The organism is Pseudomonas sp. AC172 (genome assembly GCF_979258595.1).
The window spans coordinates 1,878,632-1,936,302 of sequence record NZ_OZ409868.1; the positions used below are offsets into that span (position 1 = coordinate 1,878,632).

Here is a 57,671-nt window from a genome sequence, read left to right on the forward strand (position 1 = left end):
CCGGCAAGTCGACGCTGGCCCGGGTGCTGGTCGGTGTCTGGCCGACCCTCGGCGGCACTGTGCGCCTCGATGGCGCCGATATTCATCGCTGGAACCGCGACCAGCTCGGTCCCTACATCGGTTATTTGCCGCAAGACATCGAACTGTTCAGCGGCAGCATCGCCGAAAACATCGCCCGTTTCAGCGAGGCCGATCCGCAGAAGGTCGTCGCCGCCGCGCAACAAGCCGGCGTACACGAAATGATCCTGCGTCTGCCGCAAGGTTACGACACGCAACTGGGCGAGGACGGCAGTGGTTTGTCCGGCGGCCAGAAACAGCGCGTGGCATTGGCGCGTTCCATGTATGGCACACCAAGTCTGGTGGTGCTGGATGAGCCCAATTCCAACCTCGACACCGTCGGTGAAGCGGCATTGGCCAGCGCCATCGCTGCGCTTAAAGCTCAAGGCACCACGGTGGTTCTGGTGACGCACCGCTCTTCGGTACTGGCCCAGGCTGACAAGTTGCTGGTGCTCAATGATGGCCGCTTGCAGGCGTTCGGCCCAAGTCAGGACGTGCTCAAGGCACTCTCCGGCCAGCAAGAACAGCAACGGGAAAAAGCTGCACAGGCACCGGGCGGGCTCAGCATGAGCCGTCAGTATCAGCCCTCGACAAGGAATTCGGGTGTATGAGCAGCGCAAGCATGAACACTGAAAACGAAGCGAGCATGGAACACGCCTACATCACCGAACGCCCGGAGCGCGATGCGAAATTCTTTGCGCGCATGGGCTGGATTCTGGCGATCGTCGGCGCTGGCAGCTTCTTCACCTGGGCGGCGCTGGCGCCGCTGGATCAAGGCATTCCGGTGCAGGGCACGGTCGTGGTCTCGGGCAAGCGCAAAGCGGTGCAGTCGATGAGCAGCGGCGTGGTCAGCCGGATTCTGGTGCGCGAAGGCGAAATCGTGAAGCAGGGCCAGCCGCTGTTCCGCCTTGATCAGACGCAAGTCGCCGCCGATGTGCAGTCGCTGCAAGCGCAATACCGCATGGCTTGGGCCAGCCTCGCGCGCTGGCAGGCCGAACGCGACAACCTCAAGCAAGTGACTTTTCCGGCCGAGTTGAGCAATGATCCGGACCCGCGTCTGGCATTGGTACTGGAAGGTCAGCGCCAACTGTTCAGCAGCCGTCGTGAGGCGTACTACCGCGAGCAGGCCGGATTGCGTGCAAGCATCGAAGGCGCCACCGCGCAACTGGCCGGCATGCGCCGCGCGCGTACTGATCTCAATGCCCAGGCCGACTCGCTGCAACAACAGTTGAGCAACCTGCAACCGCTGGCCGACAACGGCTACATCCCGCGCAACCGCTTGATGGAATACCAGCGTCAACTGTCGCAAGTGCAGCAGCAACTGGCGGAAAACACCGGTGAAAGCGGCCGGGTGGAGCAGGGCATCCTTGAGTCGCGGCTGAAGCTGCAACAGCACGCCGAGGAGTACCAGAAGGAAGTCCGCACGCAACTGGCCGACGCGCAGCTGAAAAGCGTGACCCTGTCGGAGCAACTGACTTCGGCCGGTTTCGACCTGCAACACAGCGAAATCATCGCCACCGCCGACGGCGTCGCGGTCAACCTCGGCGTGCACACCGAGGGCGCCGTGGTGCGCCAAGGCGAAACGTTGCTGGAGATCGTTCCGCAAGGCACCACGCTGGAAGTGGAAGGGCACTTGCCGATCAACCTGATCGACAAGGTTGGCGCGCATTTGCCGGTGGACATTCTGTTTACCGCCTTCAACCAGAGCAAAACCCCGCGTGTACCGGGTGAAGTCAGCCTGATTTCCGCCGACCAGATGGTCGACGAGAAAACCGGCGTGCCGTACTACGTCCTGCGCAGCAGCGTCAGCGATCAGGCCATGGAAAAACTCAACGGTCTGGTGATCAAGCCCGGCATGCCGGCAGAAATGTTCGTGCGCACCGGCGAACGTTCACTCCTCAACTATCTGTTCAAACCGCTGCTCGACCGGGCCGGCTCCGCGTTGACCGAGGAATAAGGATGTTCGGCTGTATGAATAAGCTTTCCATGCTCGGGGCGGCAATGATGCTGCTCGCGAGTCACTCAGCAGTGGCGGCCATGGGGCCGTTCGAGATCTACGAACAGGCGTTGCGCAATGACCCGGTGTTCCTCGGGGCGATCAAGGAACGTGATGCGGGTCTGGAGAACCGTGCGATTGGCCGCGCCGGCCTGCTGCCGCGTATCGGTTACACCTACAACAAGGGCCGCAACTCGTCGAAAGCCACCTCTCTGGATGAGCGCGCACGTAACCGGACCGATGATCGCAACTACAACAGTTACGGCTCGGCCCTGACCCTGCAACAACCGCTGCTCGACTACGAGGCGTATGCCGCGTATCGCAAGGGTGTCGCGCAGTCGTTGTTTGCCGATGAAAATTTTCGCGGCAAGAGTCAGGAATTGCTGGTTCGTGTGCTGGACAACTACACCAAGGCACTGTTCGCGCAGGATCAGATTGACATCGCTCAAGCGAAGAAGAAGGCTTACGAGCAGCAGTTCCAGCAGAACGAGCACATGTTCAAGCAGGGCGAGGGCACACGCACCGATATTCTTGAGGCCGAGTCGCGCTATGAACTGGCGACCGCCGAGGAGATCGAGGCGCGCAACGAACAGGATGCCGCGCTGCGTGAACTGGGTGCACTGGTGGGCACGCCAGCGGTGGATATTGGCGATCTGGCGCCGCTTGATCAGAATTTTCAGACTTTCGCGCTGATGCCTGCCAATTACGATACCTGGCACGAAATGGCGGTGAGCAATAACCCGAATCTGGCCTCGCAGCGTCAGGCCGTGGAAGTTGCGCGTTATGAAGTAGAGCGCAATCGCGCCGGGCATCTGCCGAAAGTCAGTGCTTACGCGTCGATGCGCCAGAACGAATCGGAAAGCGGCAACACCTACAACCAGCGCTACGAAACCAACACCATCGGTTTTGAAGTCAGCGTGCCGTTGTATGCCGGTGGCGGTGTCTCAGCGTCCACGCGTCAGGCCAGCCGCACCATGGAACAGGCGGAGTATGAACTCGATGGCAAGACGCGCGAGACGTTGATCGAACTGCGTCGGCAGTTCAGTGCTTGTTTGTCCGGCGTGAGCAAACTGCGCGCTTATCAGAAGGCGCTGAGCTCGGCTGAAGCGTTGGTGGTGTCGACCAAGCAGAGCATTCTCGGTGGTGAGCGGACCAACCTCGATGCGTTGAACGCCGAGCAGCAACTGTTCACTACGCGCCGCGATCTGGCGCAGGCGCGGTACGACTATCTGATGGCCTGGACCAAGTTGCATTACTACGCCGGGACATTGAACGAGCAGGACCTGGCGCGGGTGGATGAGGCTTTTGTGGTCGCTCAACAGCCCTCACCCTAACCCTCTCCCAGAGGGAGAGGGGACTGACCGGGGATATTGCAGAAGTACACCGACTTGAACGAGCGTCACCGAATCCAACACCGACCCGGTTTTTCAGGTCGATGAATGACGCAAGACACCTCGGTAGGCTCCCTCTCCTCGGGGAGAGGGCTGGGGTGAGGGGAACAGGCAACACCGCAAAAGAACCTGCATAAAACAATAAAAGTGAGTGGTGAACATGGACGTACGCATCAAGCCGATTTCGGTCGGCACCCTGCTGCTTGTGATTTCTGCAACCCAGGCTCAGGCCCAGTACCTCGAAGCCGGCCAACCCGGCGATCCCGCCAGTTGGCGCAGCGCTGAATTCCTCCGCGACTGGGGGCTGAGCCGCATGCAGGCCGAGCAAGCCTACGCCGCCGGCATCACCGGCAAAGGCGTGAAAATCGGCGCGCTCGATTCCGGTTTCGATGCCGCCCACCCGGAATTCGCCAGCGACCGTTATCACCCGGTCACGGCCAGCGGCAGTTACATCGACGGTTCACTGTTCAACGTCGACGGCACCCTCAATCCCAACAACGACTCTCACGGCACCCACGTGGTCGGCACCATGGGCGCCTCACGCGATGGCAGCGGCATGCACGGCGTGGCGTACAACGCGCAGATCTACGTCGGCAACACCAACAAGAACGACAGCTTCCTCTTCGGCCCCAACCCCGATCCGCGCTATTTCAAAGCGGTGTACGACGCCCTCGCCGATGCTGGCGTACGCGCAATCAACAACAGCTGGGGCAGCCAGCCGCCGGATGTCAGCTACCGCACCCTCGCTGATCTGCACGTCGCTTACGCCCAGCACTGGAACAAGGGCACCTGGCTCGATGCCGCCGCCGATGTTTCCCGGCGCGGCGTGATCAACGTGTTCAGCGCCGGCAACAGCGGCTACCCGAATGCCAGCGTGCGTTCGGCGTTGCCGTATTTCCAGCCGGATCTGGAAGGTCACTGGCTGGCCGTGTCGGGCCTCGATCAGAGCAATCAGCAGAAGTACAACCAGTGCGGCCTCGCCAAATACTGGTGCATCACCACGCCGGGAGCGAAGATCGACAGCACCATTCCCGGCGGTGATTACGCGATCAAGTCGGGCACCTCGATGTCGGCGCCGCATGCGACCGGCGCGCTGGCGCTGGTGATGGAACGCTACCCGTACATGAACAATCAGCAGGCGCTCGAAGTGTTGCTGACCACCGCCACGCAACTGGATGGCTCGGTCACCGATGCGCCGACCGAGCGCGTCGGTTGGGGCGTGGCCAATCTGAACCGGGCGATGCGCGGGCCGGGGCAATTGCTTGGTGCGTTTGATGCCAGCCTGGGGGCAGGGCAGCGCGATGTCTGGAGCAATGACATCTCCGACAAGGCGCTGATCCAGCGGCAGGCCGAAGACCTCGCCGAGCACAGTGCCTGGCAGCAAACCCTGCAAGACAAGGGCTGGCAGAACGGCGTTGCTGCAGGTGCCAGTCAGCAGGATCAGACCGACTACGCCATTGGCACCGCTCGCGAGGCAGCAGCGGCGAATCGGGTGTACCAGGGCAGCCTGATCAAATCCGGCGGCGGTCAGTTGATTCTCACCGGCGACAACACCTATCGCGGTGCGACCACGGTCAATGGCGGCTTGCTCACGGTCAACGGCTCGCTGACGTCTGCGGTGACGGTGAATGACAGCGGCACCCTCGGCGGTTCCGGGCGAATCGCCGCGCTGCTCGCCAACAGCGGCGGACGCGTGGCGCCGGGCAACTCCATCGGCACCCTGAACGTTGCCGGTGACGTGACCTTCGCGCCCGGTTCGACTTACGCCGTTGAACTGTCGCCGACCAGCAGCGACCGCATCGTTGCCGGCGGCACCGCCAACATCAGCGGCGCCACCGTCAGCCTATCGCTGGAAAACAGCCCGACGTTGCTCAGCACCACCGAAGCGCAGAGCCTGCTCGGTCGCCAGTACGACATCCTGCAAGCGGCCGGTGGCATTCAGGGCCAGTTCGGTGCGGTGCTGCCGAATTATGTGTTTATCGGTGGCAGCCTGGATTACGCCGCCAACGGCATTCAGCTCGATATCGAACGTAACTCGACAACCTTCGCCAGCGTCGGACAAACGCCGAATCAGCGCTCGGTCGCCGTCGCCGTTGAAGGCCTGGGCGCGGGTAACTCGGTGTACGAAAGCCTGTTGCGTTCACCCGATGCGAGTTCCGCGCGACAAGCGTTCCAGCAGTTGAGCGGCGAGATCTACCCGGCATTGAGTTCGATGCTGATCAATGACAGCCGCCAGTTGCGCGACGCGGTGGGCGAGCGCTTGCACGATACCAACGCGGCACAAAGCAACGGCTGGATCAAAGCCCTCGGGGCATGGGGCACGACCGATTCGAGCCACGACACGGCAGGCTACAGCACCTCGATTGGCGGGTTGCTGGCGGGTGTCGATGGCGCGCTGGATGAGCAGACGCGCATCGGTCTGGTCACCGGTTACAGCGACAGTTCGCTGAGCATGGGTTCGGGTACGCACTCATCGGCCAAGGTCGACAGCTATCACTTGGGTGCATACGCCGGTCGTGAAATTGGCGCGTGGCGTTTGAGCAGCGGCGCGGCTTACAGCTGGCATCGCGCTGATGTGAAGCGCGACCTGCAATACGGCGACGTCAGCGGAAAACAGAAAGCCAAGGTCGATGCAGCGACCACGCAAGTGTTCAGCGAGGCGGCTTACCGCTTGCACCTTCAACCGCTGGCGCTGGAACCGTTCGCCAATCTGGCCTATGTGCACCTGGACACGGAAGGCTTGACCGAGAAGGGCGATGCTGCCGCGCTGAAAAGCTCGGGCGATCAACGTGACGCCGTGCTGAGCACCCTCGGCGTGCGGGCGATCAAAACCTTCAATCTTTCGCCCCGGCAATCACTCGACGTGAGTGGCCACCTCGGCTGGCAGCACAGCCTCAGCGACATCGACTCCGAACAGCATCTGCGCTTTGCCAGCGGCGGCACGCCGTACGCAGTGGAGAGTTCCGCGTTGGTACGCGATGCGGCGCTGGTTGGCGTGCAGGCCAGCCTGGCCTTGAACAAAGACGTACGGGTGAACCTTGATTACAACGGACAACTGGCCAATCGCGAGAAGCTTCATGGCGTTGGCTTGAGCCTGAACTGGCAGTTCTAAGCAAGATAAACCGGTCCCTGCGTGCAGTGTGTTTACAGCTGAAGAGACGGATTTTTTCGCAACATCACTAAGGAAGGTCGCTGGATGAATAACAACAATACCCCCGCGCAAACGGGAGGCCGCTTTGCCCTGAAAACCCTCACGCTCGCCGTGCTCTGTGCGATCGGCACAGCTCATGCGGCGCCCTATGTGGAGAGCGGTCGCACGGGCGATCCGTCGAGTTGGCGCAGTAGCGAGTTTCAGGCCGATTGGGGCCTGGGTGCGATCGGTGCCGATCACGCTTACGCCGCCGGTTACACCGGCAAAGGCGTGAAACTGGGGATCTTTGATCAGCCGGTGTATGCCGCGCACCCGGAGTTTTCCGGTAGCAATAAAGTCGTCACCCTGGTCACCAGCGGGATTCGCGAATACACCGACCCGTACATCCCGGTCAAAGCCGGCGATGCGTTCCGCTATGACGGTTCGCCCTCGGTCGGCTCCGACGGCAAACTTGGCGCCCACGGCACCCACGTCGGCGGTATCGCCGCCGGCAGTCGCGACGGCGGGCCGATGCACGGCGTGGCGTTCGGTGCACAGATCATCAGCGCCGACAACGGCGACCCGGGCCCGGAGGACGGCATCGTTCGCGGCAACGACGGCGCGGTGTACAAGGCCGGTTGGGATGCCCTGATCGCCAGCGGCGCGCGGATCATCAACAACAGCTGGGGCATCGGCATCACCGACCGTTTCGACCTCGGTGGCCGCGATCCGGCGTACCCGCATTTCACCGTCAATGACGCGCAGTTGCAGTTCAACGAGATCCGCACGCTGCTCGGCACCAAGCCCGGCGGCGCCTATGACGGCGCGATTGCCGCCGCGCGCAGCGGCATCGTGACGATCTTCGCCGCCGGCAACGACTACAACCTCAACAACCCGGACGCCATTGCCGGCCTCGGCTATTTCGTTCCCGACATCGCGCCGAACTGGATCACCGTCGCTGCGTTGCAACAGAACCCGGACCTGGCCAGCGCCAACCCGTACATCATGAGTACGTTCTCTTCGCGCTGCGGCTACACCGCGAGTTTCTGCGTCTCGGCGCCGGGCACGAAAATCTTCAGTTCGATCATTGAAGGCACCAACGCCGACAACCTGACCACCAGCTACAAGAATTACAACGGCACCTCGATGGCCGCGCCGCACGTGGCCGGTTCCATGGCCGTGTTGATGGAGCGCTTCCCGTACATGACTGGCGATCAAGTCGCCACGGTACTGCGCACCACGGCTACCGACCTCGGCGCACCGGGCATCGACGCCTTGTACGGCTGGGGCATGATCAACCTGCGCAAAGGCATCGACGGCCCGTCGATGTTCGTCACCGAGCAGGACATTCCGGCGCAATTCCGTATCGATGGCGCGTACGGCTCCGGCCAGTTTGTCGCGGACCTGCCGGGCATCGGCGCGATCATCGATCAGGGCAAACCGACCGAACGCGTGTGCACTGACATCACCTGCGGCCTCGATACCTGGCGCAACGACATTTCCGGCCACGGCGGTTTGACCAAGCAAGGTATCGGCACGCTGGTACTGACCGGCAACAACAGTTACAGCGGTCCGACGCTGGTCAATCAGGGGCGTCTGGCCATCAACGGTTCGCTGCAATCAGCGGTGACGGTGAATGACGGCGGTATTCTCGGCGGCAACGGCCATATCGGCGCGTTGTCGGTGAACAGCGGCGGTACGGTGGCGCCGGGTAACTCCATCGGCACCCTGAACGTGGCCGGTGACGTGACGTTTGCACCGGGTTCGACCTACGCGGTAGAGCTGTCGCCGACCAGCAGCGATCAGATCATCGCCACCGGCAAAGCGGTCATTGAAGGCGCCACGGTGAGCATGTCGCTGGAAAACAGCCCGACGCTACTGACCACCAACGAAGTGCAAAGCCTGCTCGGCACTCAGTACAACATCCTGCAAGCGGCCGGCGGCATTGAAGGACGCTTCGGTCAGGTGTTGCCGGATTACGCCTTTGTCGGCGGCACGCTGGCGTACTCGGCCGATGGCATCCAGTTGGCGGTCGGCCGTAACGACGCCTCGTTCGCCAGTGTCGGTCTGACGCCAAACCAGCGTGCGGTCGGTGCGGCGGCGGAGCGTCTGGGCGCCGGCAATGCGCTGTTCGAAACCCTGTTGCTGTCGCCGAATGCGGCGTCGGCGCAGCAAGCCTTCCAGCAGTTGTCTGGTGAGATTCATCCGGCTATTGGCACGATGCTGATCAACGACAGCCGTTACCTGCGTGAAGCGGTGGGCGAGCGTCTGCGTGAGCGTGATCTGTTCAACGCTGGCGCACCGACCGACGACCGCAGCAACGCCTGGGTCAAGGTGCTGGGTTCGTGGGGCAAGAGCGATGGAGGGCATGACAATGCCGACTCCAACAGCTCTATCGGTGGCTTGCTGGCCGGTGTCGACGGCTTGATCGCTGAAGATACCCGTCTGGGTTTCGTTACCGGTTATAGCGACAGCTCGTTGAGCATGGGCAGCGGCACGCATTCGTCGGCGTCGGTCGACAGCTACCACTTGGGTGCGTACCTGGGGCATCAGATCGATGCGCTGCGACTGACCGTCGGCGGCGCCTACAGCTGGCACCGTGTCGACGTCAAACGTGACCTGCAGTTCGGGGACGTGAGCGGTAAACAAAAGACCAAGCACGATGCCGCAACCACTCAAGTGTTCACCGAGGCCGCTTATGATCTGGGGCTGCAACCGATGAACCTGGAGCCGTTCGCCAACCTGGCTTACGTGCACCTCAATACCGAAAGCTTCACCGAGAAGGGTGATGCTGCAGCGTTGAAGGGCGGTGAGGACAATCGCGATGTGGTGCTGTCGACCCTCGGTGTGCGCGCCAAGCGTTCGTTCGCCTTGTCGGATCAGCAGCAACTGGAACTGGGTGCGAGCCTCGGCTGGCAGCACAACCTGAACAACGTCGATGCCGACAGCCATCTGGCGTTCGCCAATGGCAACAGCGCGTTCACCGTGCAGGGCGTGTCGATGGATCGCGATGCGGCGGTGGTCGGCGTGCGGGCAGGTCTGGCGCTCAATCGCGATGTGCGGGTGAACCTGGATTACAACGGACTGATCGGTAGCAACGAGAAGGATCACGGTGTGGGTCTGACCCTCGACTGGCAGTTCTAAAGCGTACCGGCAGTTCTGCAAGGAACTGCCGGTTTTTGAAGGAAGAGAGAGCACAACATGGGATTGTTCGATTACAAGAATGCCGATGGCAAAGCGTTGTACAGCGACGCCATCGCACTGACGCTGTATGCCTACACGCCGACTGGCAAACCGTTGCCGGCCACCGCTTGGGCGCCGGTCACAGCGACGGCGCTGGGCTATCAGGGCAAGGTCGGGCCGCAGGGCACGTTCTTCGGCGAGAAGGACGGCTTCACCAGCGCCGAAGCCGAAGTGCTCGGAAAATACGACGCTGCAGGCAAGTTGATCGGCATCGGCGTGGCCTTTCGTGGCACCGGCGGGCTGGGTTACAGCGACACCTTCGGCGACCTGAAAAACAACCTGCTGGCGGCTATCGGGCCGTCGGATTACGCGAGCAACTACGCGAAAAACGCCTTCGATAATCTGCTCAAGGCTGTCGCGGCGTTCGCCATTGCCAACGGCATCGCCGCCAAGGACGTGCTCCTCAGCGGTCACAGCCTCGGCGGACTCGGCGTCAACAGCGTCGCCGAATTGAGCGCGAGCAACTGGGGCGGCTTCTTCAAAGATGCCAACTACATCACCTTCGCCTCGCCAACCCAAAGCAGCACCGGCAATAACGTGCTGAACATCGGTTTCGAGAACGACCCGGTGTTCCGCGTGCTCGACGGCACCACGTTCAGCAGCGCCTCGATGGGCAAGCACGACAAGCCGCACGATTCGACCACCGACAACATCATCAACTTCAACGACAACTACGCGTCCACCGCGCAGAACCTGGTGCCGTTCAGCATCATCAATCCGCTGAACTGGTCGGCCCACAGCTCGCTGGGCTATGCCGATGGCTTGAATCGGGTGATCGACTCAAAGTTCTACAACCTGACGCATAAAGACTCGACGATCATCGTCTCCAACCTGGAAGAGGCTTCTCGCGGCAAGACCTGGGTTGAAGATCTCGGCCGCAGCGGCGAGCCGCACACCGGCAGCACTTTCATCATCGGCACGCAGAGCAACGACTGGCTCAAGGGCGGCGCGGGCAATGACTTCCTCGAAGGTCTGGGCGGCGATGACCGTTTCCGTGATGACGGCGGCTATAACATCCTGCTCGGTGGCCAGGGCCACAACACCTTCGAACTGCAAAAACCGTTGCAGAACTTCAGCTTCGCCAACGACGGTGACGGCACGCTTTACGTGCGCGATGCCTACGGCGGCATCAGCATGACCCGCGACATCGGCGCTCTGGTGAGCAAGGAGTCGGGTTCGTGGTGGGGCAGCAAGGAAATCACCTGGGGCGTCACCGCCAAGGGTTTGACCAACGGCAGCGAGCTGACCCAGTACAACCACTCGCTCAGCGGCGATGGCTACGGCAATGCGCTGCACGCCACGGCCGACGGCGACTGGCTGTTCGGCCTCGGCGGCGATGACAAGCTGATCAGCGACAAGGGCCATGTGACCTTCGTCGGCGGCGCCGGGAATGACGTGATGACTGCCGTGGGGGGTAACAACACGTTCCTGTTCAGCGGCGCGTTCGGTTTCGATGCCATCAACGGTTATCAGGGCAGCGACAAACTGGTGTTCATGGGTGTCGAAGGCGCGGGGCAGGGCTACGACTACAAGCAAAACGCGTCACAGAACGGCAGCGATACCGTGCTGAAGATTGGCGACTTTGCCGTGACCCTGATCGGGGTGGGAGTGGCTAACCTGTCGGACTCCAGTTTCATGTTCGCGTAGATCCAATGTGGGAGCGAGCTTGCTCGCGAAGAGGGTGTATCAGTCAGCATTTTTGTAGCTGACACACCGCTTTCGCGAGCAAGCTCGCTCCCACAATGAAAGGCAATAAGTAGTACTGAAATGCTCCGGGGCGTCCCCGTGGGGCGCCCTGGCTGTGAGCTATCTCTAACAATTCCAACAAAGAGAGAGGCAATAGCAATGGGTGTGTATGACTACAAGAACTTCGGCACAGCCGATTCCAAGGCGTTGTTCAGCGATGCCATGGCGATCACGCTGTATTCCTACCACAACCTCGATAACGGCTTTGCCGCCGGTTATCAGCACAACGGTTTCGGCCTCGGCCTGCCCGCCACGCTGGTCACGGCGCTGCTCGGCGGCACCGACTCGCAAGGGGTGATTCCCGGCATTCCGTGGAACCCCGACTCGGAAAAACTCGCCCTCGACGCCGTGAAAAAGGCTGGCTGGACGCCTATCACCGCCTCGCAATTGGGCTACGACGGCAAGACCGACGCCCGGGGCACCTTCTTCGGCGAGAAGGCCGGTTACACCACCGCGCAAGTGGAAATTCTCGGCAAGTACGACGCTCAGGGCCATCTCACGGAACTTGGCATTGCCTTTCGCGGCACCAGCGGTCCGCGGGAAAACCTGATCCTCGACTCGATTGGCGACGTGATCAACGACCTGCTCGCCGCCTTCGGCCCCAAGGATTACGCTAAGAACTACGTCGGCGAAGCCTTCGGCAATCTGCTCAATGATGTGGTGGCGTTTGCCAAGGCCAACGGCCTCAGCGGCAAGGATGTGCTGGTCAGCGGCCACAGCCTCGGTGGCTTGGCGGTCAACAGCATGGCGGATCTGAGTGGCGGCAAGTGGGGCGGTTTCTTTGCCGATTCCAACTACATCGCCTACGCCTCGCCAACCCAGAGCAGCACAGACAAAGTGCTCAACGTCGGCTACGAAAACGACCCGGTGTTCCGTGCCCTCGACGGCTCGACTTTTACCGGTGCCTCCGTCGGCGTGCACGATGCGCCCAAGGACTCGGCCACGGACAACATCGTCAGCTTCAATGATCATTACGCCTCAACCGCGTGGAATCTGCTGCCGTTCTCGATCGTCAACATCCCCACGTGGATTTCCCATTTGCCGACCGCATATGGAGACGGCATGAACCGGGTGATCGAATCAAAATTCTACGACCTGACCAGCCGCGACTCGACGATCATCGTCGCCAACCTGTCCGACCCGGCGCGGGCCAACACCTGGGTGCAGGACCTCAACCGCAACGCCGAAACCCACAAGGGCAGCACATTCATCATCGGCAGTGACGCCAATGACCTGATCCAGGGCGGCAGCGGCAACGATTATCTGGAAGGTCGCGCCGGCAACGATACGTTCCGCGACAGCGGCGGCTACAACGTCATCCTTGGCGGGCAGGGCAGCAATACCCTCGATCTGCAAAGCGCGGTGAAGAACTTCGACTTCGCCAACGACGGCGCCGGCAACGTGTACGTGCGCGATGCCAACGGCGGGATCAGCATCACCCGCGACATCGGCAGCATCGTCACCAAAGAACCGGGGTTTCTCTGGGGATTGTTCAAGGACGACGTGACCCACAGCGTCACGGCCAGCGGTTTGAAGGTCGGCAACAACGTCACTGCTTACGAGTCCAGCGTCAAAGGCACCGCTGGCGCCGACACGCTGAAGGCGCATGCCGGTGGCGATTGGTTGTTCGGCCTCGATGGCAATGATCACCTGATTGGCGGTGCGGGCAACGACGTGTTTGTTGGTGGTGCCGGCAACGACCTGATGGAATCGGGAGGCGGGGCGGATACTTTCCTGTTCAACGGTGCGTTCGGGCAGGATCGGGTAGTGGGTTTTACGTCGAATGACAAACTGGTGTTTCTCGGTGTGCAGGGTGTTTTGCCGGCGGAGGATTTCCGTGCCCATGCCGCGACCGTTGGGCAGGATACGGTGCTGACGTTTGGCAACGATTCGGTGACGCTGGTCGGGGTGTCGCTCAATAGCTTGAGTGCTGACGGTGTTGTGATCGCCTGATGTTGATGGGGTGCCGGTAAGGGCCCTTTCGCGAACAAGCTCGCTCCCACAGGGGATTTGTAAACGACACAGATCCATTGTGGGGGCGAGCCTGCTCGCGAAGAACGATAACGCGGTTTAAAAGTGACTCGACAGCCACGACCTGACTCAAACCCCTGCAAAACAGGAAATGCGGCCTAAAGCCAGCACGTGCGCACACGTTCTATAGCTAGCCGCCATTGAGTACAGGAGATTCAAACGTGAAAGGTTTCAAGGGGTATATCGGCTTCGTTGCACTGGCGCTGTGTTCGGCCAATGTCTGCGCCGATCTGCCTCAAAGTTCGATTCTGAGCCGTTATGGCATCACCACCGACCAACTGCCGAGCCCACCGAAAAGCGAAGTGGTCGAACCGGTCGAAGAGAAGAGCCGCTTTCAGATTCAGCCCGAACAACCGTTCGTGACCTTGCGCCTGGGTGACGGTAAACAGCCGCAAACCACCGGCAATCTGAGCATCGATCGCATGGCGCAGCAGGATCTGGAACGCTGCCGGCGTTTGCAGGGCGAAGTGGTCAAGCGGGGCGGCACGTACATGCCATGCGATGGCAGCCTCCCGGGCATGCCGACCTTCGAATAAAAAAGCTGCTTTGCTGATCGCTCCCACACTCCGCGTGGGAGCGATCACCGTGGGTCAGTCTTCTTCGCGAACGGTCGCCACTTCATCGGCGCGGACCTTCACCTTGGCCCCGGAAATATCTTCGAACTCATAGAAGCCGTCCTTGGTTTTGGTTTTCGGCATGTCCTTGGTCAGATACTGGGTGCCGTTCTGCAGAGTGACTACCGTCGGGGTCGAGCAACCGGCCAGTGCCAGCGCGGCAACGACGGCGAAAGGGATGCCCAGTGACTTGATTTTCATACCCACCTCTAAATCCTCATTCGATGTGATGCCGAGCATTGTCGGCCCTCTAACGCGGTTGGTGCCATCCCCGGAGGAAAAGTTCGATAGCCCGACGAAAAAATGCCATTGATCATTTTCCGTTTGCACCGGGCAGGGCACAGCTGGTATCTGTACGCATAACCAGTATTCGCTCGCCATGGCCCCAGAATTCCCGTGACTGCCAATCCCCTCGACGACCCGTTCTATTACCTTAACAACTTTCGGCAAGTGCTTGATTGGCTTGAACTTCGCTATGCCGATGTGATGAGCGAAACGGAACACGCGTTTATCCGCGACTTCACGGCCTTGCCCCGTGCGAGTCAGGGTCTGCTGGTGCGGATGGTGATGCGCAAGGGCGTGCACTTTCGCGTCGGCAAACTCAATTATGTTGAAGTCGGTGACATCGCCAGGGCCGCGCAACCTTTGCTGGAGCGTGGCTGGATCGCCGAACATGCGCCGTTGGCGCTCGCCGAGTTGTTCGACGTGTTGCTCAAGGCCGAGCTTGTGCAAGCCTTCGGCGCCGCCATCGAACAGCCCAAGGGGCGCAAGGATGAGTGGCTGCCGCTGTTGGCCGAGCACTTCAGCGAGTTGCGCAGCCTGCGCGACTGGGCGCCGCTGCTCGATGACCGGCTGTTCAGCCTGACCATCATGGACCTGTGCGACCGCTTGCGTCTGATGTTCTTCGGCAACCTGTATCAGGACTGGTCAGAATTCGTCCTCGCCGACCTGGGCATCTTCACCTATGAAAAAGTCGAATTCTGCGCGGATTCGCGAGGCCTGCGTCGCCGCGAGGACGTCGACGCTTGTCTGTTCCTGCACAACTGCCAATTGCGTTTCGAGGCCGGCGAGCCGCTGGAAACCATCGTCGAGCAAGTCAGTGCGTTGGACTTCGACAACCCTTGGCTGCATCGCCGGCGTGGCAAGGTGTTGTTCCAGATCGGCCAGTATTGCGAGCGCATCACCGAGTTTGCCCTGGCCCTGAGCATCTACCGCGACTGCGCCTATCCCGGCGCCCGGTTGCGCATGATTCGCGTACTGGAACGCAGCGGCGAATACTCGCTGGCGCTGGAACTTGGAACATTGGCAGAGCAGGCGCCGGAAAGCGCCGCCGAGCAGCAAGGCCTGCAACGGATTCTGCCAAGGCTGCGGCGTAAGCTCGGCGGCCCGCCGCTCAAGCGCACAACCGTGAAGCCCGTCGAGCGTCTGGACCTGCATTTGCCGCGCAGCGATCCCGCGTTGTCTGTGGAGTATTACGTGCAGGCGCATCTGCACGATGATGACGGCCCGGTGCATTACGTGGAAAACAGCCTGATCAACTCACTGTTTGGCTTGTTGTGCTGGCCCGCGATCTTCGCGCCGTTACCCGGGGCGTTCTTTCACCCGTTCCAGCGCGGCCCGGTGGACCTGCTCAACGAAGACTTCCAGCAACGCCGCGCCGAGCTGTTTCAGGCCTGCCTGAGCGAACTCGACGACGGCCGCTATGCCGCGACCATTCGCCAGCGCTTTGTCGACAAATGGGGCATCCAGTCGCCGTTCGTGTTCTGGGGAGCAATGAATGAGCCACTGCTGGAGCAGGCGTTGGTCTGTCTGCCGGCCCAGCACCTCAAGCACTGGTTCAAACGCTTGCTGCTCGACATCAAGGCCAACCGCGCCGGCATGCCCGACCTTATCCAGTTCTGGCCGCAGCACAAAACCTACCGAATGATCGAGGTCAAAGGTCCCGGCGATCGCCTGCAGGACAACCAATTGCGCTGGCTGGAGTTCTGCCATCAACACCAGATGCCAGTGGCGGTGTGTTACGTGCAATGGGCGGAGCAGAGCGCTTGAGCTACAGCATCGCCGTGCGCGCACTGTGCGAGTTCACCGCCAAAACCGGCGACCTCGACCTGCGCTTCACACCCTCACCCACGGCGCTGGAAGGCATTGCCGGCCACCGCACCGTGGCCTCACGGCGCAGCGAAAAGTATCAAAGCGAAGTGGCGCTGGAAGGCGAGTTCCTGCAATTGAAGGTCAAGGGCAGGGCGGACGGCTACGACCCGGCGCAAACCTGCCTGGAAGAAGTCAAAACCTACCGTGGCGACCTGAACAAGCAACCGGCCAATCACCGCCAGTTGCACTGGGCGCAGGCGAAAATCTACGGCTGGTTGATGTGCCGCAAGCTCGAGCTTGAACAGATCAATCTGGCGCTGGTGTACTTCGATATCGTCAGCGAGAAAGAGACCTGTCTGGTCGAAGCGTTCAGCGCAGATGCGTTGAAAGCGTTTTTCGAGCAGCAGTGCCGACTGTTCCTGCAATGGGCCGAACAGGAAATGGCCCATCGCGAGGCGCGCAATCTGGCCGCGCAACAACTGGCGTTTCCCCATGCGGATTTTCGGCCGGGCCAGCGGCATCTGGCTGAGTCGGTGTTCAAGGCCGTCAGCACCGGCCGCTGCCTGATGGCCCAGGCGCCGACCGGCATCGGCAAAACCCTCGGCACGCTGTTCCCGATGCTAAAAGCGCTGGCACCGCAGCAACTGGACAAGGTGTTCTTCCTCACTGCCAAGACACCGGGTCGCAAACTGGCACTGGATGCCAGCCAGGTGTTGTTCGATCAGTCGCCAGCCTTGCCCCTGCGGGTGCTGGAAATGGTCGCTCGGGACAAGGCCTGCGAACACCCGGACAAAGCCTGTCACGGTGAATCCTGTCCGTTGGCCCAAGGCTTTTATGATCGCCTGCCTGCCGCGCGTGAGGCAGCCAGTCGAATCCAGTTGCTCGATCAAGCGGCCATGCGCGAAGTGGCCACGCAACATGCGGTGTGCCCGTATTACCTGAGTCAGGAGATGGCCCGTTGGGTGGACGTGGTCATCGCTGACTACAATTATTACTTCGACTTCAGCGCCATGCTCTTCGGTCTCGCCCAGCTCAACCAATGGAAAGTCGCGGTGCTGGCGGACGAGGCGCACAACCTCGTCGAACGGGGCCGGCAGATGTACAGCGGCAGTCTTGATCAGTTCACCTTGGGCAGCGTGCGCAAAACTGCACCGGCGCCGTTGAAAAAGCCCCTGCAACGGATCAACCGTGAATGGAACGCCCTGCATGCGCCGCAATTGGCGGCGTATCAGGCCTACGACAAGGCCCCGGAAAAACTCCTGCAAGCGATCTCGCTGTGTTGCGCCGCCATTGGCGATTACCTCAATGACCATCCGCAGGGTCTCGACAGCGCGTTGCAGAACTTCTATTTCGACCTGCTGCAATTCGTCCGGGTGGCGGAGCTGTATGACGAGCATTACCTGTTCGACATCAGCAAGCGCGACCTCGACCGCAAAAAGCCGCTGTCGCAATTGTGCCTGCGCAATGTGGTGCCGGCGGCATTCATCGGCCCGCGCCTGAAAGCGGCGCGCAGCAGTGTGTTGTTTTCTGCCACCCTCAGCCCACGCCACTATTACGCCGATTTGCTTGGGACGCCCGCCGACACCGTGTGGATCGACGTCGAATCGCCGTTTTGCGCCGAGCAGTTGCAGGTGCAAATCATCAGCCGCATCTCGACGCGCTTCAACCATCGTCAGGCCTCGCTGGAGCCGATCGTTGAACTGATCGCGCGGCAGTTCAGCGAGCGCCCCGGCAATTACCTGGCGTTTTTCAGCAGCTTCGATTATCTGCAACAAGTGGCGTCGTTACTGGCCGAACGCTATCCGCACATCACCCTCTGGCAACAATCGCGGGGGATGCTCGAAGGCGCGCGGCAGGCCTTTCTCGATCAGTTCACCGCCCACAGCCAAGGCGTCGGCTTTGCCGTGTTGGGTGGCGCATTCGGTGAGGGCATCGATTTGCCCGGTGCGCGCTTGATCGGTGCGTTCATTGCCACGTTGGGTCTGGCGCAGTTCAATCCGGTTAACGAACAGCTCAAACACCGCATGGCGGCGATCTTCGGCGCCGGTTACGACTACACCTACCTTTACCCCGGCGTGCAGAAAGTGGTGCAGGCCGCCGGACGAGTCATCCGTACCCGCGAGGATCGCGGCGTGGTCATGTTGATCGACGACCGCTTTGCCGAAAGCCGGATCAAACAACTGCTGCCAAGCTGGTGGGCAATCAAAAATGAGTCGGCCGCTTCCCAATTCGCCGGATTGACGCATACTTCTGCTCATGACAATGCCCGGTGAGTGTGATGAGCGAAAACAACAAGACCGCTGCGATCGAAGAGATGCGTTTTCGTCTGTTGATCGATGCGGTGGTCGACTATGCGATCTACATGATCGATCCCGACGGCATCATCACCAGTTGGAACTCCGGCGCCAAACGCTTCAAGGGTTATGAGGAGGCGGAAATCCTCGGCGAGCATTTTTCGCGTTTCTACACCGCTGATGATCGCGCCGCTGGCCTGCCGCAACGGGCGCTCGATACGGCGATCCGTGAAGGGCGTTTCGAAGGCGAGGGCTGGCGGGTGCGCAAGGACGGCACCAATTTCTGGTCGCACGTGGTGATTGATCCGATCATTGATCCCAACGGCAAATTGCTCGGCTTCGCCAAGATCACCCGCGACCTCACCGACCGCAAAATGGCCGAGGAAACCCTCAAGCAAAGCGAGCAGCAGTTCCGCTTGCTGGTGCAGGGCGTTACCGATTACGCGATCTACATGCTCAGCCCCGAAGGCCGGGTCAGCAACTGGAATCAAGGCGCCCAGCGGATCAAGGGTTATCTGCCGGAAGAAATCATCGGTCAGCACTTTTCGATTTTCTATACCCCCGAAGACCGCGAACTCGGCGAACCGCAACGGGCGCTGGAAATCGCCACCCGCGAGGGCCGCTTCGAAAACAAGAGCTGGCGCATGCGTAAGGACGGCACGCGTTTTCTGGCCCATGTGGTGGTCGATGCGATTCGCGGCGATACCGGCACGTTGCTCGGGTTTGCCAAGATCACCCGTGACATTACTGAGGCCCATCAAGCCCAGCAAGCGCTGGAGAAAACCCGTGAAGCGCTGTTCCAGGCGCAGAAGATGCAGGCCATCGGTCAGCTCAGTGGAGGCATCGCTCATGACTTCAATAATCTGCTGACGGTGATTCTCGGCAATCTGGAAATCGTGCAGAAGCGCATGGGCGACGACGCGAAAATCAGCCGTCTGCTGGAAAACGCTACCCAAGGTGCATTGCGCGGTGTGTCGCTGACCCAGCGTATGCTGGCGTTCGCCCGGCGTCAGGAGCTGAAGACCGAGCCCGTCGATATCCCGCAACTGGTACAGGGCATTACTGGTTTGTTGCGCAGTTCCCTGGGGCCGGGCATCAGCGTCGAAACGCAGTTTCCCGAGGGCCTGGAGCCGGTGCTGGCGGACAGCAATCAACTGGAACTGGCGTTGCTCAACCTGGCGACCAACGCCCGTGATGCCATGCCCGACGGTGGCACGGTGATCATCAATGCTGAACCGCAGGTGGTGCTCGAACTCGGTCACGCGGATCTGCCGGCAGGACGTTATGTCTGCCTCAGCCTGATCGACAGCGGCGAGGGTATGGATGCGCAAACGCTAGCCTCGGCCAGAGACCCGTTCTTCACCACCAAAGGTCTGGGCAAAGGCACCGGGCTGGGGCTGTCGATGGTGCACGGGTACATGGAACAACTCGGTGGCCGCTTCATTCTCAAAAGCGCAAAAGCCCAGGGCACCAAGGCTGAATTGTGGATTCCGGTGGCCGTCGAGGGTGTGACCAGCAAGCCGCTGTATCCGCCTGCCGAACCGATTTCGGTGCCAAGACTCAGCGTATTGGTGGTGGATGACGATTCGCTGGTGTTGACCAGCACCAGCCTGTTGCTCGAAGACCTTGGCCATCGGGTGGTCAGTGCGACGTCCGGGGCGCAGGCGCTGGCGCTGTTCGATCAGGGCGAGGTGATTGACCTGATGATCACCGACATGGCCATGCCGCAGATGAGCGGCGCGCAACTGGCCCACGCGGTGCGGCTGCTCAAACCGGATCTGCCGATCATCCTCGCCACCGGATATGCCGAGCGCCTGGAAGGTTTTGCCGCGCAACTGCCACGGTTGCCCAAGCCGTTCACGCAGATGAATCTGGTGGCGATCATTGCGCAATCGATGAAGTGAGACGGTGGTCAATCCGGCTGAACTTGCGCGCCAACGGGGACTTCTAAACGTCTTCCCCACCCTGGAGCGTGCGTCTTTTGTCTCGCATACTGACTGAGCCAACTGCTGAAGAAACCCTGACCGAACACGACGCCAAGATGTTCGGCTCACCGAAGGAACGGCTGGATTTCTATCGGCGGGAGATCCAGTACGAAACCAGCATCCTCGCCAACCGCACCGATGCCTATCTGGCCGCGCAATCGTTTCTGGTGATCGCCTTTGCGTCCTGCATGGCCAACCTCAATCCGGAGTGGGGCAAGTTGTTCACGCTGGTGGTGCCGCCGTTTCTGGCGCTGCTCGGGTTGCTCAGCTCGCTCAACGCCTGGCCCGGGATTCGCGCGGCTTACGACATCATCGATCACTGGCATTTCAAGCAGAGCCACTTGTTGCACAGCGAACCGCTGATGGGCCTGGCGTATGACGAATCACCGCTGTTCAGCGAGATGGAGTCGAGCCACAAGGGCTATCGCAAGTCGCTGCTGTTTTCGGTGCGCACGCCTTGGATCTTTGCAACGTTCTGGGTGTTGTTGGGGAGTTATTCGGTGTTTATCCAGGTGACCAATCCTGGAGGGTGATGGGCAGGTATAGAAAAGCCCGGCTTATGGGCCGGGCTTTTTCATTCGCTTGGATTTAGTGGTGCTACACAGATCGATCCCCCTCACCCCAACCCTCTCCCCCAATGGGGGCGAGGGGGAAGGGAGCAGATCTTCGTTGTACTCAAAATCTGCGTTCGACCCGGTATCTCAGGTCGGTGTACCTCAACCATTCACCTCGGTCAGTTCCCTCTCCCTTGGGAGAGGGCTAGGGTGAGGGGGCTGCTCTGGCTCACTCCACGGTTTCAAGCTGCCGGCGCAACGCCACCGAGTTCTGCGACGACATCGGAATCGGCGGGAAGTCTTCATTCAAGACACACAAATGGTCGATCGCATCTTCAAACATCGAATCGGCTTTCTTGCGCAGTGCGCGGTAGCGCTCGAACTGTTCAATGTCCAGATCCTTGACGTCAAGCAGCGCATTGGCCGCTCGATTGAGGGTGTGGGCGTTATCGAACAATTGACGATTGCGTTCCAGAGCCAGTGCTCTGCAAGCCTTGATTTGCGCAGGAGTCGAGCATTCTTTCATGACCGTGACCTTTTTCTTCAAGGGTTCCGTTTCATAGGCTTAGCACCGCAGGGGAACCGAACCTGCCGGGCCCCGCCGGACACATCTGGCGAGGGGTTATGCTTGTGACTGTCGGCCATTGCGCAGGGATCCATTTTTTTACAGAAAAAAATTCGATCAATAAATCGTTACAGCGCGAAATTAAAAATCAGGATTTTTGTTTCTTGTACTGTTCATAGCCAGCGAGGATCGGTTGGGTGCTGATCCCGTGAAGCAGGATGCTCAGTGCCACCACCGACAAGGTCAGGTCGGTGCATTGCGTGGCCACCGTGTTGGTCAGCCCGTGATTCAAGGCATAAAACAGATAGAACAGGCTGCCGATCCCGCGAATGCCGAACCAGCCGATCAGTAATCGTTGTCGCCCCTCCAGCAGCGTGCCCCAAGGTATCAGCGCGACGCAGGCCGGGCGAATCAGGCAGAACAATACGCCGCCCACCAGCAGTGCTCGCCAATCCCAGTGCGCCACCAGCACCACGCCGAGCAGGGTCACCAGAAATACTTCCATGGCGCGCTCGACCAGACTGCCAAACGACAACATATCGCCCATCATGATCCCGGCTGCGACCTGGCTGCTCTCCAGCCGATCGGTATCGCCATGCACGGCGTGCTGCGGTTCGACGTTCTGATGGCCGACCACCGGCTGCACCAGATGCTCGGCGGGGGGCTGGCTGGCACCGGTGGATTTCACTTCGACTTGCCGTAAACCGAGCCCAGCGGCGAATACCGAGAGAAAGCCGTAGCCGCCAATGGCTTCCGCGACGACATACGCTAAAGCGATCAGCGACAGTGCCAGATAATCATTGGGGCTCAAGGTGCTGTCGTCATTGCGAATGCGCAGTGAAAGGGTCACGCGGCCGATGCCGCGACCCATCCAGTAACCGGTCAAGAGTCCTGCGGGCACCGCCCACAACACGTTGCGCAAGACCCAGCCCTGCCATTCACCAGCGCTGCCATCACCGTGCAGCAACAACAGGCCGAGAATCACGAAGGGGAAGGCGATGCCGTCATTCAATCCTGCTTCGCCCGAGAGCCCGAAACGCACGCTATCGACGTCCCTGGCATCGTTGACCTGTACCAGCGCCGCCAGCACCGGATCGGTCGGCGCCAGAATCGCGCCGATCAGCAACGACGGCCCCCACGGCAAACGCAATCCCCAATGCAGCAGCAAGCAAACTCCGGCAATGGTCAGCACCATTACCGGTCCGGCAAGACCGAATGCAATTCGCCAGCGCTTGTCACGCAACGGCAAACGCAGCTTGAGCCCGCAGACAAACAGGGAGAACAGCACCGCGACTTCGGTCAGGTGCTCCATCCACAACGAGGCGTTTTCCAGCGACAGTTTCAACAGATCGAGACCGCTGGGGCCGATGCCGATCCCCAGCAGCAAGCAGACGGCTGACGTGGTCACCGGCATCCAGCGCAGGTACGAGGAGGTCAGTGCCAGGGTCAACAGCACGGCGCCGAGTACCGCGACCCACACAGTAAAACTCATGATTTGCCGCCTTCAGTGATTAATGACGGCCGCCTGCAGAGACCCTTTCGCTTATCACGCCGCCCCTGTAGGAGCTGCCGCAGGCTGCGATATTTTGATCTGGATGTTAAAAACAAGATCAAAAGATCGCAGCCTGCGGCAGCTCCTACAGTGCGTTTACTCACAGCATTGGCTTGCCACCGGTCACGCCATAGCGCTGGCCGGTGATGTAACTGGCTTCGTCCGAAGCCAGCAGCACGTAGATCGGCGCCACTTCAACCGGTTGGCCGGGGCGGCCGAGCGGGGTGTTGCCACCGAAATTCTGCACTTCCTCATCGGGCATGGTCGAGACGATCAGCGGCGTCCAGATCGGCCCGGGCGCCACGCAGTTCACGCGAATCTCTTTCGGCCCGAGCATTTGCGCCAGGCCGCCGGTGAAATTGGCAATCGCGCCTTTGGTGGTGGCGTAGGCGAGCAGGGTGGGTTTGGGCATGTCCGAGTTGACCGAGCTGGTGTTGATGATCGACGAGCCGGCGCGCATGTGTTTGATCGCCGCCTGACACAGGCGGAAGATCGCGGTGATGTTGACGTCGAAGGTCATCACCCATTCTTCGTCGGGGATTTCCTCAAAGTTTTCGTGAGTCATCTGGAACGCGGCGTTGTTGACCAGCACGTCGATGCGGCCAAAGCGTTCGACGGTTTGGTCGACCAACGCCTGGCAGTGGGATTTCTGCGCGATATCGCCGGGCAGCAACAGGCACTGACGTCCGGCCTGTTCGACCCAGCGTGCGGTTTCCTTGGCGTCTTCGTGTTCATTCAGATACGCCACTGCCACGTCGGCGCCTTCACGGGCGAAGGCAATCGCCACGGCGCGGCCGATGCCGCTGTCGGCGCCAGTGATCAGGGCAATCTTGCCGGACAGCCGCCCGGAACCGACATAGCTTTGCTCGCCGCAATCGGGATAGGGCTCCATCTTGCGTTGCGAGCCCGGTACGGCTTGGGCTTGTGCGGGGAAGGGTGGTTTTGGATAGTCGCTCATCGCAGGTCTCCGAGTCTCAGGGCAGGTATGGGTGGTTGACCCGATGCGTTTGCCGTGAGTTCGATCGGATTTACGCTGCATTTTCTGACTTGGAAATGCAAAACCCTGTGGGAGCGAGCTTGCTCGCGAAAGCGGTGGTTCAGTCAACATTGATGTCGGCTGACACTCCGCCTTCGCGAGCAAGCTCGCTCCCACAGGGGATCATCTGAGGTTTCAGGTATTGCGTGTAGTCAGGGCGCGCTCCATGCGGGCGATGCCTTCTTCGAGCAACGAGCGCGGGCAGCCGAAATTCAGGCGTACGAACTGCTGGTGTTGATCGCCGAAGTCCAGACCGGCGCTCAGCCCCACTTTGGCCTGTTCAAGGAAGAACTGCTGCGGATTGTCCAGATCCAGCGCCGAGCAATCCAGCCAGGCCAGATACGTGCCCTGTGGCACATTGATCTTCACCCCCGGCAAGCGACTGCGCACCGCTTCCACCAGCCAGTCACGGTTAGCCTGTAAATAGGTTTTCAGCTCGGTGAGCCACGGCCCACCTTCGCTGTAGGCGACGCGCGTAGCTTCCATACCCAGCGGGTTGACGCTGTCGACCATGCCGCAACGGGCGTGGTTGACGCGCTCGCGCAGGGCGGCGTCCTGAATGATCATGAACGAGGTCTTCAGGCCGGCGATGTTGTAAGCCTTGCTCGCCGACATCAGGGTGATGGTGCGTTGGGCGATCTCAGCGCTCAACGAGGCGGTCGGAATATGCACGCGACCATCGAAGCACAGCTCGGCGTGGATTTCGTCGGAGATGATCCATGCGTCCTGCGCCGCACAAATGTCGGCCACGGCTTGCAGTTCTTCACGGCCAAATACTTTGCCGATCGGGTTGTGCGGGTTGCTCAGCAACAGCGCGCCGCCACCGTTCAGCGATTCACGCAGAACGTCCAGCGGCGTCAGGTAGGTACCGTCAGCCTGCGCGACGAATTCCAGCTCAACCTTGTTCAACCCCCAATGCCCCGGTGCATGGCGCAGCGGCGGGTAGTTCGGCACCTGCACCACGACGTTCTGTTGCGGTTGCACCAGCGCTTTCAGCGCCATATTGAAACCGGACTCGACGCCCGGCAGGAAGATCAGCTCTTGCGGTTTGACCTTCCAGGAAAACTTGTTCCAGAGGTCGGCGACGATGGCTTCACGCAGGTTGTCCTGCGCCACGCTGTAGCCCACCAACGGGTGCAGCAAGCGTTGCTGCAGTGCCTCGATCACCACCGGCGGCGCGGCGAAATCCATGTCAGCGACCCACATCGGCAGCACGTCGGCCGAATAGCGGCTCCACTTGGTGCTGCCGGTGTTGTGGCGGTCGAATACCTGATCAAAATCGAAAGTCATGCGCGGTCTCGTGAAGGCGGGATGGGTCCTGGACGCCATTCTAAGCCTTACGCGATCCCTGTGGGAGCGAGCTTGCTCGCGAATGCGTCGGATCAGCCAGCATTGATGTTGAATGACGCACCGCTTTCGCGAGCAAGCTCGCTCCCACAGGGTTTGGTGGTCTTCAGTGAAAGACCCGACAAACGGCCGACGGTCGGTTTTCACACAGGTTGTGTGGTCATTGTCTACAGTGAAAAGGTCGGCACTTGTCTGCCGCAACCGTGATTGTCCAGATAAAACCCGGCATAAGTACCGGGTTCCACCTGATCAGGAGTGCACGATGGATCTCAGCCGTCGTCAGTTCTTCAAGGTCGCCGGTATCGGCCTTGCAGGCTCGAGCCTGGGCGCGTTGGGCATGGCCCCGACGCAGGCCTTCGCCGAGCAGGTGCGCCACTTCAAGCTTGCCCACACCCATGAAACCCGCAACACCTGTCCGTATTGCTCGGTCGGTTGCGGTTTGATCATGTACAGCCAGGGCGACGGAGCGAAGAACGTAGCGCAAAGCATCATTCACATCGAGGGCGACGCCGACCACCCGGTCAATCGCGGCACCCTTTGCCCGAAAGGCGCAGGCCTGCTCGACTTCATTCACAGCCCCGGCCGTTTGCTCTACCCGCAAACCCGCAAACCGGGCAGCAGTGAGTGGACGCGGATCAGTTGGGACGAAGCGCTCGACCGCATCGCCGACCTGATGAAAACCGATCGTGACGCCAACTTCATCGAGAAAAATGCCAACGGGCAAATGGTGAATCGCTGGCTGACCACCGGGTTCCTCGCCGCGTCGGCGGCGTCCAATGAAGCCGGCTACATCACCCAGAAGGTGATTCGCAGTCTCGGCATGCTGGGGTTCGATAACCAGGCGCGTGTCTGACACGGCCCGACGGTGGCAAGTCTTGCCCCGACGTACGGCCGTGGAGCCATGACCAACACCTGGACCGATATCGCCAACGCGAATCTGATCCTGGTGATGGGTGGCAACGCCGCAGAAGCGCATCCGTGCGGCTTCAAATGGGTGACCGAGGCCAAGGCGCATAACGCTGCGCGGCTGATCGTGGTTGATCCGCGTTTTACCCGGACCGCTTCGGTGGCCGACTATTACGCGCCGATCCGCACCGGCACCGACATCGCCTTCATGGGCGGCCTGATCAATTACCTGCTGACCGAGGACAAAATCCAGCACGAGTACGTGCGCAACTACACCGACGTGTCGTTCATCGTCAAAGCAGGCTATGGCTTTGAAGACGGCATCTTCAGCGGTTACGACGTCGCCAAGCGCAGCTACACCGACAAATCCGGCTGGGGTTACGAGCTGGGTGAGGACGGCTTCGCCAAAGTCGACCCGACCCTGCAAGACCCGCGCTGCGTCTATCAATTGATGAAACAGCATTACAGCCGCTACAACATCGACCTCGCGAGCCAGATTTGCGGCATGCCGGTCGACGCTATGCAGAAAATCTGGGAGGAAATCGCCACCTGTTCGATCCCGGGCAAGACCATGACGATTCTCTACGCCCTCGGCTGGACCCAGCACTCGATCGGCGCGCAGATCATTCGCAGCGCGGCGATGGTGCAACTACTGCTGGGCAACGTCGGCATGCCCGGTGGCGGCGTCAACGCCTTGCGCGGTCACTCCAACATTCAGGGCCTGACCGACCTTGGCTTGCTCTCCAATGCACTGCCGGGCTATCTGACCCTGGGCCAGGACAGCGAGCAGGACTACAACGCCTTCATCCATAAACGCACGCAAGTGCCGCTGCGTCCGGGGCAACTGTCGTACTGGCAGAACTACAGCAAATTCCACGTCAGCCTGATGAAGTCGTGGTACGGCGCCAACGCCACCGTCGAGAACAATTGGTGCTACGACCATTTGCCGAAACTCGACATCCCCAACTACGACGTCCTGAAGATGTTCGACCTGATGAGCCAGGGCAAGGTCAACGGCTACTTTTGCCAAGGCTTCAACCCGATAGCCGCGCTGCCGGACAAGAACCGCGTGATGGGCGCACTGGCCAAGCTGAAATGGCTGGTGGTGATGGATCCGCTCGCCACTGAGACCTCGGAGTTCTGGCATAACGTCGGGCCGTACAACGATGTGAAAAGCGAGGAGATCCAGACCGAAGTCATTCGCCTGCCGACCACCTGTTTTGCCGAAGAGGATGGGTCGCTGGTCAATAGCAGCCGCTGGCTGCAATGGCACTGGAAAGGCGCTGATGGCCCCGGCGAAGCGCAGACTGACATCCGCATCATGGCCGAACTGTTCTTGCGCCTGCGCAAGCGTTATCAGGGTGAGGGCGGCAAATTCCCCGATCCACTGCTGAAACTGACGTGGCCGTACAAGATCCCCGACGAGCCTTCGCCGGAAGAACTGGCCAAGGAAATCAACGGCAGCGCCGTGGCTGATTTCACCGATGCCACTGACGTCGCGGTCAAGGCCGGCTCGCAACTCGCCGGGTTCGGCTTGCTCAAGGATGACGGCAGCACCGCGTCCGGTTGCTGGATCTTTGCCGGCAGCTGGACCGAGGCCGGCAACCAGATGGCTCGCCGCGACAACAGTGATCCGTTCGGCATGCACCAGCATTTGGGCTGGGCGTGGGCCTGGCCGGCGAACCGGCGGATTCTCTACAACCGCGCTTCGGCAGACGTCGCCGGCAAACCGTGGGATCCGAAAAAACGCCTGGTGTGGTGGAACGGCAAGGCCTGGACCGGCACCGACGTGCCGGACTACAAAGCCGACGTACCGCCGGAAGCCGGGATGAACCCGTTCATCATGAACCCCGAAGGCGTCGCGCGGTTCTTCGCCGTCGACAAGATGAACGAAGGCCCATTCCCCGAGCACTACGAGCCGTTCGAAACGCCGATTGGCATCAACCCGTTGCACCCGCAAAACAAGAAAGCCACCAGCAACCCGGCGGCGCGGATCTTCGATTCGGTCTGGGAAACCCTCGGCGAGGCCAAGGACTTCCCGTACGCCGGCACCAGTTACCGGCTGACCGAGCATTTCCACTTCTGGAGCAAGCATTGCAAGTTGAACGCAATTGCCCAACCCGAGCAGTTCGTCGAAATCGGCGAACTGCTGGCGAAAGAGAAGGGCATCGCTGCCGGCGATCGCGTACGGGTCAGTTGCAAACGCGGCTTTATCGAAGCGGTGGCGGTGGTGACGAAAAGGATCCGGCCGTTGCAGGTCAACGGCCAGGTCGTGCATCAGATCGGCATCCCGCTGCATTGGGGCTTCACCGGCCTGACGCGCCACGGTTACCTGACCAACACCCTGGTGCCGTTCCTCGGCGATGGCAATACCCAGACCCCGGAATCCAAGTCATTCCTGGTCAACGTGGAGAAGCTCTGATGGAGAATCTTTAAATGGCCAGCCAAGACATCATTGCCCGCTCGGCCACCACGACCGTGCCGCCGTCGGTGAGGAATCAGGAGGCGGTCGCCAAGCTGATCGACACCACCAAATGCATCGGCTGCAAAGCCTGCCAGGTCGCCTGCTCGGAATGGAACGAGCTGCGCGATGAGGTCGGCCACAACCACGGCACCTACGACAACCCGCAAGACCTCAGCGCGGAAACCTGGACGTTGATGCGCTTCACCGAGCACGAAACCGATGCGGGCAATCTCGAATGGCTGATCCGCAAGGACGGCTGCATGCACTGCGCCGAGCCCGGTTGTCTGGCGGCGTGCCCGAGCCCCGGCGCGATCATCAAGCACGCCAACGGCATCGTCGATTTCGATCAGGATCACTGCATCGGTTGCGGCTACTGCATCACCGGTTGCCCGTTCAACATTCCGCGCATTTCGCAGAAGGATCACAAGGCCTACAAATGCACTTTGTGTTCGGATCGCGTGGCTGTGGGGCTGGAACCGGCCTGCGTGAAAACCTGTCCGACCGGCGCCATCGTCTTCGGCACCAAGGAAGACATGAAGGAACACGCCGCCGAACGCATCGTCGACCTGAAAAGCCGTGGCTTCGAAAACGCCGGTCTGTATGACCCGGCAGGCGTTGGCGGCACGCATGTGATGTACGTGCTGCACCATGCCGACACGCCGAAAATCTATGCCGGTTTACCGCAGGACCCGGCGATCAGTCCGTTGGTAGGATTGTGGAAAGGCATCAGCAAACCGCTGGGCCTGCTGGCCATGGGCGCGGCGGTATTGGCCGGGTTCTTCCATTACGTACGTATCGGACCCAATCGCGTCGAGGAGGATGAACATCCGGCGCCGCCCGACACCTCGGTGCACGTTGTCGACCCGGCAGTGCACACCTTCGATCCACGCGGGGAGGAGCGGCCATGAGCAACAAGACGATCCTGCGTTACACCGCCAACCAGCGCACCAATCACTGGCTGGTGGCGATCCTGTTTTTCATGGCCGGGCTGTCCGGGCTGGCGTTGTTTCATCCGTCGCTGTTCTGGCTGAGCAACCTGTTCGGCGGCGGGCCGTGGACGCGGATTCTGCATCCGTTCATGGGAATCGCGATGTTTGTGTTGTTCCTCGGTCTGGTGTTCCGTTTCTGGCGCGCGAACTTCTTTATCGACAACGACTGGAAGTGGATGCGCCGCATCGATCGGGTGCTGGTCAATGATGAAGAAAGCGTGCCGCCGGTGGGTAAATACAACGCCGGGCAGAAGCTGCTGTTCTGGACTTTACTGCTGTGCATGCTCGGTTTGCTGTTTACCGGGCTGGTAATCTGGCGCGCGTATTTCAGTGCGTATTTCGGCATCACCGTGATTCGCTGGGCGATGCTCCTGCATGCGCTGGCCGGGTTCATTCTGGTGCTGAGCATCATCATTCACATCTACGCGGGCCTGTGGATCAAGGGTTCGGTGGACGCGATGATGCATGGCTGGGTCAGCCGCGCCTGGGCGAAGAAACACCATGAACTCTGGTATCGCGAGATCACCCGCGATGAGCGTCAACCGGACGTGCCGGAGCGACCGATCACCAAAAAGGGCTGACTTTTGCCAACCATTCTGGAACCTGGGGAAATCGAAGCGGCGGCGAGTTCGCCGCCGTTTCTGCATCTGCCGCCGCCTAACCTGTTTGCGCTGCGGGCTGCTCGACTGGAGCAACTGGCCGAGGGGCATGTGCTGGCTGAGTATCTGCGGCTGATTGCCGGGTTGTGCCGGGTGCAGCAGCAGGTATTCGATGATCCGCCGCTTGTGGCGCCTTTTGATCAGCAACGGATCGAGGCTTGTCAGCAGCATGGTTTGCCGCCGTTTGCGGCTGACACGCTGGTGCGTGAAGAGGGCTGGCAGGCTTATCTCGATGCTTTGTTGAAACGCTATCAGCCGGGTGAACAGCCTGCTGTGGTTGAGGCGGTCGACACCTTGCGTGGCGTCAGCTTCGGCCAGTTACGTGCATGGGCCGTGGCGTTGGTCAGTGGTCAGTATTCGATGGTGTCGGCGGCGTTGGTGCCGTTTCTAGGCGCCGCGCTGCAAGTGGCGTGGAGTCACTGGCTGCTTAGCACGCCGCATCTGCAACTCAAACCCGGCGACAGTCTCAGCCAATGTCCGGCCTGTGGTTCACCGGCCATGGCCGGGGTGATTCGCCATCGCGGCAAGCACAACGGTTTGCGTTATCTGGTGTGTTCGTTGTGTGCCTGCGAATGGCATGTGGTGCGGGTCAAGTGCGTGTATTGCGAGTCGAGTAAGGGTCTGGATTATTTCAGCCTTGAGGATGATCGCCACGCGGCTAATCAGGCGCCGATAAGGGCGGAGGTCTGTCCGGGCTGTAACAGCTATCTGAAACTGGTTTATCTGGAAAACGATGCCGATGCGGAGGCGTTGTCGGCTGATTTGAGCAGTCTGCTTCTGGACATGCGCTTGGCGCAGGACGGTTATCAGCGTCTGGCGCCGAATCTGTTGCTGGCGCCGGGAGACGAGTGACCGCAACGTCTACACTCTCGCCGAACGATCTGTTTCCAGGAGTGGCTGATGTCCCTGCGGTTACCTTCCATTGATGGTTTGTTGCGTCACCCGGCATGCGTGCCTTTGCTTGAGCGTCACGGCCGTGAGTCGCTGCTGGCGAGTCTGCGTCAATTGCTGGATGAACTGCGTTCAAGCGTATTGACCGGGCAGTTATCAGCCGTCGAAATCAGCCCTGAAGTGCTCGCCGGCCGCGTTGGTGAACGCCTGGCCCAGCAACAACGCAGCAACGTACGCCGGGTGTTCAACCTCACCGGCACCGTCCTGCACACCAATCTGGGCCGCGCCTTGTTGCCGGACGAAGCCATCGATGCCGTGCAAATGGCTGCGCGTTATCCGCTCAATCTGGAATTCGATCTGGCCAGTGGCAAACGCGGCGATCGCGATGACCTGATCGAGGGCCTGATCCGCGAACTGACCGGCGCCGAAGCCGTCACCGTGGTCAACAACAATGCCGCCGCCGTGCTGCTGACGCTCAATAGTCTGGGGGCGCGCAAGGAAGGCATCATCTCCCGTGGCGAGCTGATCGAAATCGGCGGCGCCTTCCGCATCCCCGACATCATGGCCCGCGCCGGTGTGCGTCTGCATGAGGTCGGCACGACCAATCGCACCCATGCTCGCGACTATGAAGCAGCGATCAGCCCGCGCAGCGGTTTGATCATGCGTGTGCATGCGAGCAACTACAGCATCGAAGGTTTTACCGCTCGGGTGCCGACCGCTGAGCTGGCCGAGTTGGCGCATCGGCATGGCTTGCCGTTGCTGGAAGATCTGGGCAGTGGCAGTCTGCTCGACCTCACCCGCTGGGGATTGCCGTCGGAACCGACGGTGCGTCAGGCGCTGCTGGATGGCGCGGACATCGTCACCTTCAGCGGCGACAAACTACTCGGTGGCCCGCAGGCGGGATTGATCGTCGGGCGCAAAGAACTGATCGAGAAGATCAAGAAAAATCCGCTGAAACGTGCGCTGCGGGTGGACAAGCTGACTTTGGCGGCGCTGGAAGCGGTGCTGGGGTTGTATCGCGATCCGGATCGCCTCGCAGAACGTCTGCCGAGTCTGCGTTTGCTGACCCGTCCGCAGACTGACATCTTCGCCCAGGCTTCAGGGTTGCAGCCGGCGCTGTCTGAAGTCTTGGGCTCGCTGTGGCAGGTCATTGCAGTAGAGGCCTTGGGCATGATCGGCAGCGGCAGCCAACCGGTGGCGCGTTTGCCGAGTGCGGCGCTGTGTTGTCGCCCGCAAGTCTCCAAGCGCTTGCGCGGGCGTTGCCTGTTGAATCTGGAAGCGGCGTTGCGGGCCTTGCCGATTCCGGTGCTCGGGCGGATTGACGACGATGCGCTGTGGCTGGATCTGCGCCAGCTCGACGATGAGCCGGCGTGGCTCAGGCAATTGCCGCAGTTGCAGGTCGATTCATGATTGTCGGCACGGCGGGGCACATCGACCACGGCAAGACGTCGCTGCTGCAAGCCCTGACCGGACAAACCGGCGACCGCCGCCCGCAGGAACGCGAACGCGGGATGACCATCGACCTCGGTTATCTGTATGCCGAACTGGAACCCAGCGCGGGGCTGACCGGGTTTATCGACGTCCCCGGCCACGAGAAATTCACCCACAACATGCTCGCCGGCGCCCAAGGCATTGATCTGGTGTTGCTGGTGGTCGCGGCGGACGACGGTGTGATGCCGCAAACCCGCGAGCATCTGGCGATTGTTGAATTGCTCGGCATCCCCCGCGCGTTGGTGGCGATTACCAAGAGCGACCGGGTCGAAGCGGGCAGGGTGGAAGAAGTGCAGCGTCAGGTGCTCGATCTGCTTGCCCCTGGGCCGTTTGTCGAGGCGCCGATTTTTACGGTATCGAGTGTGAGCGGGAAGGGCGTTGATGAATTGCGCGCGGCGCTGATGCAGATGCAAAACGAGGTGCAGGCGCGCAGTTTTGAGGGCGGTTTTCGTTTGGCGATTGATCGGGCGTTCAGCGTCGCGGGTGCGGGGATTGTGGTCACGGGCACAGCGTTGTCGGGCACGGTTGCGGTTGGCGACAAACTGGTTATGGCGCCTTCCGGAAAAACCGTGCGAGTGCGCGGCCTGCATGCGCAGAATCAGCCCGCGGAGCAAGCCGTCGCCGGCCAGCGGGTGGCGTTGAACCTGAGCGGCGAACGCCTCGAACTGGCGCAGATCCATCGCGGCCAGTGGCTGCTGAACGAGTGGCTGCACGCGCCGACGCAACGGGTCGACATCGACTTTCATCTATTGCCCGGCGAGCGCCCCTTCGAACACTTTCACCCGGTGCATGTGCATCTCGGCACGCAAGATGTGATTGCACGGGTGGCGTTGCTCGAAGGCCCACGGTTGAGTCCCGGCGAGCGCATGTTCGCGCAACTGTTGATCAATGCGCCGGTGCACGCGGTGAAGGGCGATCGCCTGATCCTGCGCGCCCAAAGCGCACAACGCACTTTGGGCGGCGGCCAGGTTCTCGACCCGTTCGCCCCGGCGCGACAACGCCGCAGCCCCGAACGTCTGGCACAACTGCAAGCCTTGGCTAGCAGTGACAGCCTCGAGCAAGCCTTGCCGGTGTTGCTCAATCACAGTGCCGGCGGCCTCGATCCGCAGCGGCTGGAACGCCAGTTCAATCGCCCACGCGCGTCCTGGTCGTTAGCGGAAAACGTGCGCCTGATCGATACCCGCCAAGGCCCGCTGCTGTTCAATGTGCAGCGCTGGGCACAACTGAAGTTCACCCTGCTGGAGCAACTGGCGCAGTTCCATGAACTGGAGCCCGACCAGATGGGCCCCGATCGCGATCGCCTGCGGCGCTTCAGTGGGTTGGCGCTGGAACGTTCGACGTTTGTCAGTTTGCTGGATGAATTGCTCACCGCCGGATCGATCCAGGCAAGCGGTCCGTGGCTGCACCTGCCGGATCATCAGGTGCGCTTGAATGCTGAGGACGAAGCCCTCTGGCAGCAACTGCAACCGCTGTTCGAAAACGCCGGATTCGACCCGCCGTGGGTGCGCGACATAGCGAAAATGCTTGGCCAGGACGATGCGGTCGTGCGCCTGCTGCTGCGCAAACTGGCGCGGCTCGGGCTGATGCATCAAGTGGTACGCGATTTGTTTTTGAGCGACGTGCGACTGCGCCAAATGGCCGAAGTGCTGCTCAACCTCGCCAAGGAAAATCCGCAGATACAGGTGACATCCTTTCGCGATGCGCTAGGCTTGGGTCGCAAACGCTGCATTCAGTACCTCGAATACTTCGATCGCGTCGGCTTGACCAGGCGCATAGGCGAATCCCGCCAGATCCGCCCCGACAACGCGCTGGCCAACGCCTGCGCACAATGAGTTCAAGGAAGGCAATCGCGCCCGGTGGCGCGGCCGGGCTTCAAACCCGGTTGGGGACGGCATCCGTTCCCGGGCAGGTTCGACTCCGGCTGCCTTCCGCCAGTTTTCCCTCCGGATCGCCCCCGCTACTGCGGCAACTCCAGATTATCCATCACCCGATTCACCGCCAGCTCGCCGAGCATGATCAATTGCGCGATCCCAACAGCGTCCTGCGCTGCGACGCGGGTATGAGGTGGGCAAAGTCATGGGCGATGGTTCTGGCTGAGGCGAGGGTTTCGCTGGCGTCGGCCAGCAGTTCCTCGTTTTTGAAGTCGGCGGTAACGGCGTACATCCGGTGGGCTCTACGGGGCGGTGGGGTGGAGCCGGGTGGGCAGAGGTAGTGATCGAGGGCGCGGTCGGCGGCTTCGTGGAGCTTTTTTGAATCGAGGGATTCGTAGGGCGAGGCGAGGTCGATTTCGGGTGGGTTTGGCGTTGGTTTGATCATCGGTAAAGCCTCTAGAGTAATGAAGCTGCCACCGTTCGCTGCTAACGAAGGAGGTGGCGGCTGTACGCGGGTTAGCAGACCAGGACTCTAGAACCCGGCGCACCGAAGTGCCCCACGCAAAGCCGCCATAACGGCAACGGGCTTTATGCGTCTAGAGAAAAACCCGGGCTGCTAAACCCGATCACTGACAATCAGCGACCGACCCACAATAGAACCCGCCCTCAAGGCGCACAAGCCGGCGGATTCTGGCGTAGCTGTAGGCAATGGCGCAAGAATTTGTAGCCTTGAAGGCGTGTCTGGAGGTGTCTTTTAAACACTTCAGTTTAAAAGGCGAAAAGTCGGGCGAAGATCTGAAGGGAAAGGTGGTCTGTCCCTGATAACGCTTCAAAAAGCAAAGGATCCACCGTATCCAGCGAATCCGGAAAAAATCGCCCTGACAATGCACTGCCCACCCTGAGTATGGCGATCAGTCCTTCGCTAGCGGTAGACAAGAAAAAGGGGCCGCTCAGGGCCCCTTCGGTGTTACTGCTCCGCCGCGTCCGCGACAGTGGCATCGGGCTTTTTCGGCTTCATCAAACTGAAGTCGATCAGCGCGCGCTGTTCGGTCTGGTACGGGTCGCCGATCAGCAATGGCCGCGCCTTGAAGCTGTTGCTGACCAGGCTCTTGCTGCGGTCGAGTTCATCGAAACTCAAACCGGCCAGATCCGCCCAGGTGTGGATCAGGTGCGAGCTGCTGTACGGGCGATCCAGATCACCGGCGAAGTTCCAGTCGTGGCTGGCTTTCCACTTCGGTGAGGCCCAGGCCATGAACGGGATGGTGTACATCGGCGCGGTCGGTTTGTTTTCGTTGCGGCCCAAGGTCTTGTGGCCCACCGAGTCGAACACGTCTTCACCGTGGTCGGAGAGGTACAACAGGAAACCGTTCGGATCGGATTTGGCGTAGTCCTTGATCAGGCTCGAAACGACAAAGTCGTTGTACAGCACGGCGTTGTCGTAGCTGTTGTAGGTCGGCACCTGGTCGTCGCGCACGCCGGGTGGCACGCCGTTGCGGTCCTGAAACTTGTCGAACGTCGGCGGGTAGCGGTACTGGTAGCTCATGTGCGTGCCGAGCAAATGCACAACGATCAGCTTGCGCGGTGCCGCGTCAGCCAGCGCCTTGTTGAACGGCTCGATGACGTCGCCGTCGTATTGCGCGGCGTTCTGGTTGCGGTTGTTGTTCAGGTACACCTGCTCGTCGGCCTGCTCGGAGAAGGTCGTGAGCATGGTGTTGCGCTTGGTCATGGTCTGCTGGTTGGTGATCCAGAAGGTCTTGTAACCGGCCTGTTTCATCATGCTGACCAGCGACGGCGTCGACAGGTACAGATCCGGGCTTTCCTCATCAGCAAAGGTCAGAACCTGCTGCAGGGCCTCGATGGTGTACGGGCGAGGGGTGACGACGTTGTCGAACACCGCCAGTTGATCCTTGAGCTTGTCCAGTTCCGGCGTGGTATTGCGCTGATAGCCGTAGAGGCTCATGCGCTGACGGTTGGTCGACTCACCGATCACCAGCACCAGAGTCTTCGGCTGATCGGCCGAGGCGTCCTGAAGGTTCTTCAGCGGCGGGATCTTGCTCACGTTGTGCAGCATGCCCTGCATATCAGCGAGGGTGTCCAGATAACGGTGATAAGCCACAGCCATCTGCCATGGCACTGCAGGCTCGATGCGGGTTTCGAATTTTTCGAAGCCTTGCGCGAAGGTGCCCATGCGCAGCGTTTGTTTGACCAGCGGGTAACCGACTACAGCGATCACGATCGCGGTTGCGGCCACCAGCGCACGCCCTCGGGGCATGTACACCGGGCGCAGGCGTGTCCACAGGAAATAGGCGAACACGGTATGGGCGAGGAACGCCGGCACCATCCACCAGGCAAAGTACTGGGTCATGTACTCGCCAGCTTCAGAGATGTTCGACTCGAACATGATGAAGATGACGCTTTGCGAGAATTCCTGCTGATAGATGAAGAAATAACCCAGACTGGCCATCGAGCAGGCCCACAGCACCACGCCGATCACGGCGGCAAGAACTTTGGTGCGTTTGGGAAAGAGCAGCATGGGCGCCAGCCACAGCGCGCTCATGAAGAATGCTTGACGGAAGCCGCTGAAACCGGAGGTGCCGGTCAGCTGGATCAGCAGTTGGGTGATACCCGAGAAGTACCAGAAGAATACGAACAGCCAGAGAAAACCGGCCCAGTCGAAACCTGTCGCAGTCGTTTTGCTGCGTTTGAACAATGCCATTCGGCGCTCCAGCTCACTCGTTACAACCACCGCCGGAACATCCATGAAACCGACGAACGGAGGCCGTACACGCAGGTACGGCCAGAATGGGGCGGAGTATTACGAAGAGAATGTGAAAAGTTTGTGAGTTGCCGCTTTCCGGCTTTCGCCAGGCGGGCAGCGGTGCATCATGTCGGGAACAGCGGCGGCCGTTCCCGAATCAGGCGGGGGATCAGGCGTGGGGATGACGCTGAACGACCGGCAAAGGTTGCGGTTGCGCACCTTGGGTCAAGAGGCGCAGCTGCGCCAGCTCCTGCTTCAACTGGTCGCGTTCGTCTTTCAACTGGCGCAATTCATCGCGACGGATTGTCACGTACAGGGTTTGTGGCGGCATTGCTGTGTGTACTGTGCCCATTGCTCACCTCGCAAATGGCGTGCATCAACTGTAAGGCGCCCCGGCTCTGGGGCGCTGACTTACTATCGGCGCCGATTTTGATTTCTTTTGCCTGTGAATGGAACTTTTTTATTTTTCATGGTCGGTGTGTCTTCTGCATGATTCGGGGCGTTATCAGTCTGGATCGGGCACAATGCCCGGAAACTTCATCGCAACGCTCTGGACTAACCTCCATCAGTCGCGTTGGGCTATAACCAATGACACACATTTATTTGTAGTAAGGAGCATCAGCACATGCAACTCGGGATTATTGGACTGGGCCGCATGGGCGGCAATATTGCGCGACGTCTGATGCTCAACGGTCACACCACCGTTGTTTACGACCGCAATACCGCTTTCATCGATAACCTGGTCGCCGAGGGCTCCACCGGCGTCGCCGACTTGCCGGCACTGGTTGCCGGCCTGGCCAAGCCGCGTGCGGTCTGGGTCATGCTGCCGGCCGGCGCGCCAACTGAAGACACCATCAACACCCTGAGCACTTTGCTTGAAGCTGGCGATACCATCATCGACGGCGGCAACACCAACTATAAGGATGATATCCGCCGGGCCAAAGCCCTGGCCGAGAAAGGCCTGCACTACATCGATGTCGGCACCTCCGGCGGCGTCTGGGGCCTGGAGCGCGGCTATTGCATGATGATCGGCGGCGACGCCGAAACCGTGCAGCGCCTCGACCCGCTGTTCGCCGCGCTCGCGCCGGGCATGGGTGACATCCCGCGCACCAAGGATCGCAAGTCCGACGACCATCGCGCTGAGCATGGCTACATTCACGCAGGTCCCGCCGGTGCCGGTCACTTTGTGAAGATGATTCACAACGGCATCGAGTACGGCATGATGGCCGCGTTCGCCGAAGGCTTCGACATCCTCAAGACCAAGTCCAGCGAGCGCCTGCCGGAAGATCAGCGTTTTGATCTGAACGTGGCCGATATCGCTGAAGTGTGGCGCCGCGGCAGCGTGGTGTCGTCGTGGTTGCTCGATCTGACGGCTGATGCGCTGGCCAGCGATCCGAAGCTCGACGGCTTCTCCGGCTCGGTTGCCGACAGCGGCGAAGGTCAATGGACCATCGAAGCGGCCATGGAACAAGCGGTGCCAGTGCCGGTGCTGTCGAACTCGCTGTTCTCGCGCTACCGTTCGCGCGGTCAGGGCACCTTTGGCGACAAGATTCTTTCGGCCCAACGCTTCGGCTTCGGCGGCCACGTGGAGACACCGAAGAAATGACCCATACGATCCGCAGAAAATCCAAGGCAGAACCCGCACCACCGACCACGCTGTTTTTGTTCGGTGCCCACGGCGACCTGGTCAAGCGCTTGCTGATGCCAGCGCTGTACAACCTCAGTCGCGACGGCTTGCTTGACGAAAATCTGCGGATCGTTGGCGTTGACCACAACGCCATCACCGATGAGGCCTTCGCGCAAAAGCTCGAAGACTTCATCCGTACCGAAGTCGCGGCGAAGGTCGGCAAGGGCGATCAGATGCTTGATCCGGCCTTGTGGGCCAAGCTCGCCAAAGGTATCAGCTACGTTCAGGGCGACTTTCTGGACGACAGCACCTATTCAGCCCTGGCGGCGAAAATCGCCGACAGCGGCACCGGCAATGCGGTGTTCTACCTGGCCACCGCGCCGCGTTTCTTCAGTGAAGTCGTGCGCCGACTGGGCGCCGCGAAACTGCTCGAAGAAACCCCCGAAGCGTTCAGAAGGGTGGTGATCGAGAAGCCGTTCGGCTCCGATCTGCAAACCGCTGAAGCGTTGAACGCCTGTTTGCTCAAGGTGATGTCCGAGAAGCAGATCTATCGGATCGACCATTATCTGGGCAAGGAAACCGTGCAGAACATTCTGGTCAGCCGGTTCTCCAACAGCCTGTTCGAAGCGTTCTGGAACAATCACTACATCGACCACGTGCAGATCACCGCCGCTGAAACCGTCGGTGTCGAAACCCGTGGCAGTTTTTACGAGCACACCGGCGCACTGCGTGACATGGTGCCCAATCACCTGTTCCAGTTGCTCGCCATGGTGGCGATGGAACCGCCGGCGGCGTTTGGCGCCGACGCGGTTCGCGGTGAGAAGGCCAAGGTGGTTGGCGCGATTCGTCCCTGGACCACTGAAGAGGCGCGAGCGAATTCGGTTCGTGGCCAATACAGCGCAGGCGAAGCCGGCGGCAAGCCTCTGAGCGGTTATCGCCAGGAGGCCAACGTCGCGCCGGACAGCAGCACTGAAACCTACGTCGCCCTGAAGGTGATGATCGACAATTGGCGTTGGGTCGGCGTGCCGTTCTACCTGCGCACCGGCAAGCGCATGAGCGTGCGCGACACCGAGATCGTCATCTGCTTCAAACCGGCGCCGTACGCGCAGTTCCGTGACACCGAAGTCGATGAATTGCAGCCGACGTACCTGCGTATTCAGATCCAGCCGAACGAAGGCATGTGGTTCGACTTGCTGGCCAAGCGGCCGGGGCCGGCGTTGAACATGGCCAACATCGAGTTGGGTTTTGCTTATAAAGACTTTTTCGAGATGCAGCCGTCGACCGGTTACGAAACCCTGATCTACGACTGCCTGACCGGCGATCAGACGCTGTTCCAGCGCGCCGACAACATCGAGAACGGCTGGCGTGCGGTGCAACCGTTCCTCGACGCCTGGCAACAGGACGCGAGCGTGCAGACCTATGCCGCCGGTGAAGACGGCCCGCAGGCCGCCGAAGACCTGTTGACTCGCGATGGCCGCGTCTGGCATGGCCTCGGATGAGTGACGTGCCGAAACAACCTGTCCGTTTTCTGCTCAGCGACATGGACGGCACACTGTTGCTGCCCGATCACACGCTGAGTCAACGCACGATTGACGCCGTGCGTTCGCTGCGTGAGGCGGGCGTGTTGTTCAGTCTTGCCACCGGCCGGCCGCCGAAAGCCATGTTGCAGCAGATTGAAGCCTTGGGTGTTGATCTGCCGACGGCGGCGTTTAACGGTGGCACCATCGTTAACCCGGATGGCAGTTTGCTGGTCGCGCATTACTTGCCGGCCACCACGGCGTTGATTGCGCTGGCGACGTTCGCCGATCAACCGGATGTTGAAATCTGGGTATTCAGCGGCGGCGACTGGCTGCTCAAGGATCCACATGGGCCGATGGTGCCGCGCGAGCAGCATGGCCTCGGCTATCCGCCGGTGGTGGTCGAAAGTTTCGAACCGTATCTGGAGCGGATCGACAAGATTGTCGCCACCAGTAACAACACCGAACTGTTGATCGAACTGGAGGCGCGCTTGCTGCCGAAGGTCAACGGCATGGCGCAAGTCTCGCGCTCGCAACCGGTGTATCTGGATGTGACCGCGCTGGAAGCCAACAAAGGCACGGCGCTGGCGACCTTGGCCGAGCACTTGGGGGTGCCGCTGGAACAGACGGCGGCCATTGGTGATGGCGGCAATGACCCCGCCATGTTCCATTGCGCCGGACTGTCGATTGCCATGGGCCAGGCGGAAGAGGCGGTGAAGCGTCAGGCCGACGTCGTCACCGCGCCGAACACCGAAGACGGCGTGGCCCAGGCCATCGAAAAATACATCCTGCCACGCTGAACACGTACAAAACCCAATGTGGGAGCGAGCTTGCTCGCGAAAACGGTATGTCATTCAACGAATCTGTTGTCTGACACACCCTCTTCGCGAGCAGGCTCGCTCCCACAGGTTTATTCAGTGCTGGTCAGAGCCAGTAGCTGACTGCATACCAGCCCAGCAGGCCCATCACGAAGGTGTACGGCAACGCCATCCACACCATCCGCCCATAAGACAAACGTACCAGCGGTGCAATCGCCGAGGTCAGCAGGAACAGGAACGCAGCCTGACCATTCGGCGTCGCCACGCTCGGCAGGTTAGTCCCTGTGTTGATCGCAATCGCCAATGTCTCGAAATGCTCACGGCTCATGTGCCCGGCGAGGAACGCCTGCTTCACTTCGGTAATGTAGATCGTTGCGACAAACACGTTGTCACTGATCGCCGACAGCAAACCGTTGGCAATAAACAACATGCCCGGTTGTTGTTCGACCGGCAGGGCCAGCACCCACTGGATCAACGGTGCGAACAGCTGTTGATCGTGAATCACCGCGACCACCGCAAAAAACACCACCAGCAACGCGGTGAACGGCATGGCGTCCTTGAATGCGCTGCCCAGACGATGTTCGTCGGTGATGCCGGTAAACGCGGTAATCAAAACAATCACCATCAAACCAATCAGGCCGACTTCAGCGATGTGAAAGGCCAGACAGCCGATCAGGATCAATGCCGCCGCGCCTTGCACCAGCAGCGCAGCGCGTTGGCGAGCTGTGCGTTCGGCGTTGTCTTCGGCGGCGTAGTTGGCCAGCACGGCGCGAACATTGTCCGGTAGCAGGGTGCCGTAGCCGAACCAGCGCAACTTCTCCAGCAACACGCAGGTGACCAGACCCGCCGCCAGCACTGGCAACGAAACCGGTGCGACTTTCTGGAAGAACTCACCGAAATGCCAACCCATTTCATGGCCGATCAGCAGGTTCTGCGGCTCGCCCACCAGTGTGCAGACGCCGCCCAATGCCGTACCGACCGCACCGTGCATCAGCAGGCTGCGCAGGAAGGCGCGGAATTGTTCCAGATCGTCGTGGTGCAGTTTCGGCAGGTTGTGGTCGTCAGCAAATTCGCTGTCCTGGCGCGGATCGTTGCCGGACGCGACACGGTGATAAACGGAATAGAAACCGACCGCCGCACTGATGATCACAGCGGTCACCGTCAACGCATCGAGAAAGGCCGACAGGAATGCGGAAAGAAAGCAGAACATCAACGCCAGGACTGCTTTTGACCGCACGCCCAACAGCAGGCGCGAGAACAGAAACAGCAGCAGGTCCTTCATGAAATAAATGCCGGCCACCATAAACATCAGCAGCAGGATCACCGGAAAGTTGTGTACCAACTCATCGTAAAGGGCTTGCGGCGTGGTCATCTTCAGCAGCAGCGCTTCGATCAATAACAGGCCACCGGGCATCAACGGATAGCACTTTAGCGCCATCGCCAGGGTGAAGATGAATTCGATGACCAGCAACCAGCCGGCCGCGACCGGGCCAACGGTGAACAGCACCAGCGCATTGAGGATCAGAAAACCGACGATGGTCGCCTTGTACCAGCGTGGCGAGTGCCCGAGAAAATTGTGCGCGAACGCCTGGGCCATTGAACCGGACATCGGATGCTCCTTGTTTTATTGAAGCGCGCAAATTGCCGGATGTGCGGTCCAAGTTCAAGGTGTAACTGGGTTTGACGTGCATATCACAAGGAAAAGGAGATGCCTCGCGGAAAACTGGGATAACAAAACCCCAACGAGTGATCGCTCGCTGGGGTTTCAGCTGCTTATATAGGAAGGGCTTATGAAAGCCACGAAACAACTCTTATTGTCCAAGGCTGTGAGAGTCGCCCCAGATCGGATCTGAGCCTTAAGATATGAGTCTGGTCTACATCCAAATACCCTACTTCTGCAGAATAGACACCATTTTTGTCTGCGGTGAAAGGCACCAGATCGCGTTCATTATTGACAACCCAGCCTGTTTCGCCGGGAGTTGCCGTGCCAACCAATTTTATTGTTCTATCGGTCGTGGGCTCGTGACTGCCGATCAGTTGAAAATTGTGCTGACCTACAACAAATTGGATATTTAGCGGCGTTGGCTGGTTGATCAGCAAGCGCCAAGGTGTCGATTCTTCTCCACCTGGCTTTCGCGCGGTGAACACATGTGGGCCTGTCGCCAGTTGCGCGACGGGGGCGCTCCAAGCCCCATCTGCGCCCACATTGATTGTCTGCACTACGATGCCTTCGTGCAAAAGTTCCACCGTCTCATTGGCGACACCCCTGCCGAAAAATGTCAAATCGTTATGCAGAGTACTCCCCTTGTTTGCGATGGTGTGTCTATCGGGATCCTTCACATAACTTATCGATCCCTCCCATTCGCGCCCCACCGTGACAGGCCAGGTCGCGGACTCTTGGCCATCGGATGCTTTTAAGGAGAAATCATAAATGGCCACCTGCTGACTAAGCAGTTTGACACTCAATTGACCCTCCGCATTGACCTTGGCGCGAGGATAAACCAGAAAAATACCAGCCATGATGTCCGCATACTGATCAGGCGAGGCCGAGCCCGTTATCGTCAAATCGGCATTTAGAGTGGTTGCACCGTGAGCGATAAGTTCACCTTTACCATTGGTGATGGAATTGATTGAAGGAGTAATCTGCTTAGTGCTATCCGAGGATGCGAACTGCGAATTTTTCTCGGAAAATTTCGTTTGATCGTTCATATCAATATTCCTTTTTCGGGATTGGCGCACAGCGATCTGTGCGTATCGCAATCTGATGCCCGATCAAGGTTGAGGTCTACTGTCAGAAATTACAGGTACAAGCCCATTCCCGACGAATGGTTAATCGCGCCGGCTTACCGATTCAGATACCGCGCCACCATCGCCCGATAGTTACCATCCAGCGAATAACCGCCCACGAGAATGGCGTCATCGGCCTGCACGGCCAGTGAATTGGCCGTGTCCAGACTTCGGCCCAGCCGCGTGCGCAACCAGCCTTTACCGTCGCCAAAACTGTGATCCAGGGCGCCATCACTCAAGTAACGGGCGACGATAAAATCCGCTTCGATTCCACCAATGGTTGCACCGACGGCGATGATGCGGCCGTCCGCCATGCGCTGGGCGGCGCTCCATTGGCAGCCGCTGGGGCCGATTTCCAGGAGGTGTGGCTGGCCGCCATGGTTGTGCAGATTGGGGCGGCCATTGGTGTGCGGGCTGAATGCCATGCAACGGATCGGGTCGCGGCTGCTGCCGAAACAGTGCAACGCGTCGGCGGACTCAAGGACCTGACTGACCAGAGCGCTGTTGCCGTGCGCCTTGAAGGCCATGAAACCGTCCACGGCGAAGCGCTCATCGAGGCGCCCGTCGGGCAGATAGCGCGCCAACAGACCTTCCTGCGGAAAGTCGATGGAACCTGCCACCACGATGCGCCCGTCCTGTTGCACCAGCAGGCTGCTCAGCCAGGTGTTGAGCAGCAAGTGGCGAATCATCACAAAACCGCGGCCATTAAAGGTTTCATCCAGGCTGCCATCGGGTTTGAGGCGAATCAGCATGCCGGCATGATCGGCGAGTTCGAAGTGATGATTGGCAATCAGCAGAATATGGCCATCGTCCTGGACCACAAAGTCGCAGGCTTCGGCACCCGGTACGCCCGGCGGCAGCCAGGAATCACGGCTGCCCATGGACAGATCGCCGGGCAGGCGCACCACCTGACGACCGTTGTCACCGAAACTCAGGTCCGGCTTGCCCTGTGCATCGAACAAGGCCAGCGCCGGCAGGGTGCGATGAGCGTTTTCATAATGCAGGCCGGCGAGCAGGATGCGCCCATCGGGCAGTACCTGAACTTTGCCGGCCGTGGCTTCGAAACCTGGCGCAAAGGTATCGATCACGCTGCCTTGATCGCCAAAGGCCAGATCGGCTGAGCCATCGGCGAGCATTCGCGCCAGTCCGAACCGGCTGCCGGCAGCAACGCCGACTTTCGCCGCGACGAGGATCCGTCCCTGTGCATCGAGGGCGATATCCTCGGTCAGGCTGGACAGACTGCCAGCGAAATACACTTGGGCGATGCCGGTGGTGGCGAATGTTTTATCGAGTTGGCCGGCAGACGTCGATAACGCCGGCAGCGCAAAAGTGTTCAGAGTGGACATGCACGCATCTCCTTGCGAGTTGACCCGTACCGGGAGCCGGGCGGGTAACTGCATGAGCGAAACATTCAATCCCTGAACCGGGAGAAGTACAACTGTAAGAACTAACAGGTGGAGGGTCGCACTGTGCCAGAACAGTGTCTTTTTGAACCAATAGCAAGCCGGCCAAGCAGTTAAGCCTGAATAACTTGCAAATAGTGGTACAAAATACGAGGCGTTAAAAAGATTACAACTAACAGAGTAGGGCGGATGACCTGAACGTCATCCGCATCGCCCGGTTGTTAGTGTGGCATCGACCAGGATTGCAGGCTGTAACCTTCTTCGCTGAGTTCAGCGCGAGCCTGCTGCAGCAGTTGCTCGAGTTGCGCTGGATCGGAGTAGGCGCTGCTTGGGATCTGTTTGCGACCGATACTGTTATTGGTCCGGTCGATCACGGTCAGGCTCAGTTCGCCATTGCCGTCTTGTGGCGCCCAGGCCACGCACTGGAAAGGTTTGAACGCGTGGTTGGCAATCAAAAGAGCTTCGTTGATACGGAGCGGGGCGGTCATGGGGTTTTCTCTCTGTCGTGCCCAATCAAGTGATGTGCCGTCGGTTGGGCTTACCGTTCGGCTGGTACTTGTACTGATGCACCGAACCCGCAGGCAGGTCACACATGAAACAAAGAAATTTCAACTTTCTTTCATGGCATTGCCTTACAGACAGGTTTTTGAAAGCTCCCTGAAAGCTAAATACTGGAATTAGTCGATAGCTCACTAACAACTTCCGTTCTTATAACGCATTTGCTTGTACACCTATAAGCAATCGATACAAGGCCCTGTCAAAATCTTGCTAATGTTACAGTCGGGTCTGCCAAATGACTGTTTTTACAATCATTTCTAATAATTTGGCGCCAAGGAACAGTCATGAGCGAAGCGCCTGCGTTACGACGTTTACTGGTGGTCGATCCGTGCGACGATTGCCACCGCTTATTGCCCGGATTACGCGCCGTGGGGTGGGATGTCGACAGCTGTACCTTGGAAAACGCCAGCGATCGAAGTTGTGATGTCGGTTTGTTGCGATTGCAGCCGTTCCACCTCGAACGTCCCGAAGCCGTCAAAGAACTGATCAGTCGCAGTGGCACCGAATGGATCGCTGTGCTCAATCAGGAGGTCCTGCGTTTACAAAATGTCGGTGACTTCGTCTGTGAATGGTTTTTCGATTTTCACACCTTGCCGTTCGACGTTTCGCGGGTGCAGGTTACGCTCGGCCGGGCGTTCGGTATGGCGCGTTTGCGCGGGCAGGGCACGATTCACGTGGATCAGCCCGAACATGAACTGCTTGGCGACAGCAAACCGATCCGCGAACTGCGCAAATTACTCAGCAAACTGGCACCCACCGAATCGCCGGTTCTGATTCGCGGTGAAAGCGGTACCGGTAAAGAACTGGTCGCGCGCACGCTGCACCGGCAATCCCAGCGTCACAGCAAACCGTTTGTGGCGATCAATTGTGGGGCGATTCCCGAGCATTTGATTCAATCCGAGCTGTTCGGACACGAAAAGGGCGCCTTTACCGGCGCGCATCAACGCAAGGTCGGGCGCATCGAAGCGGCCAATGGCGGTACGCTGTTTCTCGATGAAATCGGTGATCTGCCGCTGGAGTTGCAAGCCAATCTGCTGCGCTTCCTGCAAGAAAGGCACATTGAACGCGTCGGCGGCAGCCAGCCGATCCCGGTGGATGTGCGCGTTCTGGCGGCAACTCACGTCGATCTTGAAGCCGCCATCGAAAAGAAGCGTTTTCGTGAGGATCTGTATTACCGGCTCAACGTGTTGCAAGTGGTCACCGCGCCTTTGCGTGAGCGCCACGGCGACCTCTCAATGCTGGCCAACCATTTTTCCCACTTCTACAGCCACGAAACCGGTCGACGCCCGCGCAGTTTCAGCGAAGATGCGCTGATTGCCATGGGCAAACATGACTGGCCGGGCAACGTCCGTGAGCTGGCCAACCGTGTGCGGCGCGGGCTGGTGTTGGCCGAAGGCCGGCAGATCGAGGCCCGAGACCTGGGGCTGATCAGCCAGCACTCGATCGCTACCCCCATGGGCACGCTGGAAGATTACAAAACCCGCGCCGAACGCCAGGCACTGTGTGATGTGTTGAACCGGCACAGCGACAATCTCAGTGTTGCGGCCAAGGTCCTTGGCGTGTCCCGGCCGACATTTTACCGTTTGCTGCACAAGCACCAGATTCGATAGATACCTGAAGATCAAAAGATCGCAACCTGCGGCAGCTCCTACAGGGATTACATGAATCCGATGTAGGAGCTGCCGAAGGCTGCGATCTTTTGCTTTTGCCTAGAAGTAGTACGGGAATTTCAGGCTGAAGGAAAAGTCCGGGGCATCGTCGGTCATGCCGATGGACAGGTTGGGCACGATGGTCAGGTTGTCGGTGGCCGCAATGGTCATGCCGACGTTGAAGTAACCGGCGTTGGCGTCACTGGACACCACCGATTCCCAATCGCCGCCATCCTGTTTCAGCTTGCTCTTGCGTTGCACCAGATCAGACACCGAGAACGACATACTCATCTTCTCGTTCAGCGCAAACGCAATACCGGCGCCAATCTGGAAGCTGTCGCCAATGCGTACTTTGCCAGGCGTTTTCTGGTTGACGGTCGAACTGATGTCGTCGAACGATTCCTCCAGGTTGTGGGTGTAGGACAAGCTGCCGAACAGCACCGCCGGGTCAAACGTCTTGACCAGCGAGATACCCGGGGTGACCGACCAGACGCCGTTGCCGGTGGGCAGGGTGTCAGGCACGAACAGGTTGGAGTTGGCGTCGGTCTGGCGCAGCTTGATGCCGAATGGATCCTTGCCGGTTGGCGCCTTGACCCGCAAGGTCACGACTGCATCCGGCGTGTTGACCGATTCATCCATGAACTTGTAGGCGATACCGAAGTTGACGTCGCCAATGGTCGGGTCGCGGTCGACGTCCTGTTCGGTCGTGACGTTAGACGCGCCGCCGTTGCCACCGCCGGACTGATAGGTCGAATCACGGTAGACCACGGGCACGTTCAGGTCGAACTGCCAGCGGTTGTCAAAGTTGTAGCGACCCGTAAGGTCAAGGGTCCAGGTATCGGCCTTGATCCGGTCAAGGTTGATGTTGCCGAGAAAGATCGAGTCGAGTGCCAGGAAGCCGTTGAGAATCAACTGACGGGTGTCATAGCGCGAGTAGGTGACACCGGTTTCGAAGCTGAATTTGCCACCGCCGAAGAAACCACTGGCTTCGTCGTACAGGTTGGACACACTCTGTGCCGGTTGCGAATCATCTGCCAGCGATTGACCGTAAGAAGCCCCACTGCCTCCGGCTGCGCCCCCCGACGCTGCTGCGGCCCCGGTACCGGTGGCCACTTTTGGATTGCCTTTGAGATCCGACGGCGACTTGGCCAACCGTTTCGGTTGCGGCGCCGCCGGTTGATCTTCGACCTGGCGAACCCGTTGTTCGAGTACCGCCAGGGCTTTTTGTTGTACTTCGTATCGTTGCTTCAGCTCCAGAAGCTCTTGTTTCAGGACTTCTACATCGGCGTCCGGTGCCGCGTGCAGCATGGCTGCAGGTAGAAGAGTGCTCAAACAAACAGCGGCACGCAGTGATACTGATCGATACATGAATAAGCCGTCCCTTTAAGCCCAATGATCGAGACTCAGCGTAGTTCAATATCCAATAGTGCGTAGTGCCCTGAGTTGAGTCAGGTTGCAGTCCAGTGCGCCGGCGCTCATGCCGTTATTGTTCAGGACGACGTTGAGTTGAGTCATGTTATTGACCACGTTGGCACTGCCCAGCAGGCGCGTGTTCTGCAGCAAACCGCCCTGGGCGACCTGTTGCAGGGCGGTGCCCTGATTGCCTGCGGCCTGAATGGCCATTTGTACGCCGCCACCGGTGGCCGAAACCGCCACGCTGCCAGCAGCATTGCTACCTCCGATGGTTTGCCCGGCCATCAGCGCCTGCCCTTGAGCGGGCACCAGCGCGGGCGCCTGATTGGCTTCCGAAACGTTGATGGCGACATTGTTGTAGGCGGTGTTGCTGTCGCCAGCGGCACGCACGCTCTGCGTCACGCCCTGGCTGCTGTCGAGGCCGGCGCCACCGGTGATCGTGCCGTTACCCGTTGAGAGGGTGCTGCCGTTGCCGTGTTCCTTGATCGTTTGCACATAGAATTCGGGTTTTATCGATGCTGCCTGAAGTTGCATCGAGGTCGACGCCCCGATCAGATCGCCACTGGCGTTGCGCCAGGTACTGCTCATGACAATGCCGAAGCTGATGATCCGCCCCGGCATGACATAACGACCACGTAGTTCGGACAACTCCTTGTCCTGTATCTCGATAGGTTTGAATCCTGCATTGGCATAGCCTGACGCACTCGCTGCCAGGCAGGCGGCGGCCAGCCAGTATGAGGTTTTCATTTGCTGCTCCCGGGACATCCAGCCCCATTCTTTATAATCGGCGATTAAAAGAAGTCGCTCTGTATGAACCCGAAGTCCATCAATTCAGCATCTCTGACAGGGTTGAAGTTATCCAGCTTGTTCTTGGCCGTCAGCGGTGTCGGCGGGCTGCGCAATGCATTGGTTTTGTCATAACCGGGGCCGACGATGGCGAAGACTATGCCGTTCCAACCTTTGACAAAGTCATCGTGTTTGTAGCGTTTATGGCCTAAAACCGGGTCTCCGATGTAAACCCAGTCCTTGTCCGAACGCTGCAGAACCACGAAATGCTTGTAGCCGCGAATTTCCATCAGTACCACCACCGGGATCGTTACAGCGTCGAGCTTTTCCGGTGGAATCTTGTAACCCCTGGCGCGCATGCCGATGCTTTCTATGTAGCGCTTCATGTCGAGCATGGAAAACCCTTGAGTACGAACAAGGTCCTGGTCTGCGTTGACCAGCATGCCTTTGATGATGTGCTCCTCATCGACGTCGAGCCAATAGGCCTGGCGTAACACCGTGGCCAGTGCAGCAGCGCCGCAGCTGAAATCGGTTTTCTGTTCGACGATGTCGGAAAATTTGCGCTCACGAATGCTTTGCACGTTCTTGTAGATGAGCGTGCCACCCGGCAAGGCGGCAACGGGCATCTGACCGGCCTGAGTCAGGCCACAGACACAAAGCAGAGCGAAAAGGGCAGTTTTACGCATGATCGATACGCCTTTGCGGACTGAGGAAAAGCCCCGTTTCCGGGGCTTTCTTTTCGATCGCGATTACATGCAGGCTTTGCAACCTGCAGCGATGGACAGCGAGTTGCTTTGTTGGTTGCCAACACCAGCGGCGTTGTTGAAGCCACCGTTGCCAGACCAGTTGTTGCCCACGTTGGTCATGTTGGCATTGTTGGTGACAGGGTTTTTCCAGCCATCTGGAGTCATCACTTGTTGAGTGGTTACACCCGCCAGACCGAAGACACCCACCGCGACGAAGTCAGAGCTGGATGGTTTGTTGCCACCATTGCCGCCATGCCCTCTGTCATTGTTGCCATAGCCGCCACCGCCATGACCATGATCGTCATCTTTGGTGGTTGCAGTACCGGCGGCGACGAATGCGCCGGCGGCGGTAACAGTGCCAGTGAGGGTATCTTTTTTGTAGGTTTGAGTGCCGTTGTTGGCGACAGACAAACCACTGGAGCTTTGGTTGGCAGCGGCAGCTGCTTGAGCTACGCGACCACCGGACACAGCGATTGCCAGGTTGTTTTTCTGTTGGTTGAAGTTGCCGGCACTGTTGTTTACGCCGATGTTACCCGAGCCACCGTTGCCGACGTTGTTGAGGCTGGCGTTGGCGGTGCTGGAGTAGTTGCCTACAGCGTTGTTGGCGTTGACTTGAGTGGCACTGGAGGCAGCCACTGCGGTGCCGAAGATGAAGCTTTCGTCAGCAGTCGCCAGAGCCGCAGCGTTGTCTTGTTGGTTGCCGTCGCCTGCGGTGTTGTTCGCACCGATGTTGCCGTTGGCACCATTGAGCGAGCCACTGACGCTGGCGTTGTTTTGAGTGCCTTGGTTAAGCACAGTATTGCCGCCGCTGCTTTGCGTATCGAGCACTGCGGCACCGGCGCCAGCGCCGATTTGCAGCAGTTCTTCGAGGGTAGGGCCTTTTGGATCATGGCCATTGCCATGACCGTTGCCGTGCCCGTTACCATGACCGTGATCATTGTCATCACGACCGCCTGCCTGTGCTGCGATTGCCATCACTGCTGCAAGTGCGAAAACCAGTGGTTTGAGAGCCATTGTAGGTTTCATGGTGTTTCTCCATCGTGCTTATTAGTTGGTTAAGTGTTGGTACTTTCTAATTGCACTGCTTTTGTTGTTTGGGTCAGTCAGCGACCCGGATGCTCAGGGTGTTAGCCATTCGGTTCCCCACCCCGGCACTCTGGTTCACCTGGATTACCCCGCGGCTGCCGGTGAAGGCCTGATCACTTGTCGTGACCTGGCGACTGCCGGGTGAGGTACCAGTTGCTCCTGAGCTCGGTAAAAGCGCCACGTTCTGTTGGGAAAGGGCACTGTCGTCAACGCTCTGCGGGGCAGCACTGATGCTGACGCGCGTCACGTTGGCCATCTGGTTGTTGGCGCCGGCACCCTGGTTCACACCGAGAATCCCGTTGCCATTGCTGAAAGAGTTGCCGCCGATGGTGGCGCTGGCATTCGTCGACGGATTGCCGGGTGTATCGATGTGTTGGCGGACGATCGTCGTAGCGCTCGCCGACGTGCCAATGGCGATGGATTTGGCATTGGTTTGCTGCATCTGGTCGCCGGCGGCCTGGTTGACGTTGTAATTGCCGCGGTACTGAATGCCGGTGTCCTGAATGTTCGCGTTGTTTACTGAGCTGGGGTCGGCCGCCATGGCACTGGCGCAGCCGAAGAGGGCAAGCAGGAGCAGGGTGCGATTCATCTTATTGGCCTCCAGCCATGCGGGTCAGCGGAGCGAGGCCGGCGCCCATTGCGCGGTTGACGGTGTTGGAGATGGAACTGCCACCGCCGCCGCCATGACCGGCACTCATGCCGGGCAGACCATTGGGGTTGGTCAGCACATTGGTCCCCGGCAGGCTACCGGTAGCGGTCGACATACCGCCGCGAATCGACGAACCACTGGCTACACCGGCGAAGTCACCGTCATTGAGTTCGGTGCTGTTCATCGCCTGGTTGATGCGGCCGGAAGGGTTGGCATTGACGGTCGTCGGGTAGGGGTCTTTGCCGCCGCTGCGACCGATAGGAATGGGCTGGACATCGCGATTGAGAACAATCACACCGTTGCCTTCTGCCTGTACGTTGAAACTCACGAACGTACTGGCGGCTGATCCAATCAGCAGGAGGCAAGTAAAGGCTTTTTTGATATTCCCCACGGCTGCAATTCCTTCTTCAGTGGGCTGCCCTTGGTCAGCGTTGTGAAGGAGAGAGCGAAAGCTGTGCCGCTTTTGAAATGTCTTTGAATTTCAATTGCTTGGGAAATAAATACGCAGGCCTGATACACCGGCTGTTTCATGGCTGATACACGCGGGGTCGCACTGACCTGTCCATTGGCTGAACAAAGCTCTGAAACATGGGTTTGCAGCGCTGTGTATCAGCCGCGTAACAACCCGGATGACAAACCGATGAACAGTGCTGAAACGGCCACTTTGCGCTTGGACGACTGTTTCAAGAACGGACACTTTGCCCCCAAACCAGGGGAAACCGTCGGGGAAGGGCACCCGTCGAGCGGGTCACTCAGTCAGCAGTTGCTCGACGGCGGCGAAGGCCTGCGTCTGGCGCTCGGCCCAATTGCCCTCGATGACCTGTAAACGCTGGTGGTGGTTTTCCAGCCAGTTTTGCGTGGCTCGGTAAAACGCCAGTCGCTCGTCCAGATCCGGCTGGCAACGTTGACCATCATCGGTCCAGTCAATCTGTTCCGGGGACAGCAACAGGTGCAGGTCGTAATGCCGCGCCAACAATTCGGATTCCAGCCAGGCCGGACAGTCGCCGAACAGCGTCTGGCTCCAGAGAATATTGCTCAACAGATGGGTGTCGAGAATCAGCAGGGACGGCTGTTGCGCCCGCGCTTGACCTTCCCATTGCAGTTGACCGCGAGCGATTTCAGGGATGTCGGCCAGACAGGTGTCACGGGGATTGAGTTCGATAAACCGGCGCACGTACTCATCCACGCGCAAGCCGCCAAAGCGTTGTTGCAGTCCCGCCGCCAGCCAGCTCTTGCCGGTGGATTCGGGCCCGGTCAGGACCACGACCTTCATGTGCGCAACGCCGGATCGGCGCGCCATTCGCGAAAGCCTTGAATCGCCAGCAGGGTGAACAGAGCGTACAGCGCAGCGGTGAGGTACAGCCCTTTGTAGACGAACAAGCCGACAAAGTTCACATCGAGCACGAACCACAGCGCCCAGCATTGCAGGCGTTTCTGCGCCATCCACAGTTGCGCGACCAGACTGAAACCGGTCAGCGCGGCATCCAGCCACGGTTGCGCGGCGTCGGTCCAGTGCGCCATGGCCGCGCCGAGCAAGACACTGCCGACGGCACCAATACCCAGGCCGATCAACAGCGAACGGTGACCGAGGCGGGTGACCTCGCGGCCGTCATGCATCGTCCCGGCGCGGGTCCATTGCCACCAGCCATAGACTTGCAGCGCGGCGTAAATCACTTGCAGCAACATGTCCGAATACAGCTTCACTTCGAAGAAGATCCAGCTATAGAGCAAGACCATGACCAGCCCGATCGGCCAGCACCACGGATTCTGTTTGACCGTCAGCCAGACGGCGATCACGCCGAGGGCGGCGGCAAACAGTTCAAGCCCGGACATGGGGGTTCCTTGGGGGGAATTGAGGAGGGGGCGGATTGTACTGCATTGGGCTAGGTACTGATGACCGCTGTAGATCAAAAGCCCCTCACCCTAACCCTCTCCCAGAGGGAGAGGGGACTGATTGGGGGATGCGTTGGAGCTGCGCCGGCCTGAACGATCTTGGTTGAATCCATAATCGACTCGATTTTTCAGGTCGACGTATAGCTTGAGACACCTCGGTCGACCCCCTCTCCCTCCGGGAGAGGGCTGGGGTGAGGGGTGGGCTCACCAGAGTTACATGGGTCAGACGCGGAACTGGCGCAGAAGGCCGTTGAGTTGTTCGCTCAATTGGCCGAGGCGTACGCTGGCGGCACTCGACTGTTCGGCCGCGATCGCCGTGCTGTGCGAGAGGCCGGCCGCTTGAGTGACGTTCTGGTTAATGTCCTCAACCACGTGCGCCTGCTGCAATGTAGCGCTGGCAATCGACGCATTCAGACCATTGAGATTGCGCAGTGCCTGGCCAATGGCATTCAGACTCGCCCCGGCCAGCCCGGCTTGTTCGATGGTCAATTGCGACGCCTTGCTGCTGTCGCCGATCACCTTCACGGCCGCCTCGGAATGGTTCTGCAGGCGCTCGATCATCGACTGGATTTCCGCTGTCGATTTCTGCGTCCGCTGCGCCAGCAAGCGTACTTCATCCGCCACCACGGCAAACCCGCGACCTTGCTCACCGGCCCGCGCCGCCTCGATCGCGGCATTGAGCGCGAGCAGGTTGGTCTGCTCGGCAATCGAGCGGATCACTTCCAGTACGCTGCCGATCTGGGTGCTTTCGGCCGCGAGGGTGCGAATCACTTCAACCGCTTGATCGATGGTCCCGGACAGCTTGTCGATCTGCTGCAAACTGCCGTCGATATTGATCTGGCCCTGTTGCGCCTGCGCTTCGGCATCGCGCATTTCGGCGGCGGCGTGCTCGGCGTTCTTCGCCACGTCCTGCACGCCATAGGTCACTTCGTTGATCGCGGTGGCCACCAGTTCCATCTGCTGCGATTGCTGCTGGCTGCGCTGCTGCGCCTGCGAAGCGTCGTTGCCCAGTTCGCTGGACGACTGGCCCAAGGCGCTGGCCGACACCTGCAAATCACCGATAACGCCACGCAGTTTGGCGGTAAAAGCATTGAAGTGATGCGCCAGTTCAGTGACTTCATCCTTGCCATGGGTATCCAGACTGCGGGTCAGGTCGCTTTCGCCACTGGCAATGTTGGCCATGGCGTTCACGGTTTCCTGTAGCGGACGGACGATGCTGCGTGCGATGAGGATCACCAACAACGCCATGATCACGGCAATCGCCAGGCCGATGACCGTAGCCTTGATCACCTGACCCTGGAATTCCGCCTGCACATCATCGACGTAAACCCCGGAGCCGAGCACCCAGCCCCACGGTTCGAACAGTTTCACGTAAGAAGTCTTGGCCACAGGCTCACTGGCACCCGGTTTCGGCCAACGGTAGTCGACCATACCGGCGCCTTTGGCCTTGGCGATGGCAACCATTTCGTTGAACACCGCAAAGCCGTCCGGATCACGGATCGCCGAGAGGTTCTGGCCTTCGAGTTTCGGGTTGGTCGGGTGCATGACCATCACAGGTGTGAGGTCGTTGATCCAGAAGTAATCGCTCTGGTCGTAACGCAAGCCGCGAATCGCGGTGAGCGCCTGTTTCTGCGCGGCCTCTTTAGTCAGCGTGCCAGCGGTTTCGAGGTCGTGGTAATAGGTCAGCAGGCCGCTGGCCGTCTGCACCACGTGCTGGGTTTTCTGGGCTTTGGCGTGATAGAGGTCGTCGTGAATCTGCTTGAGCATCAACACGCCCAAGGTCAGCAACATGACCACCGCCACAATCAAGATGAGCCACAAGCGTCGGCTGATCGACACACTGCGCAAGCTGTTCATAACGCTGTCACTCCGGATTCTTTTTCTTGTAATAAACGACCGCCAGCATCCAACCACGATTTTGTGAGCGGGCATACGCGACCCAAGTCGTATAACGCGGCAGCGCTATTAAGGCTTGTCTGTTAGGATTTCGGCTCCGCGCGTGAAAACCTGAATCCAAATTGATATTTCACGGAATTTTGACCGTTTCGTGTGGATCCTGTGCGTGCGGAATCGGTACAGCCATAACCAGCTACGCTGATCGCAGTGAACGCTAGAAAAATACTATCGGGGCATGCCGAAGCGCATCGCTCTTTGGGGGATTGATGGATCTTTGGACGGCCTTGCAGGCACTGATACTAGGAGTTGTAGAAGGGCTGACGGAGTTTTTGCCCATTTCCAGTACCGGACACCAGATCATCGTTGCCGACTTGCTGAATTTTGGCGGCGAACGGGCCATGGCATTCAATATCATCATCCAGCTCGGCGCGATCCTCGCGGTGGTCTGGGAGTTTCGGCGCAAGATTCTCGACGTGGTTATCGGTTTACCGACCCAGCCGAGCGCACGGCGTTTTACCGCCAACCTGCTGATCGCTTTTTTACCGGCGGTGGTGTTGGGGGTGATTTTTGCCGACCTGATCCACGAATACCTGTTCAACCCGATTACCGTCGCGACCGCGCTGGTCGTGGGCGGCGTCATCATGTTGTGGGCGGAAAAGCGTCAGCATGAAGTGCACGCTGAAACAGTCGACGAGATCACCTGGAAAGACGCCTTGAAAGTCGGCTTCGCCCAGTGCCTGGCGATGATTCCCGGCACCTCGCGTTCCGGCTCGACGATCATTGGCGGCTTGCTGTTCGGCCTGTCGCGCAAGACCGCCACCGAGTTTTCGTTCTTCCTTGCCATGCCAACCATGGTTGGGGCGGCGGTTTACTCGGGCTACAAGTATCGCCACCTGTTTGTGCCGGCGGACTTTCCGGTGTTTGCCATCGGTTTCGTCACCGCGTTCATCTTCGCCATGATTGCCGTGCGCGGCTTGCTCAAGTTCATCGCCAGCCACAGCTACGCGGCGTTCGCCTGGTATCGGATCGTGTTTGGTCTGGTGATTCTGGCGACGTGGCAGTTTGGCTGGATCGATTGGGCGGCGGCCAAACCATGAGTGATTCCCGCGCACGCCGGCCCGAAGGGCGGCCTTCGGGCGGCAACAATATCCAGCATCTGAAGCTGAAACTGCTGGTTCTGCT

The 57,671-nt window shown here is 59.8% G+C and carries 45 protein-coding genes, 1 tRNA gene and 1 pseudogene (2 of these 47 running past the window's edge); 25 read left to right on the plus strand and 22 right to left on the minus strand.

Translation table 11 applies throughout. From position 1 onward, the window contains the following. The 8 genes from ACZ0A4_RS08450 to ACZ0A4_RS08485 all read left to right on the plus strand — a co-directional run. On the plus strand, positions 1-668 hold the 3' end of the coding sequence (locus ACZ0A4_RS08450; protein WP_077572994.1) for a type I secretion system permease/ATPase. It extends 1,108 nt beyond the left edge of the window; 668 of the gene's 1,776 nt are visible here — the last part of the coding sequence; the start codon falls outside the window, past its left edge; its stop codon occupies positions 666-668. Further along, positions 665-2,014, plus strand: a complete 1,350-nt coding sequence (locus ACZ0A4_RS08455; RefSeq protein ID WP_034154169.1) for an HlyD family type I secretion periplasmic adaptor subunit — start codon at positions 665-667, stop codon at positions 2,012-2,014. Before ACZ0A4_RS08450 ends, ACZ0A4_RS08455 begins: the two co-directional genes overlap by 4 nt. A gap of 2 nt (positions 2,015-2,016) precedes the next feature. Then, complete coding sequence (locus ACZ0A4_RS08460; protein ID WP_463574059.1) at positions 2,017-3,387, plus strand: TolC family outer membrane protein; 1,371 nt, start codon at positions 2,017-2,019, stop codon at positions 3,385-3,387. 217 nt (positions 3,388-3,604) lie between these two features. Next, entirely contained in the window at positions 3,605-6,556 is a 2,952-nt protein-coding gene (eprS, locus tag ACZ0A4_RS08465) for an autotransporter serine peptidase EprS (RefSeq protein WP_463574060.1), read from the plus strand. 84 nt (positions 6,557-6,640) lie between these two features. After that, on the plus strand, positions 6,641-9,718 hold the full coding sequence (locus ACZ0A4_RS08470) for an autotransporter domain-containing protein (RefSeq protein ID WP_463574061.1): 3,078 nt from the start codon (positions 6,641-6,643) through the stop codon (positions 9,716-9,718). A gap of 57 nt (positions 9,719-9,775) precedes the next feature. After that, positions 9,776-11,464 carry a polyurethane esterase gene (locus ACZ0A4_RS08475; RefSeq protein ID WP_463574062.1) on the plus strand — a complete coding sequence of 563 codons (1,689 nt, stop codon included), beginning with the start codon at positions 9,776-9,778 and terminating at the stop codon, positions 11,462-11,464. 198 nt (positions 11,465-11,662) lie between these two features. After that, on the plus strand, positions 11,663-13,516 hold the full coding sequence (locus ACZ0A4_RS08480) for a polyurethane esterase (protein ID WP_463574064.1): 1,854 nt from the start codon (positions 11,663-11,665) through the stop codon (positions 13,514-13,516). Positions 13,517-13,755: 239 nt separating this feature from the next. Continuing rightward, positions 13,756-14,130: a hypothetical protein gene (locus ACZ0A4_RS08485; RefSeq protein ID WP_463574065.1), complete on the plus strand. Its 375-nt coding sequence runs from the start codon at positions 13,756-13,758 to the stop codon at positions 14,128-14,130. A gap of 54 nt (positions 14,131-14,184) precedes the next feature. Here the strand turns inward: ACZ0A4_RS08485 and ACZ0A4_RS08490 are convergent, their stop codons facing one another. Next, the gene (locus ACZ0A4_RS08490) at positions 14,185-14,409 is read right to left on the minus strand and encodes a YgdI/YgdR family lipoprotein (RefSeq protein WP_077572987.1); all 225 of its coding nucleotides are present in this window, start codon (positions 14,407-14,409) and stop codon (positions 14,185-14,187) included. A gap of 195 nt (positions 14,410-14,604) precedes the next feature. On the opposite strand from ACZ0A4_RS08490, the gene ACZ0A4_RS08495 reads away from it, so the two are divergent. The 4 genes from ACZ0A4_RS08495 (at position 14,605) to ACZ0A4_RS08510 (ending at position 21,111) form a co-directional block, all read left to right on the plus strand. Next, positions 14,605-16,257, plus strand: coding sequence for a VRR-NUC domain-containing protein (locus tag ACZ0A4_RS08495; RefSeq protein ID WP_463574066.1), 1,653 nt, complete (start codon positions 14,605-14,607; stop codon positions 16,255-16,257). Continuing rightward, positions 16,254-18,572 (plus strand): ATP-dependent DNA helicase, encoded by a 2,319-nt coding sequence (locus ACZ0A4_RS08500; RefSeq protein ID WP_463574068.1) that lies wholly within the window; start codon positions 16,254-16,256, stop codon positions 18,570-18,572. Before ACZ0A4_RS08495 ends, ACZ0A4_RS08500 begins: the two co-directional genes overlap by 4 nt. A 5-nt stretch (positions 18,573-18,577) precedes the next feature. Next, positions 18,578-20,497, plus strand: a complete 1,920-nt coding sequence (locus ACZ0A4_RS08505; protein WP_463574069.1) for a hybrid sensor histidine kinase/response regulator — start codon at positions 18,578-18,580, stop codon at positions 20,495-20,497. 77 nt (positions 20,498-20,574) lie between these two features. Beyond that, entirely contained in the window at positions 20,575-21,111 is a 537-nt protein-coding gene (locus tag ACZ0A4_RS08510) for a hypothetical protein (RefSeq protein WP_463574070.1), read from the plus strand. Between the two features lie 250 nt (positions 21,112-21,361). Here ACZ0A4_RS08510 and ACZ0A4_RS08515 read toward each other — a convergent pair whose 3' ends face one another. The 4 genes from ACZ0A4_RS08515 to ACZ0A4_RS08530 form a co-directional block, all read right to left on the minus strand. After that, positions 21,362-21,658, minus strand: coding sequence for a hypothetical protein (locus ACZ0A4_RS08515; protein ID WP_322847140.1), 297 nt, complete (start codon positions 21,656-21,658; stop codon positions 21,362-21,364). 187 nt (positions 21,659-21,845) lie between these two features. Further along, positions 21,846-23,189 carry a cation:proton antiporter gene (locus ACZ0A4_RS08520; RefSeq protein WP_463574071.1) on the minus strand — a complete coding sequence of 448 codons (1,344 nt, stop codon included), beginning with the start codon at positions 23,187-23,189 and terminating at the stop codon, positions 21,846-21,848. Positions 23,190-23,349: 160 nt separating this feature from the next. Beyond that, the gene (locus tag ACZ0A4_RS08525; RefSeq protein WP_463574073.1) at positions 23,350-24,207 is read right to left on the minus strand and encodes a glucose 1-dehydrogenase; all 858 of its coding nucleotides are present in this window, start codon (positions 24,205-24,207) and stop codon (positions 23,350-23,352) included. A 213-nt stretch (positions 24,208-24,420) separates the two neighbouring features. Next, on the minus strand, positions 24,421-25,575 hold the full coding sequence (locus ACZ0A4_RS08530; protein ID WP_463574074.1) for a MalY/PatB family protein: 1,155 nt from the start codon (positions 25,573-25,575) through the stop codon (positions 24,421-24,423). Positions 25,576-25,894: 319 nt separating this feature from the next. Between ACZ0A4_RS08530 and fdnG the strand changes: the two genes are divergently transcribed. The 7 genes from fdnG to ACZ0A4_RS08565 all read left to right on the plus strand — a co-directional run bounded on the left by fdnG (position 25,895) and on the right by ACZ0A4_RS08565 (position 34,966). Then, positions 25,895-28,960, plus strand: coding sequence for a formate dehydrogenase-N subunit alpha (gene fdnG / locus ACZ0A4_RS08535; RefSeq protein ID WP_463574076.1), 3,066 nt, complete (start codon positions 25,895-25,897; stop codon positions 28,958-28,960). A gap of 14 nt (positions 28,961-28,974) precedes the next feature. After that, a complete protein-coding gene (gene fdxH / locus ACZ0A4_RS08540) occupies positions 28,975-29,910 on the plus strand; it encodes a formate dehydrogenase subunit beta (protein ID WP_463574077.1) in 936 nt (311 codons plus the stop codon). After that, positions 29,907-30,572, plus strand: a complete 666-nt coding sequence (locus ACZ0A4_RS08545) for a formate dehydrogenase subunit gamma (protein ID WP_463574078.1) — start codon at positions 29,907-29,909, stop codon at positions 30,570-30,572. The genes fdxH and ACZ0A4_RS08545 overlap by 4 nt, the downstream gene beginning before the upstream one ends. Before the next feature lie 3 nt (positions 30,573-30,575). Next, a complete protein-coding gene (gene fdhE / locus ACZ0A4_RS08550) occupies positions 30,576-31,502 on the plus strand; it encodes a formate dehydrogenase accessory protein FdhE (RefSeq protein WP_463574079.1) in 927 nt (308 codons plus the stop codon). Positions 31,503-31,547: 45 nt separating this feature from the next. Further along, complete coding sequence (selA, locus tag ACZ0A4_RS08555) at positions 31,548-32,951, plus strand: L-seryl-tRNA(Sec) selenium transferase (RefSeq protein ID WP_463577512.1); 1,404 nt, start codon at positions 31,548-31,550, stop codon at positions 32,949-32,951. Next, positions 32,948-34,864 carry a selenocysteine-specific translation elongation factor gene (gene selB, locus ACZ0A4_RS08560; protein WP_463577514.1) on the plus strand — a complete coding sequence of 639 codons (1,917 nt, stop codon included), beginning with the start codon at positions 32,948-32,950 and terminating at the stop codon, positions 34,862-34,864. Before selA ends, selB begins: the two co-directional genes overlap by 4 nt. Before the next feature lie 6 nt (positions 34,865-34,870). Beyond that, positions 34,871-34,966, plus strand: a tRNA-Sec gene (locus tag ACZ0A4_RS08565). A gap of 23 nt (positions 34,967-34,989) precedes the next feature. On the opposite strand, the pseudogene ACZ0A4_RS08570 reads toward ACZ0A4_RS08565, so the two are convergent. From ACZ0A4_RS08570 to ACZ0A4_RS08580, 3 genes and pseudogenes are all read right to left on the minus strand, one after another. Further along, positions 34,990-35,348, minus strand: a pseudogene (locus ACZ0A4_RS08570) (DUF6124 family protein). A 522-nt stretch (positions 35,349-35,870) separates the two neighbouring features. After that, positions 35,871-37,619 carry a phosphoethanolamine transferase CptA gene (locus ACZ0A4_RS08575; RefSeq protein ID WP_463574080.1) on the minus strand — a complete coding sequence of 583 codons (1,749 nt, stop codon included), beginning with the start codon at positions 37,617-37,619 and terminating at the stop codon, positions 35,871-35,873. Positions 37,620-37,830: 211 nt separating this feature from the next. Beyond that, the gene (locus ACZ0A4_RS08580; protein ID WP_016983768.1) at positions 37,831-38,013 is read right to left on the minus strand and encodes a DUF6026 family protein; all 183 of its coding nucleotides are present in this window, start codon (positions 38,011-38,013) and stop codon (positions 37,831-37,833) included. Between the two features lie 273 nt (positions 38,014-38,286). Between ACZ0A4_RS08580 and gnd the strand changes: the two genes are divergently transcribed. The 3 genes from gnd to ACZ0A4_RS08595 are packed head-to-tail and all read left to right on the plus strand — an operon-like array spanning position 38,287 to position 41,605. Beyond that, the gene (gene gnd, locus ACZ0A4_RS08585) at positions 38,287-39,267 is read left to right on the plus strand and encodes a phosphogluconate dehydrogenase (NAD(+)-dependent, decarboxylating) (RefSeq protein WP_122609492.1); all 981 of its coding nucleotides are present in this window, start codon (positions 38,287-38,289) and stop codon (positions 39,265-39,267) included. Then, a complete protein-coding gene (gene zwf / locus ACZ0A4_RS08590) occupies positions 39,264-40,787 on the plus strand; it encodes a glucose-6-phosphate dehydrogenase (protein WP_463574081.1) in 1,524 nt (507 codons plus the stop codon). The genes gnd and zwf overlap by 4 nt, the downstream gene beginning before the upstream one ends. Further along, positions 40,784-41,605, plus strand: coding sequence for an HAD family hydrolase (locus tag ACZ0A4_RS08595; protein WP_463574082.1), 822 nt, complete (start codon positions 40,784-40,786; stop codon positions 41,603-41,605). The genes zwf and ACZ0A4_RS08595 overlap by 4 nt, the downstream gene beginning before the upstream one ends. 124 nt (positions 41,606-41,729) lie before the next feature. Here the strand turns inward: ACZ0A4_RS08595 and nhaB are convergent, their stop codons facing one another. The 4 genes from nhaB to ACZ0A4_RS08615 form a co-directional block, all read right to left on the minus strand. Further along, positions 41,730-43,232, minus strand: a complete 1,503-nt coding sequence (gene nhaB, locus ACZ0A4_RS08600; protein ID WP_463574084.1) for a sodium/proton antiporter NhaB — start codon at positions 43,230-43,232, stop codon at positions 41,730-41,732. Between the two features lie 179 nt (positions 43,233-43,411). Continuing rightward, positions 43,412-44,332: a hypothetical protein gene (locus tag ACZ0A4_RS08605; RefSeq protein ID WP_463574085.1), complete on the minus strand. Its 921-nt coding sequence runs from the start codon at positions 44,330-44,332 to the stop codon at positions 43,412-43,414. Positions 44,333-44,466: 134 nt separating this feature from the next. Beyond that, positions 44,467-45,756 carry a hypothetical protein gene (locus ACZ0A4_RS08610; protein WP_463574086.1) on the minus strand — a complete coding sequence of 430 codons (1,290 nt, stop codon included), beginning with the start codon at positions 45,754-45,756 and terminating at the stop codon, positions 44,467-44,469. Between the two features lie 278 nt (positions 45,757-46,034). After that, positions 46,035-46,301, minus strand: a complete 267-nt coding sequence (locus ACZ0A4_RS08615) for a hypothetical protein (protein WP_463574087.1) — start codon at positions 46,299-46,301, stop codon at positions 46,035-46,037. A gap of 354 nt (positions 46,302-46,655) precedes the next feature. Here ACZ0A4_RS08615 and ACZ0A4_RS08620 point away from each other — a divergent pair, with 354 nt between their 5' ends. After that, entirely contained in the window at positions 46,656-47,981 is a 1,326-nt protein-coding gene (locus ACZ0A4_RS08620; protein ID WP_463574088.1) for a sigma-54 dependent transcriptional regulator, read from the plus strand. 99 nt (positions 47,982-48,080) lie between these two features. On the opposite strand, the gene ACZ0A4_RS08625 is transcribed toward ACZ0A4_RS08620, so the two are convergent. The 10 genes from ACZ0A4_RS08625 to ACZ0A4_RS08670 all read right to left on the minus strand — a co-directional run bounded on the left by ACZ0A4_RS08625 (position 48,081) and on the right by ACZ0A4_RS08670 (position 56,450). Beyond that, a complete protein-coding gene (locus ACZ0A4_RS08625; protein WP_141125606.1) occupies positions 48,081-49,388 on the minus strand; it encodes a transporter in 1,308 nt (435 codons plus the stop codon). A gap of 45 nt (positions 49,389-49,433) precedes the next feature. Continuing rightward, positions 49,434-50,180, minus strand: a complete 747-nt coding sequence (locus ACZ0A4_RS08630) for a hypothetical protein (RefSeq protein ID WP_141125607.1) — start codon at positions 50,178-50,180, stop codon at positions 49,434-49,436. Positions 50,181-50,224: 44 nt separating this feature from the next. Continuing rightward, complete coding sequence (locus ACZ0A4_RS08635) at positions 50,225-50,905, minus strand: C39 family peptidase (RefSeq protein ID WP_141125608.1); 681 nt, start codon at positions 50,903-50,905, stop codon at positions 50,225-50,227. A gap of 63 nt (positions 50,906-50,968) precedes the next feature. Continuing rightward, positions 50,969-51,991: a heme utilization protein gene (locus ACZ0A4_RS08640; RefSeq protein ID WP_463574089.1), complete on the minus strand. Its 1,023-nt coding sequence runs from the start codon at positions 51,989-51,991 to the stop codon at positions 50,969-50,971. A 73-nt stretch (positions 51,992-52,064) separates the two neighbouring features. Continuing rightward, positions 52,065-52,640, minus strand: coding sequence for an adhesin (locus tag ACZ0A4_RS08645; RefSeq protein ID WP_463574090.1), 576 nt, complete (start codon positions 52,638-52,640; stop codon positions 52,065-52,067). Between the two features lies 1 nt (position 52,641). Beyond that, on the minus strand, positions 52,642-53,091 hold the full coding sequence (locus ACZ0A4_RS08650; RefSeq protein ID WP_463574091.1) for a hypothetical protein: 450 nt from the start codon (positions 53,089-53,091) through the stop codon (positions 52,642-52,644). Further along, the gene (locus ACZ0A4_RS08655; protein ID WP_463574092.1) at positions 53,052-53,231 is read right to left on the minus strand and encodes a hypothetical protein; all 180 of its coding nucleotides are present in this window, start codon (positions 53,229-53,231) and stop codon (positions 53,052-53,054) included. The genes ACZ0A4_RS08650 and ACZ0A4_RS08655 overlap by 40 nt, the downstream gene beginning before the upstream one ends. 217 nt (positions 53,232-53,448) lie before the next feature. Next, positions 53,449-53,973: an AAA family ATPase gene (locus ACZ0A4_RS08660; protein WP_463577515.1), complete on the minus strand. Its 525-nt coding sequence runs from the start codon at positions 53,971-53,973 to the stop codon at positions 53,449-53,451. After that, positions 53,970-54,533 (minus strand): nicotinamide riboside transporter PnuC, encoded by a 564-nt coding sequence (gene pnuC, locus ACZ0A4_RS08665; RefSeq protein WP_463574093.1) that lies wholly within the window; start codon positions 54,531-54,533, stop codon positions 53,970-53,972. The genes ACZ0A4_RS08660 and pnuC overlap by 4 nt, the downstream gene beginning before the upstream one ends. A 282-nt stretch (positions 54,534-54,815) precedes the next feature. Continuing rightward, the gene (locus ACZ0A4_RS08670; RefSeq protein WP_463574094.1) at positions 54,816-56,450 is read right to left on the minus strand and encodes a methyl-accepting chemotaxis protein; all 1,635 of its coding nucleotides are present in this window, start codon (positions 56,448-56,450) and stop codon (positions 54,816-54,818) included. 305 nt (positions 56,451-56,755) lie between these two features. Between ACZ0A4_RS08670 and ACZ0A4_RS08675 the strand changes: the two genes are divergently transcribed. Next, complete coding sequence (locus ACZ0A4_RS08675; protein WP_463574095.1) at positions 56,756-57,586, plus strand: undecaprenyl-diphosphate phosphatase; 831 nt, start codon at positions 56,756-56,758, stop codon at positions 57,584-57,586. After that, positions 57,583-57,671: the beginning of a DUF1294 domain-containing protein gene (locus ACZ0A4_RS08680; RefSeq protein WP_463574096.1), read on the plus strand. 343 nt of this gene lie beyond the right edge of the window; the window shows 89 of its 432 coding nt (coding positions 1-89); its start codon is at positions 57,583-57,585; the stop codon falls past the right edge of the window. The genes ACZ0A4_RS08675 and ACZ0A4_RS08680 overlap by 4 nt, the downstream gene beginning before the upstream one ends.

Bases quoted from the DNA above. Each gene is read 5' to 3' on its own strand.
- ACZ0A4_RS08455 (WP_034154169.1), top strand. From the start codon at position 665: ATGAGCAGCGCAAGCATGAACACTGAAAACGAAGCGAGCATGGAACAC.
- ACZ0A4_RS08460 (WP_463574059.1), top strand. From the start codon at position 2,017: ATGTTCGGCTGTATGAATAAGCTTTCCATGCTCGGGGCGGCAATGATG.
- eprS (WP_463574060.1), top strand. From the start codon at position 3,605: ATGGACGTACGCATCAAGCCGATTTCGGTCGGCACCCTGCTGCTTGTG.
- ACZ0A4_RS08470 (WP_463574061.1), top strand. From the start codon at position 6,641: ATGAATAACAACAATACCCCCGCGCAAACGGGAGGCCGCTTTGCCCTG.
- ACZ0A4_RS08475 (WP_463574062.1), top strand. From the start codon at position 9,776: ATGGGATTGTTCGATTACAAGAATGCCGATGGCAAAGCGTTGTACAGC.
- ACZ0A4_RS08480 (WP_463574064.1), top strand. From the start codon at position 11,663: ATGGGTGTGTATGACTACAAGAACTTCGGCACAGCCGATTCCAAGGCG.
- ACZ0A4_RS08490 (WP_077572987.1), bottom strand. From the start codon at position 14,409: ATGAAAATCAAGTCACTGGGCATCCCTTTCGCCGTCGTTGCCGCGCTG.
- ACZ0A4_RS08505 (WP_463574069.1), top strand. From the start codon at position 18,578: ATGAGCGAAAACAACAAGACCGCTGCGATCGAAGAGATGCGTTTTCGT.
- ACZ0A4_RS08515 (WP_322847140.1), bottom strand. From the start codon at position 21,658: ATGAAAGAATGCTCGACTCCTGCGCAAATCAAGGCTTGCAGAGCACTG.
- ACZ0A4_RS08520 (WP_463574071.1), bottom strand. From the start codon at position 23,189: ATGAGTTTTACTGTGTGGGTCGCGGTACTCGGCGCCGTGCTGTTGACC.
- ACZ0A4_RS08525 (WP_463574073.1), bottom strand. From the start codon at position 24,207: ATGAGCGACTATCCAAAACCACCCTTCCCCGCACAAGCCCAAGCCGTA.
- ACZ0A4_RS08530 (WP_463574074.1), bottom strand. From the start codon at position 25,575: ATGACTTTCGATTTTGATCAGGTATTCGACCGCCACAACACCGGCAGC.
- fdxH (WP_463574077.1), top strand. From the start codon at position 28,975: ATGGCCAGCCAAGACATCATTGCCCGCTCGGCCACCACGACCGTGCCG.
- ACZ0A4_RS08545 (WP_463574078.1), top strand. From the start codon at position 29,907: ATGAGCAACAAGACGATCCTGCGTTACACCGCCAACCAGCGCACCAAT.
- selB (WP_463577514.1), top strand. From the start codon at position 32,948: ATGATTGTCGGCACGGCGGGGCACATCGACCACGGCAAGACGTCGCTG.
- ACZ0A4_RS08575 (WP_463574080.1), bottom strand. From the start codon at position 37,619: ATGGCATTGTTCAAACGCAGCAAAACGACTGCGACAGGTTTCGACTGG.
- ACZ0A4_RS08580 (WP_016983768.1), bottom strand. From the start codon at position 38,013: ATGGGCACAGTACACACAGCAATGCCGCCACAAACCCTGTACGTGACA.
- gnd (WP_122609492.1), top strand. From the start codon at position 38,287: ATGCAACTCGGGATTATTGGACTGGGCCGCATGGGCGGCAATATTGCG.
- zwf (WP_463574081.1), top strand. From the start codon at position 39,264: ATGACCCATACGATCCGCAGAAAATCCAAGGCAGAACCCGCACCACCG.
- ACZ0A4_RS08595 (WP_463574082.1), top strand. From the start codon at position 40,784: ATGAGTGACGTGCCGAAACAACCTGTCCGTTTTCTGCTCAGCGACATG.
- nhaB (WP_463574084.1), bottom strand. From the start codon at position 43,232: ATGTCCGGTTCAATGGCCCAGGCGTTCGCGCACAATTTTCTCGGGCAC.
- ACZ0A4_RS08605 (WP_463574085.1), bottom strand. From the start codon at position 44,332: ATGAACGATCAAACGAAATTTTCCGAGAAAAATTCGCAGTTCGCATCC.
- ACZ0A4_RS08610 (WP_463574086.1), bottom strand. From the start codon at position 45,756: ATGTCCACTCTGAACACTTTTGCGCTGCCGGCGTTATCGACGTCTGCC.
- ACZ0A4_RS08615 (WP_463574087.1), bottom strand. From the start codon at position 46,301: ATGACCGCCCCGCTCCGTATCAACGAAGCTCTTTTGATTGCCAACCAC.
- ACZ0A4_RS08620 (WP_463574088.1), top strand. From the start codon at position 46,656: ATGAGCGAAGCGCCTGCGTTACGACGTTTACTGGTGGTCGATCCGTGC.
- ACZ0A4_RS08625 (WP_141125606.1), bottom strand. From the start codon at position 49,388: ATGTATCGATCAGTATCACTGCGTGCCGCTGTTTGTTTGAGCACTCTT.
- ACZ0A4_RS08630 (WP_141125607.1), bottom strand. From the start codon at position 50,180: ATGAAAACCTCATACTGGCTGGCCGCCGCCTGCCTGGCAGCGAGTGCG.
- ACZ0A4_RS08635 (WP_141125608.1), bottom strand. From the start codon at position 50,905: ATGCGTAAAACTGCCCTTTTCGCTCTGCTTTGTGTCTGTGGCCTGACT.
- ACZ0A4_RS08640 (WP_463574089.1), bottom strand. From the start codon at position 51,991: ATGAAACCTACAATGGCTCTCAAACCACTGGTTTTCGCACTTGCAGCA.
- ACZ0A4_RS08645 (WP_463574090.1), bottom strand. From the start codon at position 52,640: ATGAATCGCACCCTGCTCCTGCTTGCCCTCTTCGGCTGCGCCAGTGCC.
- ACZ0A4_RS08655 (WP_463574092.1), bottom strand. From the start codon at position 53,231: ATGAAACAGCCGGTGTATCAGGCCTGCGTATTTATTTCCCAAGCAATT.
- ACZ0A4_RS08660 (WP_463577515.1), bottom strand. From the start codon at position 53,973: ATGAAGGTCGTGGTCCTGACCGGGCCCGAATCCACCGGCAAGAGCTGG.
- pnuC (WP_463574093.1), bottom strand. From the start codon at position 54,533: ATGTCCGGGCTTGAACTGTTTGCCGCCGCCCTCGGCGTGATCGCCGTC.
- ACZ0A4_RS08670 (WP_463574094.1), bottom strand. From the start codon at position 56,450: ATGAACAGCTTGCGCAGTGTGTCGATCAGCCGACGCTTGTGGCTCATC.
- ACZ0A4_RS08675 (WP_463574095.1), top strand. From the start codon at position 56,756: ATGGATCTTTGGACGGCCTTGCAGGCACTGATACTAGGAGTTGTAGAA.